This is a genomic window from Propioniciclava sp., assembly GCF_047602245.1.
GTDB lineage: Bacteria > Actinomycetota > Actinomycetes > Propionibacteriales > Propionibacteriaceae > Propioniciclava.
This window is the reverse complement of sequence record NZ_JASGHT010000001.1, coordinates 2,047,077-2,104,545: the sequence shown is the minus strand read 5'-3', so window position 1 is coordinate 2,104,545 and position 57,469 is coordinate 2,047,077. Positions and strand designations below refer to the sequence as shown.

The window sequence follows — 57,469 nt, the reverse complement described above, 5'->3', positions numbered from 1 at the left end:
GAAAACGACCACACCTGAGTCCCACTCGGGCCGGCAAGATCACTTCCTCGGAATCAAGCGCCCGTCGTACAGCAGCACCCGGGCGCGAACGCCACCCTGACAGGTGACCACAGGGTTCGAGGCCGAGCAGGTCATCTCGTACCACTGATCGGTGGTCGGAGAATAGGCCTGCACCGCTCCGGGGCGACCGTGGTGGCCCCGCACAGCGGACAGGTCCTCATCTGAAGCTACTTCTTGGTGGCCGTCTTACGAGTCGTCGTCTTCGTGGTCGTCTTGGTCGCCGCGCGCCGGGTGGTCCGCTTCGGGGCTGGGCCCTTGGCGCGCTTCTCCGCGAGCAGTTCGGCGGCGCGCTCCAAGGTGATCGCCTCGACCGAATCGGCCTTGCGCAAGGTCGCGTTGAACTCGCCGTCGGTCACGTACGGGCCGAAGCGGCCGTCCTTGACCACGACCGGCTTGCCGGAGACCGGGTCTGCGCCCAGTTCCTTGAGCGGGCCGGCCGCGGCGCGGCGTCCGCGGGCCTTGGGCTGGGCGAAGATCGCCTCGGCCTGCTCCAGGGTGACGGTGAACAGCTCGTCCTCGTTCTCCAGCGAGCGCGAGTCGGTGCCCTTCTTCAGGTAGGGGCCGTAGCGGCCATTCTGCGCGGTGATCTCGACACCCTCGGCGTCGGAGCCGACTACCCGCGGCAGGCTGAGCAGCTTCAGCGCATCCTCCAGCGTGACGCCGTCCAGCGACATGTCCTTGAACAGCGAGGCGGTGCGCGGCTTGGCCGACTTGGGCGAGCCCTCGGGCAGCACCTCGGTCACGTAGGGGCCGAAGCGGCCGTTGCGGGCCACGATCGGATGCCCGGACGCCTCGTCGAGGCCCAACTCGCGCTCGGCACCCGACGGGGTGGCGAGCAGTTCGCGGGCCTTCTCGACGGTCAGTTCGTCGGGCGGCAGGTCCTCGTCCACGTTGGCGCGGTTGCCTTCGGCGTCCTCGACGTAGGTGCCGTAGCGGCCCACCCGCACCGCGATGCCGGACGCCTCGCCGCCGACCGGCGCGAACGTCGACAGGGCGCGGGCGTCGATGTCGCCCAGTTCGCCGACCAGCTTCTCCAGGCCGTCGTAGCCCTCGCCGCCGAAGTAGAACTGCTTGAGGGTCTCGACGCGCTTGGCGTTGCCGGCGGCGATCTCGTCGAGCATGTCCTCCATGCCGGCGGTGAACTGGTAGTCGACCAGACGCGAGAAGTGCTCCTCCAGCAGGCGGGTCACCGCGAACGCCAGCCAGGTCGGCACCAGCGCCGAGCCCTTCTTGAACACGTAGTCACGAGCGGTGATGGTGCGGATGATCGACGCATAGGTCGAGGGTCGCCCGATCTCCAGCTCCTCCATCTTCGCCACCAGCGACGGCTCGGTGTAGCGCGCCGGCGGGCGGGTCTCGTGGCCCTGGGCCTCGATGCCGGCCACATCCAGCGACTGGCCGGCGGTCAGGGCCGGCAGGTTCGCGGTGGCGTCGTCGGAGGTGTCGCCCTCCTCGATGCCGACCACGTAGGCCTTCAGGAACCCGGCGAAGGTGATCGTCCGCCCGGACGCGGTCAGCCCGGCCGTGCCGACGGGCACGATCTCGCCCGAGCTGGCGTCGGTGACCTCCACGGTCGCGGTCGGCGTGGCGGTCATCGCGATGGTGACGGTCTGGCCTTCGGCGTCCTTCATCTGCGAGGCGAGGGTGCGCTTCCAGATCAGGTCGTACAGCCGCAGCTCGTCGCCGCGCAGGCCCGAGGCCTCCGGCGTCCGGAACTCACCCGAGGGACGAATCGCCTCGTGCGCCTCCTGGGCGTTCTTCACCTTCGAGGCGTAGGTGCGCGGCCGCTCGGGCAGGTAGGCCGCGCCGTACAGCTCGACGACCTTGGCGCGCGCCGCCTCGACCGCCGACGCCGCCAGCGTGGTCGAGTCGGTGCGCATATAAGTAATGAAGCCGCCCTCGTACAACGACTGCGCGACCGACATGGTGCGCTGCGCGGTGAAGCCCAGCTTGCGGCCGGCGTCCTGCTGCAGGGTCGTGGTGCGGAAGGGCGCATACGGACGCCGCGTGTACGGCTTGGCCTCCACCGAGTCGACGACCACGCCGGCGCCGGTGAAGGCGTCGGCGAGCAGCCGGGCGGCGTCCAGGTCGAGGTGGAGCGCGTTCTTGGCGGTCAGCGCGCCGACCGAGTTGAAGTCGCGTCCGGCGGCCACCTTGCGGCCCTCGGCGCTCGCCATCCGGGCGGTGAAGGCGGACGGGGTGGCGTCCGGGCCTGCGTCGAGGGTGACCTCGAGGTCGGCGTAGCTGGCGGAGCGGAACGCCATCCGCTCGCGCTCACGGTCGACCACCAGGCGGGTCGCCACCGACTGCACCCGGCCGGCGGACAACCGTGGCATCACCTTCTTCCACAGCACCGGGCTGACCTCGTAGCCGTAGAGGCGGTCAAGGATGCGGCGGGTCTCCTGGGCGTCGACCAGGTCGACGTCGAGCTCGCGCGGCGACGCCACGGCGGCCCGGATTGCCTCGGGAGTGATCTCGTGGAACACCATCCGCTTGACCGGAACCTTCGGCTTCAGCTCCTGCAGCAGGTGCCAAGCGATGGCCTCGCCCTCGCGGTCCTCATCGGTGGCGAGGTAGAGCTCGTCGGCGGTCTTGAGGGCCTCCTTGAGCTTGCGGATCGTGGCCTTCTTGTCGGCCTGCACGACATACAGCGGCTCGAAGTCGTTGTCGACGTCGACGCCGGTGCGCGCCCACTTCTGCCCCTTGTACTTAGCGGGCACTTCCGCCGCCCCGGTGGGCAGGTCGCGCACGTGACCGATGGACGCCTCGACGAGGTAGCCGTCGCCCAGATACTGGGTGAGGCTGCGCACCTTGCCGGGCGACTCCACGATGACGAGTCGGCGCTTGGTATCTGTGGCCACGATCTTGCTTCCTGCTGAGTTGGGGGTTGCGCTCGCCGCTCACGACGAGGACACGAGACGCGATGGTAGCGCTTCCGGCCAAGGCGGGCAGGACCAGGGCGCCCTTGCCGCCCAAGCCTAGACTGGCCGCGTGACTGTGCCCTGGCCCCCACCGAGCCCGCCCCGGCCGGTGTCGCGGCCGCCGTCACTGGTCGCCGTCGTGGTGGCCGTCGTGCTCGCGATGGTCGCCCAGGCGGGCACCCTCGTGGCCCTGCGCACCTCGTTCACGAACACCTGGAACCAGCTCAATCCGCCGCCCGGCGGCTCGGTGCTGCCGCCGGTTCCGGCGCGCTCGCCCCAGGTTCCCCTCCCACTCCCCGCGCTGCCCGAGCAGTCGGTGGGGCCGGTCGATCTCACCCCGGCGCTCACCCGGGGGGTCGTGCTGATCCAGGGCATGACGCCGGCCGACTCGGTGGCGGGCACGGGCATGATCGTCTCGCCCGACGGCTATGTGCTCACCAACTACCATGTGGTGCGGTCGACCAGTTCGATCAAGGTGACCATCGCCGACACCGGACGCCGCATCACTGCACAGATGGTCGGCCGTGACGCGACCAAGGATGTCGCCGTGCTGAAGTTGCCCGGCGTCCGCAACCTGCCCACGGTGACCCTCGACACCGACGACGTGACGGTCGGCGATGTGGTGATCGCGGCCGGCAACGCCAACGGCCAGGGCTACGTCTCGGCGCACCGGGGCAACGTGCAAGGGCTCGGCCGCTCGATCAACGTCAAGGGCGCCACCGAGCAGGATCCCCTGCAGCGGCTGGAGGGCCTGATCGAGACGAACGCGCCCGCTTGGCCCGGCGACTCCGGCGGGCCGATGTTCGACGCCGACGCCGAGGTGCTCGGCATGACCACCGCCGGTGGCGGCGACGACCAGGAGACGGACCGGCGCGTGTACGCGGTTCCGATCGATGAGGCGATGGCTGTGGTGAACCAGATCCTGGCCGGCGATGAGTCCGGCACGGTCGTGATCGGCCCCAAGGCTTACCTGGGCATCATCGTGGAGGCGGACGACAGCGCCGCCGTCACCGTGTCGCGCGTGACGGACGGCACCCCCGCCGCCAAGGCCGGCCTGCGGCCCGGCGATGTGATCACCGCAGTGGACGGCCAGCGGGTGCGTACCCGCGCCGAATTGTCGACGGTGCTGGACGGCATCGAGCCCGGCACCACGATCACCCTCGAGTGGACCACCGACACCGGCCAGCACCATTCCGGCCCGATCACGCTCACCGCGGCGCCGCTCAACTAGCCGCGACCTCCGGCGCGCCGAGGGATTCACAACGAGCGCGATGCTGACTCATAGCCCGCACACAGGTGCCGGACGTGTGCTGGCAGGCATGAAGACGTCAACCAAGCTGAGCATGGTCACGGTCGCCGGCGTGTGCGCCGTCGCGCTCGTCGTCCCCGCCCTCACGGCGCCGGCCGCGGAGAGCATCGTTCCCACGGTGCGGACGCCGTCGGCGTGGGTGCGCCCGGTGTCACCGGGCGGCAGCGACTCGAGCCCGGGCTGGGAGCGCGGCACCTGGCCCCAGGCCGGTTCCTCCTCCGGCGCCGGCTCGTCGGAGTCCGGTTCCTCCGATTCTGGCTCCTCCGGGCAGCCCGGGGCGGCGTCCGGCATGCAGGATTCGCCGGCGACGGCGTCCGCCACGACGCAGCCGACCGCCGCGCAGAGCCGCGGGGTCGTCCTGATCAACTCGACGATGCCCTCGGGTGAGGGGGCGGGTACCGGCATGGTGCTGACGTCCTCGGGGCAGGTGCTGACCAACTACCACGTGGTGGAGGGTTCGACCTCGCTCACCGCGACCATCGCCGACACCGGCGAGCAGTACCGGGCGACCGTGGTGGGCTGGGACGCCGCACGCGATGTCGCGCTCATTCAGCTTCAGGACGCCTCCGGCCTGGCCACGGTCACGCTGGACGACGACGACCTCGCGGTCGGCGACGCCCTGACCGCGGTCGGGAACGCCTCCGGAGGCGGGAAGCTCATCGCGGCGCCCGGTCAGGTGACCGCCCTGGAGCAGCAGGTGAAGGTCTCCAACGAGGGCAAGGCCGAGAACCTCAGTGGCGTCATCGCCACCGATGCGGCCGCCGAGCCCGGCGATTCGGGCGGGCCCATGTTCGATCACGAAGGAGAGGTGGCGGGCATGACGACCGCGGGCGGGCAGACGACGACGGCGGTTCCCGGCTATCGCGGGCGCGCGGTCGCCACGACCAATGTCAGCTACGCGGTGCCGATCGAGGACGCCATGAGCGTGATCAACCAGATCCGCGCCGGCCACGAGTCCGGAACCGTACGGATCGGTCCCCGCGCCTACCTGGGCGTCTCGGTGGCGTCGTCCTCGTTGACCGTCGCCTCGGTCGCCGACGGCGGTCCCGCCGCGGGCGCCGGGCTCACCGTGGGGTCAACGATCACCTCGATCGACGGCCAGGCGGTCACCACCCACGACGAACTCGCCGCCGCGCTCGAACCACGCGAACCCGGCCAGAAAGTGGCGCTGACTTGGCTGGACGCCGACGGCGTCCGTCACTCGGCCACCGTCACCCTCGGGTCGAGCCCGGTCGCGTGACCGGCCCCCGCCCGGGGAGGAGGTCAGGCCTCGGGCGGGTGCACCAACCCCGGCGGCAGGACGCGCAGCACCTCGGCGACCTCACCCAGCAGGGCGTCGTGCGGGTCGGAACGGCGCCACACCAGGGCGATGGTCCGGTGCGGGGCCGGATCCGCGAAGCGATGCAGGGTGACCGTCGGCGGGTGGAACACCGGGGGCGCGACCGCGAGCGCCGGCAGCAGGGTGATGCCCGCCCCGGAGGCGACCAGGAAGCGCAGGGTCTCCACCGTCGAGATCCGGGAGCCGGTCTGTTCGCGGGCGCCGGTGGTCGCGCACACCTGCAGCGTCTGGTCGCGCATGCAGTGGCCGTCTTCGAGCAGCAGCAGCGCTTCCCCGGCCAGATCGGACGCCGCGAGCGCGCTGGGTGCCGCGTCGAGCGGGTGGCCCGCCGGAGTGGCGAGCACGAACTCCTCGCGGAACAGCGGCGCGACCACCAGATCGCCGCCCGCGACCGGGAGCGCCAGCACGGCGGCGTCCAGGTCGCCTTGGGTCAGCTTCTCCAGCAGCACCGAGGAGCGGTCCTCGACGATGCCCAGCGCCAGGCCGGGCATGGCCGCTGTGAGACCCGGCAGCACGTGCGGCAGCAGGTAGGGCGCCAGCGTCGGGAAGATCCCCAGGCTGAGGCGGCCGGTCCGCGGCGCCCGGGCCTGTTCGGCCACCGCGCGCAAGGCGTCCGCTTCACGCAGGATGGTGCGCGCGTGCGCGACGATCCGGGCCCCCACCTCGGTGACGAAATGCCCGCCGGAGGTGCGCTCGATGAGCACCACCGCGAGCTCGTTCTCGATCTTCTTCACTTGCGCCGACAGCGTCGGCTGGCTGACGCCGCATGCCGCGGCGGCCTTGCCGAAATGGCGGTGGTCGGCGACCGCGACGAGGTATTCCAGATCACGAAGGTTCATGACCCGGCCCCGTCCGCGGTGCGCCGACCCTGGGTGACACTCGCCTGGCTCCCGCGCTCGCTCAGGTGCGGGCGCCCGCGGACACCGACTCGTCGGCGTCCGTCGCGCTGGTGCGGATCAGGTGGTCGAAGGCGCTGAGCGCCGCCGTCGAGCCGGAGCCGAAGGCCACCACGATCTGCTTGTACGGGCTGGTCGTGCAGTCGCCGGCGCCGAAGACGCCGGGGATCGACGTCCGTCCGCGCTCGTCGGTGACCACCTCGCCGCGCGAGGACAGCTCCAGACCACTGCTCTGCAGCCATTCGGTGCTCGGCAGCAGGCCGATCTGCACGAAGACCCCCTGGACGTCGAGCATGCGCCGCTCGTTGCTGGCGCGCTCCAGGTACTCAAGGCCGGTCACCGCGGAGCCGTCGCCGACCACCTCGGTGGTCAGCGCGCCGAGGACGACCTCGACGTTAGGCAGGCTGCGCAGCTTGCGCTGCAGCACCTCGTCGGCCGCCAGGGCGTCCATGTATTCGACGACCGTGACGTGCTCGACGATGCCGGCCAGGTCGATCGCCGCCTCGACGCCGGAGTTGCCGCCGCCGATCACTGCGACGCGCTTGCCCTTGAACAGCGGCCCGTCGCAGTGCGGGCAGAAGGTGACGCCCTTGTTGCGGTACTCGTCCTCACCCGGGACGCCCATGGTGCGCCAGCGGGCACCGGTCGCCACGATCACCGACCGCGCCGACAGGGTCACGCCGGAGGCCAGCTCGACGCCGAGGAACGGACGCCCGTCGCCGGCCGGGATCAGGTGCTCGGCACTCTGCTCGGTGATGGTGGTGACGTCGTAGGCGTCCACGTGCCGGCGCAGATCGGACGCCAGGCGCGGCCCCTCGGTGTGCGGCACCGAGATCAGGTTCTCGATCGCCATGGTGTCGAGCACCTGCCCGCCGAAACGCGAGGCGAGCAGACCGGTGCGGATGCCCTTGCGCGCGGCGTACACCGCAGCGGTGGCACCGGCCGGGCCGCCGCCGACGACGAGCACGTCGAACGGAGCCTCCTGGGCCAGCGACGCGGCGGCACGCTCGGCGGCGCCCGCGTCGAGCTTTCCGACGATCTCCTCCAGCGTCATCCGGCCGCTGCCGAAGGAGGCGCCGTTGTGGAACACCATCGGCACCGCGAGGACGCCGCGCTCCTCGGCCTCGGCCGGGAACACCGCCCCGTCGATCGCGACATGGGTGATCGAGGGGTTGACGATGCTCATCAGGTTGAGCGCCTGCACCACGTCGGGGCAGTTCTGGCACGACAGCGAGAAGAAGGTCTCGAAGTGGTGCTCGCCCTCGAGCGAGGCGATCTGCTCGAGCGTCTCGACGGCCGCCTTGCTGGGATGGCCGCCCACCTGCAGCAGAGCCAGCACCAGCGAGGTGAACTCGTGGCCCAGCGGGATGCCCGCGAAGCGGACGGAGATGCCGGTGCCGATCCGGGCGATGGCGAACGACGGCACCCGGGCGTCCCGTTCGGCGCCGGACGCCTCGCGGTAGGACACCGCGTCGCTCATCGCCGCGATCTGTTCCAGGATCCCCTTCAGTTCGGCCGACTTGGCCGAGCCGTCGAGGGAGGCGACGAGTTCGATGGGATGGACGATGTTGGCGAGCAGGGCCTTGACCTGCACCGCCAGGTTCTGATCGAGCGCCATCGAGGTCAGATCTTCCCCACGAGGTCGAGCGAGGGGGCGAGGGTCTCTTCGCCCTCTTCCCACTTGGCGGGGCACACCTCGCCGGGGTGGGCGGCGACGTACTGCGCGGCCTTCACCTTGCGGACCAGCTCGGCGGCGTTGCGGCCGATGCCCTCGGCGGTCACCTCGGTGAACTGGATGCGGCCCTGCGGGTCGACCAGGAAGGTGGCGCGGTTGGCCAGGCCCTCGTCCTCGCGCAGGATCTCGAAGTTGCGCGAGATCTGGCCGGTCGGGTCACCGATCATCGCGTAGTCGATCTTGCCGATGGTCTCCGACGAACCGTGCCACGCCTTGTGCGTGAAGTGGGTGTCGGTCGAGACCGAGTAGACCTCGACGCCCAGACGCTGCAGTTCGGCGTAGTGGTCGGCCAGGTCGCCCAGCTCGGTCGGGCAGACGAAGGTGAAGTCCGCGGGGTAGAAGAAGAAGATGGCCCACTTGCCGAGGACGTCGGCCTCGGTGACGGTCGTGAACTCCCCGCGCTGGAAGGCGGTGGCGGTGAACGGCTTGATCACGGTGTTGATCAGGGACATGGGTGTGCTCGACCTCACTCCTGGGGGACCCGGCGGCCCCCTCAATAGGCTTTATCTATTGCATTTAGGGTATCCCATACGGCTCGCCTATCGCCAATCGGGACGGATACCCACGCCGCATCGCCAGGAGGGTTAGGCTCGATTTGAACATCGTTCAATAAGGAGTGAACACTATGAACCTGGACGCCCTCGCCGACCGTGTGATCGCCGGCGGCACCGTCACCGCCGGCGAAGCGCTCGCGATCCTCGATCTCGATGACGCCCTCACCTACCCGCTGGTCGCCGCCGCCGGGCGCATCCGCCGCCACCATCACGGCACGACGGTGAAGGTGAATCACCTGGTCAACCTCAAATCCGGCAAGTGTCCCGAGGACTGCTTCTACTGCTCCCAGCGGCTCGGCTCGACCGCCGACATCCTGCGCTACACCTGGCTCAGCCAGCAGGAGGCACTGGACGCCGCCGAGGCGGGCATCCGGGCCGGAGCAAAGCGGGTGTGCCTGGTGGCGTCCGGGCGAGGACCGACCGATCGCGACGTCGATCGGGTCGGCACGATCATCGACTCGCTGAAGGCGGATCATCCAGACGTCGAGGTATGCGCCTGCCTGGGCATCCTGAAAGAGGGGCAGGCCGAACGTCTCGCGGGGCATGGGGCGGACGCCTACAACCACAACCTCAACACCGCGGCGTCCCACTACGACCACATCTGCACCACCCACGACTACGACCAGCGGGTCAGCACCGTCGAGCACGCGCGCGAGCACGGGCTGTCCGCCTGCTCGGGGCTGATCGCGGGCATGGGCGAAACCCACGAACAGCTGGTCGAGGTCGCGTTCGAGTTGCGCGCAGTGGGCGCCGATTCGGTACCGGTGAACTTCCTGATGCCGTTCGACGGAACACCGCTGCAGGGTCATTCCCAGCTCACCCCGCTGGAGTGCCTGCGCATCCTCGCCATGGTGCGCTTCGTGCATCCGGACGCCGACGTGCGCGTCGCCGGTGGCCGCGAGCAGCACCTGCGCAGCCTTCAGGCGCCGTCGCTGGAGATCTGCAATTCGCTGTTCCTGGGCGACTACCTCACCAGCGAGGGCCAGGAGGCCGGCGACGATCTGGCGATGATCCGCGACGCAGGCTTCACCATCTGGGGCCAGGACGCCGAGGACGCGGTCGCCCTGCCGCCCACACGCAGCCGCAAACGAGGGGCGGGGGCTGCCGCCTGAATCCGCCGAAGCCCTCGCCGCCTGCTACGGGGCGGCGAGGTAGCCCTCACGAATCAATGCCCGCAGTCGCGGGGTGATCTCGCCGGTGAGCGCCGCGGCGTCCACGTCGAGCAGGTCAGCGACCGCGGCGATCAGCGTGCCTGCGGGCAGGTCGCCGTCGCAGGCGCCCAGCACCGCGCCGAGCGCGGTGTCGACCTCGACGGCGCGGCCGAAGCCGTAGCGCTGCCGCAGCACGAGGTGTTCGGGGTCGGCGGCGCCGGGGCGCCCGATCGTCTCGGCGTCGATGCGCGCATCCAGCGTCCACGCCTGGGCGAGCAGGGCGGCGTCCGTTGCGGCGGCCCAGCCGGCGCCGCGCTGGTGGGCGGCGAAGGCCTCGCCGACGGGCTGGACGACCGCGTGCGGCCATTCCTCGATCCGGACCTCAGGGGTGTCGCGCCCGGCGCGATGGAGCGCGATCCAGCCCAGGCCGACGCCCTCGATGCCGAGCTGGTCGAAGTAGTCGACCCATTCCTCGTAGCGGGGGCGGTATTCGTCGGTGCCGAGCAGTCCGGCGTCGGCGAGCCACATCTCGATGTATTCGTAGGCGTCGAAGCGTTCGCGCTGCAGCACCAGGGCGTCGCAGCCGGTGGGGTCGATCCAGGCGTGCAGCCGGTCTGGCCAATCCTCCTCGCCGGTGATCGCCCAGTTGCCGAGCACCTGCAGGGTGCCGCCGGGCGCGAGACGGGCGGCACCGTCGACGACCACGCGGCGGACCAGGCCGTCGGCGGTGAAGGCGCCCTCGCGGTAGACCAGGCGTTCGCCGCCGGGCGGGCTCATCACGTACGGCGGGTTGGTGACGATCAGGTCGAAGGACTCCGCCGCGACCGGTTCGTAGAGCGATCCGGTGCGCAGGTCGAGGTCGATCCCGTTCAGGCCGGCGGTGAGTCCGGCCATCGCGACGGCGCGCGGGTTGAGGTCGGTGGCGACCACGGCGTCCGCGTGCTGGGCGAGCAGCAGGCTCTGGATGCCGCAGCCGGTGCCCAGGTCGAGCGCGCGGCCGATGGGGCGGCGGATGGTCATCTGGCTGAGCGTGGTGGACGCCGGCGAGGCGCCGAGCACGTAGTCGGGCCGGGATCGGCCGAGGTGGCCGTCGAGGTTGGGCAGCAGGTCGTTGGCGATCCAGCCGTCGAAGTTCACCCCTTGGCCTTCGGCGGCGTACGGGCGGATTTCGAGGGCGGCGCGGACGCCGTCGGCGGTGGGTTCGATGATGCCCGCGCCGGCGAGAGGGGCCGGGTCGCCGAGGGCGGCGCGCGCGGCGGCGTCCGGGACGGTCTGGTGCAGCAGGAACAGCCTGATGAGCGCCGCCTGCGGGTCGGCGTCCGTGCCCAGGGCGCGGGCCGCGGCGACGGTGGTGTTGCGCGCGAGGGCGGCGGTCGCCTCCGCGCCGATTCTGTCGGTGACGGCCTCTAGGGTGTAGCCCGCGACGCGAAGGTGGTCGGCGAGGCGTTCTGCGTGGGCGCGGGTCAACATGGTGGTAAGCCTGTCATGTCGGCGCGAGACGGTTGAGGAGGTGTCATGGCGGCGATGCTGGTGCGCGAGGCGCATCTGGTCGGTTTGGACGGCGAGGCCGAGCGGGTCGCCGATGTGCGCCTTGAGGGCGGGCTGATCGCGGAGGTCGGTCGCCGGCTGCGCTCGTACGGCGAGCCGGAGTTGGACGCCGCGGGCTGCTGGCTGATTCCGGGGCTGTGGGACGCGCACGTTCACGCCACCCAGTGGGTGCGCTCGCTGGGCTGGATCGATGTGGCGGGCTGCGCAGGCCCCGAGCAGGCCTGCGCGCGGATCGCCACGGCGCTGGCCGGCCGGCCCGACGACGGGCGCCTGATCACCGCCTTCGGTTTCCGCGCCACCGCGTGGCCGCGGGCAGGAACGGTCGCCGAACTGGACGCCGCGACGGGTGCGCGGCCCGTGGTGGTGATGTCGGGCGACGCTCATTGCGGATGGTTGAACTCGGCCGCGCTGACCAGGCTCGGCCTGCCGCCGCGGACGGGTCCGCTGACCGAGAACGACTGGTTCGCGGTCGCCGCCCAGGTGAACGCGCTGCCCGAGGCGCAACCGACCCTCGCCGAGCTTCACGCGGCGGTGGCGCGGCTGAGCGCGCGCGGCCTGGTGGGGATCGTCGACATGGAGTTCTCGGACGCCTATCTGGCCTGGCCGCGGCGGGTGAGTGACGGCGTCCGGGGGCTGCGGGTGCGCGCAAGTGTCTACCCGCACCAGCTCGACGAGGTGATCGCCCGCGGCTGGCGCACCGGCGACGCGCTCCCCGGTGGGGACGGTCTGGTGACGATGGGTCCGCTGAAGATCATCTCCGACGGTTCGCTCGGCACCCGGACGGCCTGGTGCTGCGCGCCCTACCTTGGGATGGCCGCCGATGATCCGCACCCGTGCGGCGCCGCCAACTACGACCACCCCACGCTCGCCACGCTGCTCACCCGGACGCGAGAGGCCGGGCTGGCGGTCGCCGTGCATGCGATCGGCGACCGCGCCAACCAGGTGGCCCTCGACGTGCTCGCCGAGGCCGGTGTCACGGGGTCGATCGAGCACGCGCAGCTGCTGCGCCGTGAGGATGTCGCCCGCTTCGCCGCGCTGGGCGTCACCGCGTCCGTGCAGCCCGCGCACCTGATCGACGACCGCGACATGGCCAACCGGGTCTGGGCCGACCGCACCGACCGGCTGTTCCCGGTCCGGTCGCTGCTCGATGCGGGCGCGCGGTTGGCGCTGGGTTCGGACGCCCCGGTCGCGGAACCCGATCCGTGGCTGGCGATCGCCGCCGCCGTGCACCGCAGCGGCGACGACCGTCCCGCCTGGCATCCCGAGGAATCCGTCACGCCCCGGGAGGCGCTGGCGGCGTCCGTCGATGGGCAGCGCCTCGTCCCGGGAGCACCGGGTGATCTGGTGCTGCTGGGCGCCGACCCCTTGTGGCAAGGCGATTCTGCCGCCGAGACGGCGGCATCCCTGCGGTCGATGCCGGTGCGGGCGACGATCGTGGCCGGGCGTCCCACCTATCTCGCGATGGCCGGAGGAGCCGGATGACGCTCCCCCGTTGGCTCGCCGAGTCGGAGAACCTGGCGCATGTGCATCACCGTCCCGCCCGCGCGGGGCGCACGGTGGCGTGGCCGGATTGGGTCTCCGAACCGGTGCGTGCGGCGTTCGCCGCGCGCGGTATCGAGCGGCCGTGGGCGCACCAGGTGACGGCCGCCCAGGCCGCCGTCGAGGGCCGTCATGTGGCGCTGGCGACCGGGACGGCGTCCGGCAAGTCATTGGCGTTCCTGCTGCCGGTGCTGGCCGCGGGTCTGGACGGCGTGATCGCCGATACGGCACGCGTCGAGCGAACCCGCTCGTCCGGGCTGCGGGTCGCCTCGCGTCCGACGGCTCTGTATCTCGCCCCCACGAAGGCACTCGCGCACGATCAACTCCGTTCGTGCGAGGACCTCGGTTTGGACGGCTGGCGGGTCTCGACGCTCGATGGCGACTCCGATCCGGACGAGCGGCGGTTCGCCCGGGAGTTCGCGCACTACGTGCTGACCAACCCCGACATGCTGCACCGCAGCATCCTGCCGAATCACGTCCGCTACGCGCGGCTGCTCGGCGGGCTCACCCACGTGGTGGTCGACGAGGCGCACCGCTACAAGGGACTGTTCGGCGCGCACGTGTCGGCGGTGCTGCGCCGCCTGCGCCGGCTCGCGCACCACTACGGCTCCAACCCGGCGTTCGTGTGCGCGTCCGCCACCATCGCGGCGCCGGAGACCGTCGCATCCGCGCTGATCGGCCACGACGATGTGCTGGCCGTCACCGAGGACGCCTCACCCCAACCCGCGCTCGACGTGGCCCTGCTCACACCCACGCCGAGCCTGACCGAGACCACCGCGAAGCTGCTGGCCGCGTTCGCGCGCGACGGCCAGGCACTCGCGTTCACCACCTCGCGGGTGCAGGCCGAGTTGGTCGCGATCCGCGCCAAGGAACTCTCCGACGATCCCGCGGCGATCGCCGCCTACCGCGGCGGCTACCTCGCCGACGACCGGCGCGCCATCGAGGCCGCGCTGTCGTCGGGCCGGTTGCGCGGGGTGGCGAGCACGAACGCGCTCGAATTGGGCATCGACATCGCCGGCATGGACGCCGTGGTCACCGCCGGTTTCCCCGGCACCCTGGCCGCCTTCTGGCAGCAGGTCGGACGCGCCGGCCGGGCCGGGCGCGAAGCGGTCGCGGTGCTGGCCGCCCGCGAGGATCCGCTGGACGCCTACCTGGTCGAACACCCCTCGCTGCTCTTCGAGGCCTCGCTTGAGCGGACGATCGTGCCGGTCGACAACCCGTTCGTGCTCGGGCCGCACCTGTGCGCGGCGGCGCAGGAGCGTCCGCTCACCGAGGATGATGCCCGCTGGTTCGGCCCGTCGACCGTCGAGTTGGCCGCGGCTGACCGCGCAGGGGGCGCTGCGGCGGCGTCCGCTCGGCTGGTTCTGGACCCATCCCGCTCGCGCGGTCGACTCGATCGACCTGCGCTCGTCCCAAGGCAAGGCGATCGAGGTGGTCGATGAGGCGACCGGCCGGGTGATCGGTCAGGTCGATCCGGACGCCGCCGACCGCACCCTGCACCCCGAAGCGGTCTACGTGCACCAGGGCGAGACCTGGCTGGTCGACGAACTCGACCTGGCCGACAAGGTTGCCCTCGTGCACCGCGCGAACCCCACCTACTTCACCCAGCCGCAGACCCACGCCGGGGTGCGCATCCTGACCACCGAGCGCTCGCGCCCGCTCGGCCTCGGCACGGTGCACGTCGGCGCGGTCGAGTTGTCGGGCCAGGTGGTCGGCTATCTGCGCCGGGACGCCGAATCGGGCGAGGTGTGGGATTCGACGCCGCTCGACTTCCCCGAACGCTTCATGGCGACCCGCGCCACCTGGTGGACCGTGCCGGACGAGGCGATCGGCGCCCTCGATCTGGACCTGATCGACCTTCCCGGGGCGATCCACGCCGCCGAGCACACCGCGATCGGCCTGCTGCCCGCATTCGTCCCCTGCGACCGCTGGGACATCGGCGGACTCGCCAGCCCACTGCACCCCGACACCGGCCTGACCACCGTGTTCGTACACGACGGCCTGCAGGGTGGCTCGGGGATCGCCGATCGCGCCTTCGATGTCGCCGAACGCTGGTGGACCGCCACGCTCGACCGGCTACGCACCTGTCCTTGCGAGGACGGCTGCCCCGCCTGCGTCGTGTCACCGAAATGCGGCAACGGAAACCAGCCCCTCGACAAGCCCGGTGCCGCCACGGTGCTGACCGCGTTGGTCGAGCCCCCCGTCGAGCGGGGTGCCGTCGCATGAGCCGCCCCTCCTCGCCAGGACCAAGCCACGGCGAACACCCTCGCGCTGACGAGGGTCGCGGCCGGCGCCCGCCCAGCGGCCACCCGGGCGCTGGTGGCCACCCAGGCCCGCGGCGTCCGGTGCACCCACAGGTGCGGGACGCGACGCCGCGTTGGGTGATCGCGACCTCGGCGGGACTGGCGTGGCTCGGCGCGGCGACGACGGCCGTGCTGTTCGCCCTCGTTGGCACGGCAATCGACTCGCGCACCGCAGCGCCGGGAACGCTCGCTCTTCTGATCGGTGCCGCGGCCGTCTCGGCGATCTGCGCGGCGGCCGGGGCGTGGTTCACCGAATGGGCCGATTCCCAGACCGAGCGCCGGCTGCGCCGGGCCGTGGTGAGCCGGGTCTTCGACGCGGGCGTGTTGGCGGTCTCGGGGCGCTCGGGCGCACTGTTGTCGCTGGCGACGGACGCCGTGGAGCGCGCCGCGCACTATCGCGCGGGCTTCCTCGGCCCCATCGTCGGCGCGCTCACCACGCCGTTCCTGGTTCTGATCGTGATGGCCGTCACGACGGACGCGGTGACGGCCGGGTGTCTGGCGCTGCTCGTGCTGCTGGTTCCGGTGCTGATCGGTGGCTTCCAGCGGGTGGTGCGCCCGATCGGCGCGGCCTATCGCCGCACGCAGGGCCGGTTGACCGCCGCGTTCCTGGAGGCGATCCAAGCCCTGGAGACCCTCGTGTACGCGCGCGCCGCCACCCGGACGGCCGCCGACCTGGCCCGCCGCGGCGAGGAGCACCGGCGCGGCCTGATGCGCGTCCTGGCCGGAAACCAGTTGCTGATCTTCGTCGTGGACGCCGCCTTCTCGCTCACCGTCGTGGTCGCGGCGGCGGCGATCGCGGCCACCCGCATTGCCGCGGGAGACCTCACCCTCGGCCAGGGCTTGGCGATCCTGCTGATGACCACCTTGGTGATCGGCCCGGTCGACGTGGTCGGCCAGTTCTTCTATATCGGCATCTCGGGACGCGCCGCCCAGCGCCAGATCGGTGACCACCTCGGGGACGCCTCAGTGCTGCCCGGGCGTCCGAGGCAGCACGCCATCACGGCGGACGAACACCTCGCCGCTGACCAGAGCGCCCGCGCGCGAACCACCCATCGAACAGCGACCGACACCCGGTTGCCGGGCAACACCGGCGCCGAGTCCCCTCGTTCTGCGGGTGTACCCAGTGTCGCCGGCACCGATGCCGCATCGCCTGGTGCCGAAACCGAGCCCCTCCCCCCGCTCGAATCGAGTATTCGGGGAGGCATCGCTCTGGATCACGTCACCGCGGGCTGGCCCGGCGGCCCCGATGTCGTCCACGACTTCTCTCTCCAGGTGGAACCCGGCGAACGGGTGGCTCTGGTCGGTCCGAGCGGCGTCGGCAAGTCCACCGTTTCAGCACTCATCCAGGCACATCTGACCCCGCGGGCAGGCGCGGTCATCGTCGGCGGACTGGACACCTCTCAAGCACCGGGCGGCGCCGTCCGCGCTCAGTTGGCGGTCGTCGAGCAACGTGCGTTCCTGTTCTTGGGCAGCATCGCCGACAACCTGCGCCTGGCCAGCCCGGACGCCTCCGACGCGCGACTGTGGGAAGCACTCGACATCGCCGGACTGCGCGCCGAGGTCGAGGCGATGCGCGACCAACTGGAGACGCAGGTCGGCGAGCAGGGCGCGTTACTGTCCGGCGGACAGGCTCAGCGGCTGGCGATCGCCCGCGCCTGGCTACGCGACGCCCCGATCCTGCTGCTCGATGAGCCCACCTCACAGGTCGACCTGGCCGGCGAAGCCGCCTTGCTCGCCGCGCTCGACCGTCTCGCCGAGGGCCGGACGGTGCTGATGATCGCGCACCGCCCCGGCGCGATCCTGGCCGCCGACCGCGTCATCACGATGGCGCCGGACAAGGGGATGCCGCGATGAACCGATTCGATCTGGCGCGCTGGCTTGTGCATCACACTCGCCGGCTCCTGCCGCCCTTGGCCCTGTCGGCGCTGGCCCGGATCGCCAACCAACTCCTGGGCATCGCCCTGCTCGTGGTGGCGGCGTCGGTGCTGGTCGCCGCCGCGTCCGGCACCCCGCCCGCGCTCCCGGCGCTGATCGCAACCCTGGCCGGGATCGCCCTGGCGAAGGCTTTCCTGCGCTACGCCGAGCACTACGCCGGACACTGGGTGGCGTTCACCGCCCTGCAGCGGCTGCGCGAGTTGTTCTTCGAGCGCTTGGTTCCGCAGGCACCGGCCGCGACATCCGGCCGGGCGGGCGCGGAGCTGACCGCCCGGGCGACCCGCGACATCGACCGGATCGAGGTGTTCTTCGCGCACACCTTCCCGCCCGCCATCTCGGCGGTCGCGGTGCCCGCGATCGCGCTCGCCTGGCTGGCGTCGGCAGCCGATCCGCGACTGGCCGGGGCGATCGCCCCGTTCGTCGCCACCGCAATCGCCGTGGTTCCGCTGGTCGCCTCCCGCGGAACCTGGGCCGCGGCCCATGCTGTGGCGGGCGCCCGCGGCGCGCTCTCGGCGCATCTGGGCGACGACATTCAGGGCGTCCGTGAGGTGCTCGCCTTCGCCGCGGGCGATGCTCGCCTCACGACGTTGGATGCCGCCGACCGGCGCCTGGCCGCCGCGCGCGGACACGTCGGTCGCGGTCTGGCGATCCGGGCCTGCGCGACCACGCTGCTTCAGGCGGGAGCTCTGACGGCCCCCGTCCTGGTGGGCCTGGCGGCTGGCGTCCCCACCGGTGACATTGCCCTCGCGGTCGCGGTCGCGATCGGACTCGCCGGCCCGGCCCGAGGCATCGACGACTTCGTCACCGGACTCGACGCCGCCTTCGCCGCCACCGCCCGCGTCCGCCGCATCATCGACGCGCCCCCGGCCGTCCGCGATTCCCCCGCCGTCGAAGCCATCCGCCCGGCACCGATAGGCCCACCCACTCCACCGGAGGCGGGCGTCCGGATCAATGACGTCACCCTCACCTACCCCGGCGCCGCGCGGCCCGCCCTGCGCGGGGTGAACGCAGCCATCGCCCCCGGCACCTGGACCTACGTGGTGGGCGTGTCAGGCAGCGGCAAGTCCACGCTGGCGACGTTGCTCCTACGCGGACGCGACCCGGAGAAGGGCTGTTTGTCGTTGAACGGCGTCGACCTGCGCGACCTGCGTCTCGACGATCTGCGCGGTCACGTCGCCCTGGTCACCCAGCGCCCGACGCTGCTCAGCGGCACGATCGCCGACAACCTGCGCTTGGCCAACCCGGACGCCGACGACGCCGCCCTCGCCGAGGCGCTGCACACCGCCGACCTCGACGGCTGGGTGGCATCCCTGCCGCAAGGACTCGACACCCCCACGCGCGAACGAGGAACCTCGGTGTCGGGCGGACAACTTCAGCGGCTCGCGCTCGCCCGAGCCCTCGTCGCCCAGCCCCGGATTCTGGTACTCGACGAGGCCCTCAGCCAGTTGGACGCCGCCGGCGCCGCACTCGTCCGCGAGCGGCTGCGTGCCCTGCTCGGCCCGCTGACCGTCATCGAGATCACCCATCGCGCCGACCTGATTCCCGACGACGCCCCGGTCCTCGTGCTCGACGACGCCCGCCTCGTCGAAACCGGACGCGCAGGCGACCTCCGCGCCGCGGGTGAAGCCTTCGCCCGCCTTGAAGCGAGGGTGTGACGACTCAACGACGCCATATCTCGGCGCAGCTCTCCATGTCAGGGTGCCCGCGAAAGACAGACCGCCCGGACAAGCTCTGACCAGGACCGGCCTACGCGCAGCACCATAGGCGCAACTGGCGGATTCGCGGAGGTCGTGCTTCCCCGCTGCAAGACGCTCAGGATGAGCGCTCGATGGCCCTCTTGATCGCCGCCAACGTGGCGGGGATGCCCGCGCGTGCAGCGGCCTCACGATCGGCGATCTGGGCCGCGGCCTCATCGCCGAACCTCTCCTCGAAGACGGCGAGCCCAGCAGGCAGGAACTCCCATGCCTCGGTGAGCAGGGTGCCGTCGCCGGACTCCTGCATCGTGCAGGCCCAGAGCACGAATCCCGGTCCGACGCTCCAGCCGAAAGCCCGCCCTTCGTCAGCGACCGTGACCTGGCTGCGCGTCTGCCATTCCCGCCCCGAGTCGACGTTGCGTCCCGTGAACATGGCACCAACGCGCGGACCGTCCCCCTCGTCCCACCAGCATTCCCGGCACACCGGCGACCACTCGCCGATGCGTGTCACATCCGAGACAGCGGCATAGACGGCCGCGGGCGCGGCATCGATATGGATGGATTCGGAGTAGGTGAGAGATTCGCTCGTCGGCATCTACCCACGGTAGCCATCTCATCCGCAACTCGCCGATTCGCGAGAATCGTGGGCACCAGATCCGCGCGGACGGGGTGGCTCGGATCTTGCGATGACTGGTTCATTCCGGCGACCCCGTCAACATGCCGGCGTTCGCGTGGGCGTCCAACGGCACCCGCCAGGCTGCAAACCTGAGTTCTGTGCGCACGGCCACCGTGACCACGTACTCCACCTCGTCTCCCGCGACCCGGCACGACGTCACCTCTGCCCCGTTGAGTCGAGCCGAAGCGGACGCCGCCGCGCACGCGCCGTCTTCGGCGAAGGTACCTGCCTCGCCAACCGGGTCTGGCGTGGACGCCACCTCCCCACCAGCACCAGCACCAGCACCAGCACCAGCACCAGCACCAGCACCAGCACCAGCACCAGCGAAGGTATGCCCGGCGAGGACCGACGCACCCGCGAGCGCCGCCAGGTCAGCCGCTCCTCGCGTCCGTTCACCGCCAGCCCTGAACACCCCCGCGAGCACGAGCACACCAGTCAGGGCCGCAATGACCATCGCCACCACCGACGCCATCAACAACGCCGAACCTCGATCACTGTGGGTCATCGTTCCTCCAAGACGCGTGCTTGTGCCTCCAGTGGCCAGGTGAACGTGCCCAGCTTGGCCGTCCAGCGCACCCTCACCACTGCGGCGCCGCCCTCACGCGCCGACGTGACCACAGCCCCGGCGGGCGCATCCTCGCTCGCTCGTGCGGCCGCCCGTTCGTCCCCGCGGGACAGTTGCCGTGCCACCTCGTTGGCGGTGACCTGGCACTGACCGAAGACAAACAGGGCGCCCGCCACCACGATGGCCAGGCCCGCGGCGAGCGCCAGGAACAGCGCGGCGAAGCCGGTCTCCACGGTCACCATCCCCCGCTCGCCGCGAGCCCGCGTCATCACGGCTTCCCGAAGACCGCCCAGGACGGCAGCTCGAACGACGACTTCACCGAGTCCAGGAGAGCAGTCACCAACCCCTGCACCAGCGTGCCGAACCACCCGCCGTTGATGGCGACGATCATCACACCGATGATCACGATGATCAGCACGACGCCCATCGCGTACTCGATGGCCACCATGCCGCGCTCGTCACGCCGCCGCACCGGGCGAGCCGGGTGCGTCTGAATCTTGTCCAACATGAGGTTGTCCTCTCGTGTCTCGCACCGCCCGCTGCGATGCACCCGGACTGTCGGCGCCACGACGCACTTCAGCGCACCCAAATCCGCGTGCTGTGGGCAACCCCCGGAGCTACTCCTCAGCTGTGGACGACTCCGAGGTCAGAGCGCACCGCAGCTTGCAGTAGCCCCCGCGGTGCGCAGGCCGCGCTGTGGACGGCCCTGGACTCAGCGCGCACCACATCCCGGAGTGCCGGAATCGTCACACAAATCCCGCCGTGATCAGCCGAGGCGGGCGATTTGTGTGACGATTCCGGCACTCCGGGCGAAGCAGGACACAGCATCAGCCGAACGCGAAGAGTCGGCGAACTCGATCACGGCGGCTCGACCGCCATCGATCCTCAGCCCATCAGCCCGGCAGCGAACGCACCGAACAGCGGAACAATGCCGATCAGCAGGAACGCGGGCAGGAAACACATCATCAGCGGCACGACGCTGCGCACTCCGGCCGTCCGGGCCCGGGCGATAGCCGCGGCGGCGCTGCGGTCGCGGGCTTCGCGGGCATGTTGTCGCAGCAACTCGGCGAGTCCGATGCCGGTGCGCACCGAGCGTGCGAGATCACGGCCGATGTCTGCGTAGCCGGGGGTGTCCTTCAGTGTCGACCAGGCTTGGGCCTCGTCCAGCCCGAGGTCGATGCGTTGCAGGACGGCCTGCCACACCTCGGCGGCGGGCGAGGGAACCACGCTCGCGACGAGCCGGGCCGCGACCCGCGGCGGACGCCCGGCCTCCAGGCAGACCGCCATCAACTCGCAGACCTGGGGCACCAAGTCGCGCAACGCCTTCTCGCGCTCGCGATCGGCCCGCGCCAAGATCCGCCGGCGGACCGGGGCAGCGAGAGCACGCCATACCGCGGCCACACCGCCCCGATCGCGGCGCGGGCGCACCCGGGCCAGCCCCGCCGCGGGTACCAGCAGCCACACGGCCAGCGCCGCAGACGCGGCCGCCATGACCGCCGCCATCGACGACCACCATGCGGCGGACTTCCACGACGCGGCGAACGCCGCCTCCCACAGCACCACCCCGCTCACCGGTCACCCCCGGCTCGCGCGGCGATGGTCTCGACCCAGGCCACGCCGCCGCAGGCGAGCAGCACGCCTAGGTTCAGGCACAGCCAGCCGAGGACGCCTCCGGTCAGGAAGGCGAGCGGGTCACCGCCCATCAGGAACGACAATCCCAGACCCACCAGCGGCAGGCAGGCGAGCATGCGCCCGGCCAGTCTCGCGGCGGCGAGTTCTGCCTCGACGACGCGCGCGACCTCCTGCTCAGAAGCGAGCCGGGCCGCGGCGGCGTCCAGCGCAGGCGCGAGCGAGGCGCCGGTACGAACGGACAGTTCCCAAGCCGCAGCGAGGTCCGCCAGTCCTTCCTCACCCGGCAGCACGGCGGCATGGCGCAACGCGGCGGCCGCTTCGCCGCCCGCGGCGACCTCGGCGGCGGCGCGCGCCAGCACGGACGCATCCTCGGCGGCCTCCCGGAGCGCCTCGCTCGGCACTCGCCCCACCCGCAACAGCCCGGCAATCGATTCACCGGCCCGCACCACCTCGGCACGCCGGCGCACCCGCGCACGAGATCCGGCGCGAGAACGGACCAGCCATACCGCGCAGGCCGCCAGTTGGGCCAGGGCGAGCGCCACCGCCCCAGCACCAGGTCCGGCCAGGATCCCCGCGCCGATCACCGCGGTCCCCGCCACAACTCCACCCCCCAACAACCAGCGACGAGCACCCGCCGACGCCGCGGATCGCGTTCGCCGACGCCGCCGACCGGCCCCCTGTCCACCGGAAGCCCGCGCCGTCGCCGCGGCACCCTCCTCACCCGATGCCAGTCGGGTCATCGCGGCCGCGCCGGAGGGCAGCAGCCACCACACCGCCGACGCCGCGCACAGCGCCGCGACCAGCGCGATCACGACAACCACCTCGCCAGCGCCGACATACCAGGACCCTCCGCGACTCGCCCCTCCACCGTCCAGCTGAGCGCAGGCACCGCCCGCAACAGCCCGTCGGCGTCCGGCTCGAGCGCGGCGACCTGCTCAACCCAGCGACGCCCGGTCGCATCGCGCCGCACCTGCACGCAGGCGTCCAGCCCCGCGGACGCCTGCGCGTGCAACGCGGCGCGGTCGAGGCCACCCAGCGCGCCGAGGGCCTCCAGGCGGGCCGGCACGGATGCGGTGCTGTTGGCGTGCACCGTGCCGCAGCCGCCCTCGTGACCGGTGTTCAGCGCCGCCAGCAGGTCGGCGAGTTCGGCGCCGCGCACCTCGCCGACGACCAGCCGGTCCGGGCGCATCCGCAGCGCATTGCGCACCAGGTCGGCCATCGTGACCGAGCCGGCGCGCTCCGCGTTCGCGGTGCGCCCTTCCAGGTGCACGACATGGGGATGCGCGGGATTCAGCTCGCGGCTGTCCTCGACGATCACCAGGCGTTCGGTGGGCGCGACCTCGCCGAGCAACGAGGCCAACAATGTGGTCTTGCCCGACCCGGTGCCGCCCGACACCAGCAGCGCCGCACGCCCGGCCACCAGCCCGCGCAGCACCCGGGCACCATCGGGCGTGAGCGATCCGCGGGCCACCCATTCGTCCAAGGTGAACCGGCGCCGTGCCGGCACCCGCAGCGACAGGCAGGTCCGCTCGGCGATGCAGGCCAGCACCGCATGCACGCGCGTGCCGTCGGGCAACCGGGCGTCCACGAACGGAGCGGCATCATCCAGCCGCCGCCCGACCATGGCGGCCAAACGCACCGCCAACCGCCGGACTTCCTCTTCACCGTCGAACCGGACGTCCGCGCGCTCCAGTCCCCCGCCGCGATCGACCCACACTTCGTCGGGCCCGTTCACCAGCACGTCGGTCACCCCCGGCTCGGCGAGCAGGTGATCCAGCCGCCCCGCGCCCCGGGACGACCGCCGTAGCGCGTCCATCGTGTCCCGCACCGCGGAATCGCTGACCACCTGGCCCAGCCAGGCCAGCGCATCGGCGACAGCCGTCGGAGTCACCGCGACCCCCTGCGCCGCCAGGCGCGTCCGTACCTCGTCGAGATCAGCGGACATCGCCGGCCTCCGTCCAGACCCGCTCCCAGAGCTTGCCCACCGCACGCGCCCAACGGGTGCGGTGACTGGGCAGCTCACCTGCCTCAGCATTCGCCGCCAGACCGCGCTCGTCCGGCACGGAGCCCCACAAGGGCAGCCGCAGCGCCTCCGCGACGAGATCCGCCGGCGTGGCACCCCTCGCCCGCCGCGCGGCCACGCCCGCCGGCCCGGATCCCAACCGCTCCCGGACCACCGCAGCGGCGGCGAGCCCACGCACATGCCCGGCGCCCATCAAGACCGTCGCGTCGGCGGCCAGCACGATCGGCGCCACTGCCGGCGACCACACCCGGCCGGCGTCCACGATGAGCGCATCGTGGTGCCGGGCCAGCGCTCCCAGCACGGCATGAAGGGCCTCCGCACGTAGTGCGCACGCCTCACGCCCGAGCGACACCAGCGTCACCCCGTCGACGACGGGCAGCACGCCGCGAAGGTCCGCCACCTCGCCCCGGGCGCTCAGCAGCCGCGGCCAGCGCCAGCCCGGCGTGCGTTCGGCCCCGAGCAGCAGGTCAAGGCCGCCGCCGGACTCGTCCGCATCGATCAGCGCGCACCGCAGGCCCGACCGCGCGGCCGCCAGCGCGAGCCCGGCCGCGAGCGTCGACGCCCCGACACCGCCCGAGCCGCCGACCACGGCGATGGTGCGGGCACCGGCGCCCACCTCGGGTGCCAGCACCTGCGACAGCCACGAGACGCCCTGCGGCAGTGGGATCACCTCGGCGCCGAGCGGGAGCGACCACGCACCCAGATGCGCCGGCTCCTCGCCGACCAGGTACACCCGCGGTCGCCGCCGCGGAGCCACGGACGCCAGCGCGGCAGCCTGGTCGCCGCCCACCAGGACCGCCCGCGCCGTCGCCCATCGGGCCAAGGCCGCATCCGGGGTATCGACCACCCACACCGGGACACCCAGCGCTGCCGCCGTGGACTCGACCACGTCGCGTATCGCCTGTTCCGATGTCAGCACCACTATGTCCTCGCCATGCTCCATGCGACGACGTTCGGCACCCCGGCGGTCAATCGTGCACCGAGTTCGCCCCTTGTGGACAACGCGCACCGGCCGTCCACAGTGCCCGCCGGGGCTGGGCCGGACGAACAGGAGGGCCTTGTCTCGCTACCATCGGCGCATGTCCGCCTCCAGCCAGCCGGCTTTTCCGCAGACCGCCCTCCAGTGGCTCCTCACGCCACCGGACGGCGCGATCCCCGCTGCGCCCCGGCTCCTCGCGTTCGGCAGGAGCGCCGCGCCCCTGGTCGGCGCGCTGGACGAGTCCGTGCGCGTCGTGGCCTGCGACACCAGCCGGGCGGGCGTCCGCACGCTGCTCAACCGGTTCCGGCGGGCCCTGCCCGTCGTGGCTCAGGCGGCCCATCTTCCGTTCGCGCCGAAGTCGTTCGACGTTGTCGCCGTGCATCAGTCGCTGCATGCACTCCCGGAGGACTCGCTGGCCTCGATCGCTCGCGTTCTCACTCCCACGGGGCATCTCGCGGTCAGCTATATCGTGCGCGACGACTCCGTCCCGTGGGTGCGGCGCCTGGGCGCGCTCCTGCGCGATGTCGATCCGGAGGCCATGGCGGGCGCCTACGGCACCGAGAGCGTCGAGCGCCTCTCCCACAGCCCCTTCTTCACCGACGTGGTGGAACGCCGCCACCGCCTCTGGGTGCCGATCAGCCGGGTCAACCTGCTCGACATGGTGGCACGCCGGTTCCCCGATCTCGAGAGCGACCGGCTCGGCCAGCTGATGGCCTCGGTCGGCAACCTCTACGAGTCATCGGCCCGCGTGCCCGAACCGCTGCTGCTTCCGTACCAGGTCTCGTCCTGGAAGGCCGTCGTGAATCACGCCGCGGTGTCCTCCACGCTGGCGGACGCCGATCCCGGACTTCCTATCCGACTGTGACCGCCGCCGTCCCGTATGTCCGCCATCGCCGCTAGCATGGCGAACGAGCCAACCGAGGAGAACCATGGCAGAGCCACAGATCGCTGACGTCATCAACGACATCACCGCCGACGTCAAAACCATCGTTCGCGGCGAGATCGAGTTGGCCAAGGCCGAGTTGGTCCCGCAGGTCAAGCGCCTGGGCATCGGCGTCGGCTTCTTCGCCGTCGCCGCGTTCGCCGCGATCATCGCGGGGCTGCTGCTGTTCATCTGCGGTGGCCTGGCGTTCAGCGCCCTGTACATCAATGCGGTTCCGGTCGTGTGGGCGTTCACGCTCGGCTTCCTGACCATGGCCGTGGTGTTGCTGATCATCGCCGGCGTCTTCGTGCTCATCGGCAAGGGCCGCATGAAGGTGAGCGCGCCTGAGGCGACCATCGGCGAGGCCAACCTCACCGCGGCGGCGGTCACCGCCGCCATCGCCCAGGGGCAGGCGGACGTGCGCGCGGTCGTCGCCGGCACCCGCCCCGGGCGCCCGTAGACCCCGGAGCGGGCCGAGCGATCAGCCGGTGGCGAGGCGGTAGACCCGCGCCTCCCACGGCTGGAGCGTCTGCACATCGGTGCCGGCCGAACCGGACGACAGGATCAACCGGGCGTCTTCGAGGCTGGGCAGCTCACCGACCGGCACCGAGGCCAGGTACGAGCTCATATTCGCCAGCACCAGCAGCACCTCGTCGCCCCACGAACGGGTGAACGCCCACAGCGTGTCGTCGTCGGGTAGCAGCAGCTGGAAGGCCCCGGTGCGCACGACCTCCAGTTCGTGACGCAGCGCGATCAACTTGCGGTAGTGCTCGAAAATGCTGTCGGCGGCCGCGCGGTCGGCGACCACGTTGATCGTCTCGTGCCCTGCGCCCAACGGAAGCCACGGCGTGCCCGTGGTGAACCCGCCGTGGGGCGAACCGTCCCACGGCATCGGCGTCCGTGCGTTGTCGCGCCCCATCCGCCCGAGCGCGTCCAGCAGCTGTTCCGACGGCACCCCGGCCGCCAGCAGCTGGCGGTACATGCCGTGCGCCTCGATGTCGGCGTACTGCTCGATGGTGGTGAATCCGGCATTGGTGACGCCGATCTCCTGCCCCTGGTACACGTACGGCGTGCCCTGATGCAGGTGGAGCACGGTCGCGAGGGCCTTCGCGGAGGCGACCCGGTGCTCGGGTGAGTCGTCGCCGAACCGGCTCACCGAGCGCGGCTGGTCGTGGTTCTCGAAGTAGAGGGAGTTCCAGCCATCCTCGGCGAGCGCACGCTGCCAGTGGGCGAGGTTCTGCTTCAGCTCCGACAGCCGCACCGGGTTGGGGGTGAGCTTGCCGGTGCGCTGGTCGAGCTGCACGTGCTCGAAGGTGAACACCATGCCGAGGCGGTGGTGATGCCGGCTGGTGTAGGCGCGGGCGTGGTCGGCCGTGCACGACACCATCTCGCCGACCGTGAACAGCTGCCGCTCGTCGATGCCCACCTCGGCGTTCATCTCTTCGAGGAACTCGACCAGGCGCGGGCCGTTCGCGACGCGTTCGATCTCGAAGGAGTACGGCTCCCCCGGCCCCTGACGGCCGTCGGTGAGCGGGTAGTTCTTGCTGATCAGGTTGATGACGTCCATCCGGAACCCGTCCACACCGCGGTCGACCCACCACCGCATCATCGCGTAGACCGCCTGGCGAACCTCAGGGTTCTCCCAGTTCAGGTCGGGCTGCTTGCGGCTGAACAGGTGCAGGTAGTACTCGCCGGACGCCTCGTCGTACTGCCACGCGGAGCCGCCGAAGAAGGACCCCCAGTTGGTCGGCTCCGCCCCCGGTGTGCCCGGCTCGAAGCCGTCGCGGGCCGGACGCCACAGGTACCAGTCACGTTTGGCCGACCCGGGCTGCTTCGCCTCGACGAACCACGGGTGCTCGTCGGAGGTGTGATTGACCACCAGGTCCATCACCAGCTTCATGCCGCGCTCGTGCACGGCGGCGACGAGTGCGTCGAAGTCCTCCAGCGTGCCGAACATGGGATCGATCGCCTGATAGTCGGCGATGTCGTAGCCGTTGTCGTCCTGCGGTGAGACGTAGATCGGCGAGAGCCACACCACGTCGACGCCGAGATCGGACAGATGGTCGAGCCTGCTCAGAATGCCGCGAAGGTCGCCGACTCCGTCGGCGTCACTGTCGGCGAACGACCGCGGATAGACCTGATACACGACCGCCTGGGACCACCAGGGAATCTGAGACGACTGCATGGCTTCATTGTCCCGCACGGCACCGACAAAAACACACACGCCGCCGGTGGCTAGCGCGCCGCCACGCCCCTATTGCCCGGTGTCGAGCCCGGCCCGGTGCAGGAACCGCTCGGGCACGAGCGCGACGCGGTGGGCATCCCAGGGTTCGGCCCACCCGGCCACCTCGAGCAGGCCGTCGATGAGGTGCCCGGTGAACCCCCAGATGAACAGGTCCGCCACCACGAACGCGGGCCCGCGGTAGCCCATCGGCAGCCGCCAGGTGACCCGGTTCGCGGGGTCGATCAGATCGCCCACCCGGATCCGGTGCACGGCGGCGACCTCGACCTGGTCCACCACCTCCAGCGGATGCGGTTCGCGCCACCAGCCGATCACCGGCGTGACGTGATAGCCGGTGACGGCCACGCGCGCGGGCGGCAGCACGCCGAGCAGGTCGACGCTCGCCGGGTCGATCCCGACCTCCTCGCGCGCTTCCCGCAGCGCGGCCTCCTCGCTGGACGCGTCACCGGGCTCCACGCCGCCGCCCGGGAAGGCGCACTGCCCGGCGTGCTTGCGCAGATGCTTCGACTTCTCGATGATCACCAGCTCGAAGTCGGCGGGGACCGCGTCGGGTGAGGGGGCGGCGAACAGGATCAGCACGGCGGCGGCACGGCCGGTGCGGGAGGCGCGTCCGCGGACGACGCGGGCGCCCGAGCCGGGTTCGGCCAGGCGCGCCTCCAGTTCCGCCAAGGCGGCCGGACACCGCATCAGACCTCCACCCCCAGGTAGGTGCGCACATGGCCGGCCAACTGGTCGGCTGACTCCACCACCCCGACGACGCGGTACTGGATGCGGCCCTCGGCGTCCACGAGCAGCGTCACCGGGATGCCGCTCACCCGCAGCGGACCGGCCGTCTGTCTCAGCGGATCGGTGAGGTGCGGGTAGTCCCAGCCTGAGGATTGCGCGAACTCCAGCGCCAGCGCCGGTTCGGGGTCGTTGTAGTCGATGCCCAGCATCAGCACCTCGCCCTCGGCGCGCTCGGCGAACTCGCGCAGGTGCGGCGCCTCCAGCCGGCAGGGACCGCACCACTGCGCCCAGGCGTTGATCACCATCGGCGTCCCCCGCAGTGCGGCGAGGTTGACCTGGCGTTCGCTGCCCAGGCAACCGAGGACAAGATCGGGCAGCCCACCGCCCACCGGCGTCGCGGACGCCGAGGTTTCCGGGCAGTCCGCGATCCCGGCCGCCTCGCGTTGGGCGACCAGCGCCGGGTCGACCGGACGCGGCGGCAGCGGCTCAGGTGGCACCGGGCGCGCCGCGCAGCCGGCCAGCAGCACCGAGGCCAGCACGACGGACGCCGCCACGCCACGACACCGCCTCATCGCCGCGGCTCCCGCACCATCCCGGCCGCCACCTCGGGATCGGTGGGGCCCTCGCCGTAACTCGGGCACAGGCCCGCGAGCGTGCACGCACCGCAGGCCGGACGCCGCGCGTGGCAGCGGCGGCGTCCGTGCCAGATCACCCGATGGCACAGCATCACCCAGTCGGAGGGATCGAACAGCGCCCCCACCGACTTCTCGACCACGTTCGGGTTGGCCGACGACACCCAGCCGAACCGGTTCGACAACCGGATGAAGTGCGTATCGGGCGTGATCCCGGGCACCCCGAACGCGTCGCCCAGCACCACGTTGGCCGTCTTGCGGCCCACCCCGGGCAGGGTGACCAGGTCCTCCAGCGTGCCCGGCACCTGCCCGTCGAACCGTTCGGCGAGCGCGACGCCGATGCCGACCAGGTGCGCCGCCTTGGCGCGGAAGAACCCGGTCGGGCGGATGATCTCCTCGACGTCGGCGAGTGAGGCGGACGCGTACGCCGCGGCGTCCGGATAACGCGCGAAGAGCGCGGGCGTCACCCCATTGACCCGCCGGTCGGTCGACTGCGCCGACAGGACGGTCGCCACCAGCAACTCCAACGGCGTGGAGAAATCGAGTTCGCAGTGCGCGTCCGGGTACAGCTCGGCAAGGGCGGCGTTCACCGCCTGCGGCTGACGCACGGCTCTAGCGGGCGCCGACCGGCTCGACGACCAGCTCGATCTCGACCGGGGCATCCAACGGCAGCACCGGGACGCCGACCGCGCTGCGCACATGCTGACCCGCATCGCCGAACACGTCGACGAACAGCTGGCTGGCACCGTTGGCCACCTGCGGCTGTCCGGTGAAGTCAGGAGTGCTGGCCACGAACACGGTCGCCTTCACGATGCGGGCGATCGCATCCAGCCCACCGGCGACGGACGCCGCAGCGGCCAGTGCGTTGAGGCCGGCGATCCGGGCGGCGTCCACGGCCACCTCGATGCTCACCTCGGCCCCCACCTTGCCGCGCGCGACCAGCTCACCGGAGACGGTGGGAAGCTGGCCGGAGGTCATCACCTGCCCACCGGAGGCGGTGGCCGGCACGTAGGCGGCGACGGGGGCCGCGACCGGGGGAAGCTCCAGGCCGAGCGCCGCGAGCCGTTCGCTCGGCGTCGTCACCACTTGTCTTCCTGAATGGGGCGCTTGAAGTAGGCCACCACGTTCTGAGGATTGGGGCCTGGCACGATGGAGACCAACTCCCAGCCGTCGATGCCCCAGGAATCGAGGATCTGCTTCGTCGCATGCACCAGCACGGGTGCGGTGGCGTACTCCCACTTCGTCATGGGATCAGCCTAGATCACGCGGCGCACGCGTGAGAGTGAGGTCACTTTCCCTTGGGCTTTCCGCACAGCACCGACTGCCATGAGGAGATGTCGGTGCGCTGACGCAGCAACTGACGGCGCTCGCGCTCGGTCATGCCACCCCACACGCCCCATTCGATGCGGTTGTCCAGCGCTTCGGCCAGGCACTGCGAACGGACCGCACACGCCATGCATACGGCACGAGCACGCTTCTGGTCGGCACCGTGCGGAAACAGCTTGTCCTGCATCCCGCGGCACTTCGCCTGAAGCGTCCAATCCTCCGTGTCGACAAACGTCATTGCACAACCTCTCCGTCGTGCGGGTGATACTCTCACCGGCGTAACGTTATGGTAAACATCCCCGCGTTCCTTGCCAAGCGTGCGTTGCCTGGCAGCGCCCTCACAAGGGGTGACGGTCCAGCCGGCGACCCTTCGACTCGGCTTGACGGCCTGCGTCACGTAGTCTTGGCCCGTGCGTGCACCAAACATGGGCCGGAGGCTGTACTCGGCCGTGATGTTCGTCCTCGTCAGCGTGGTCGGCGGCGTCCTCGTCGCCGGTCTCGTCGTGCCGGCGGCGAGCGTCGGAGCCGAGCTGGCCAAGGCCGGCGCCATCGCCGTCCAGGCGTTGCCGCGAGAGGTCGAGACACCGCCGCCCGCCGAGGGGTCGACGGTGCTGATGGCCGACGGTTCGGTGCTCACCTCTTTCTTCAATGAGAACCGCGTCAACGTGCCGCTGTCGGAGATCTCCGAGGTGATGCGCCAGGCGCAGATCTCGGTGGAGGACCAGCGCTTCTACGATCACGGCGCCCTCGATCTGCGCGGCACGCTGCGCGCGCTGGTGCGCACTTCCTCGGGCAACAAGCAGGGCGGCTCGACGCTCACCCAGCAGTACGTGAAACTCGCTCTCGTCGACAAGGCCGTCGCCGACAACGACAAGGAAGCCCTCGCCGCCGCACGCGAGCGCACCTTCAGCCGCAAGCTGCTCGAGTTGCGCTACGCGATCGCGCTCGAAGACCGGCTGTCGAAGGACGAGATCCTCGAGCGCTACCTCAACCTCGCCTACTACGGCGCCGGCGCCTATGGCGTCGAGGCGGCGGCGCGCCGCTACTTCGGCATCAGCGCCTCCGAGCTGAACCTCGCCCAGTCCGCGATGCTCGCCGGCCTGGTGCGCAACCCGGTCACCACCGACCCGATCCGCTACGAAAAACTCGCCATCGAGCGCCGCAACAACGTCCTCGACGTGATGGCCGGCCAGGGAGTCATCACCGCCGAGCAGGCCAAGGAAGCAAAGGCCGAAGAGTTCGATCGCAGCAAGATCACCGAGGTGCAGAACGGTTGCGTCTCCAGCGAGTTCCCACACCTGTGCTCGGTCGTCGAGAAGACCCTGCTGCAGATGCCCAGCCTCGGCGGCGGCACCACCAGCGCCGAGCAGGAGACCGCGCGGCGCATGCTCAAGCGCGGCGGCCTGGTCATCCAGACCGAGATCGACCCGCGCACCCAGCGGGCGGCCCAGGACGCCGTGTCCAACTACGTCTACCCGACCGACCCGGTCATCGGCGTCATCGCCATGATCGAGCCCGGCACCGGCCTGATCAAGGCGATCGCGCAGAGCCGTCCCGAGATCGGCAAGGCACCCGGCCAGACCTACTGGACCTACGCGATGGAGAAGAACCTCGGCGGCGCCGAGGGCTACTTCGGCGGGTCGACCTACAAGCTGTTCACCATCGCGGCCGCCGTCGCCAAGGGCTTCCCGCCCGGGCGCAGTTACGAGTCCCCGCGCGTGCGCGACTGGGGCGGCGAGCGCTTCTCGACCTGCGAGGGCAGCATCCGCGCCGAGAAGGGCTGGGATGTGCGCGGCGTCGGCGGCACCTTCGACCTCTATTCAGGCACCAAGAACTCGGTGAACAACTTCTTCGTCGCCCTCGAGCAGGACGTCGGCCTGTGCGACGTCACCCGGATGGCCCGCACGCTGGGACTGAACATCGCGCCACAGCGGGCAAATATCAGCACCGACGAATCCTGGCGGCTCGCGCAGAACCCCGCGTTCACCCTGGGCACCGAGAACTCGTCCCCGATCTCGCTGGCCAACGCCTACGCCACCATCGCCGCGCGCGGCATGCGTTGCGACCCGATCATCCTGAAGTCGGTGACCGGCAAGGACGGCCGCGAGTACGAGGTGCCCAACGCCAACTGCCAGCAGGTGATCCCACAAGAGGTCGCCGACCGCGTCACCGACATCTTCCGCGGCCCCTTCAACGGCGGCACCGCCACGGCAGCGAACATTCCCGGCTACTCGATCGCGGGCAAGACCGGCACCGACACCAACGCCCCCACCATCTGGACGGTGGGCTTCACCCCTCAGCTGGCCACCGCCGCGATGCTCACCGTCGACAAGAAAGCCGATCGCTATCTGCGCGGTCAGCGTTCTATTGAGGGCGCACCGATCCGCGGCGGCAAAGCTCGCCTGGCCGGTAGCTCCGGACGCGAGGCCGGCGGCGGCCTGTGGAAGCCGGCCATGGCCGTCGCCCTGCAGGGCCTGCCCAAGGGCCAGTTCGTCAAGCCGAAGGCCTACAAGCCCGAAGTGGTGGATCTGCCCTCCTGCTCGAGCCTCAACGACTGCCGCCAGAAGCTGCGCGACGCCGGCTTCGGCACGGCGGTGACGCGGGTCACGAACTCCGCCCCCGCGGGCCGCTTCCTCGGCATCAGCCCGAAGGGACGCGCGCCGCAGTACAGCACGATCAAGCTGCTCGTCTCTGCCGGGCCGGCGCCCAAGCCGAGCGCGAAGCCCAGCACTGAGCCGAATCCTAATCCGAACCCGAGCACGGCCCCAGCGCCGCCGAACGAGGAGGGCTGATGCTTCGCCGTCTCGGCGCCGCCACCGTGGCGCTCGCGGGAGCCTGCTTCGCGTACGGCGTCCTCATCGAACGCACCGCATTCCAGGTGCGCCGGTTCACCGTCCCGGTGCTTCCGCCCGGTGCCCTGCCGGTCAAGGTGCTGCACATCTCCGACGCGCACCTGCTGCCCCGCCAGGGCCGCAAGCGTGACTTCATGCGCGGCCTCGCCGGTCTGGAGCCGGATCTCGTGGTCAACACCGGCGACAATGTGTCCTCGGCGGACGCCCTCGCCCCCCTGGTCGAATCGCTCGGACGGCTGCGCGAGGTGCCGGGCGTGTTCGTGTTCGGATCCAACGACCACAAGGCGCCGCGCTTCAAAGTGCCGACCCGCTATCTGTTCGGCAACTCCGGCAGTTCCGGCGAGTCCGGTAAGAAGAGCGGACGCCGCAGCACCCGGCTGCCGACCGCGGAGCTACAGGCCTCCCTGGAAAGGCTCGGCTGGGTCTACCTCGAAGAGAGGTCGGCCGAGATGACGGTGCGCGGCACCACGTTCCGCTTTCGCGGCACGTCCGATGCTCATGACCACCTCGATGACTACGCGAAGGTCGTCGGCCCGGCGTCCGGCGACGCGGTCGAGGTGGGCGTGACACACGCACCCTACCTGCGCGTGCTGGACGCAATGACCGCCGACGGCCTGGACCTGATCTTCGCCGGGCACACCCACGGCGGCCAGGTCTGCGTGCCCGGCCACGGCGCGCTCACCACGAACTCCGATCTACCGGCCCGTCACGCCAAGGGCCTGTTCACCCACACCAGCGGCGGGCACACCGCGTCGGTGCACGTCTCGGCAGGCTTCGGCATGTCGCCGTTCGCGCCCTACCGGTTCGCCTGCCCACCCGAGGTGAGCCTGCTCACCCTCGTCCCGCGTCCGGAGTAGCCCGCCGATGTGAGATTCAGCGCCGAGTGGGTTATGATCTACTTCGGCTCAAGGGCCGATCGGGGTGTGGCGCAGCTTGGTAGCGCGCATCGTTCGGGACGATGAGGTCGCAGGTTCAAATCCTGTCACCCCGACCAGCGGAACCGCTCTGGTGAGGACATCAATCCAAACCAGAGCGGTTTTTCTTTGTCTTGCGGCAGCGCCCCTCGCCCACACCGCCAAGCCGGCTGACGGAGCCTACGCTCCGTCTCCACGCTTCCCCAACTCGGTCGCGCGCACGTTGCAACCCACGCTCGATGACAACTTCCCACGTGCGAGCACGGAGCGTCCGCTCCGCCGATCATCGAAGGCGGGTCCGTTAGTTGGTGTCCTATCTCATCGGGATTTAAGCACCTGGCACCTTGAAGAGCGTCAGCCTGGGCGCTCCGGTGTAGATACCGTCATGGGCGAATAACGGCAGGCCTTTCGCAATAGCGCAGGCCGCATTCCAGCGGTCGGCGTTGTGTGGCCTGTCGTACAGGGGATGACCGGCAGTCCTACAGTCGGCGCGGAATCGGGCGTAGGCGTCGATCACCGATGCGTCTGCACCGATTGTTGGCGTTGTATCGAGCAAGTCACGGAGTTCGGCGACCCGCCGCCCTCCCCAACGGTCGATGAAAGCCCCCGCAAGGATCTCTGCACGGGTCTGGAACGTAATGAACACCCGGACGCCTTCGAGCGCTCGCCTCCACTCGGCTACCGGCAGACCCCGCTTAGCCGCCCGGTCAGGCGTGACGTACACCGATCCGAAGATGTCAGTGTCGACCAGGACGGCAGTCATGTCTGGCACTACAGGCCCAATGCGTCAAGGAAGGCGTCAGCCTCATCATCGGTCAGTCCCTGAATGCCCCCGAACCTCGGCCCGGGCGCGCCCGCGACGATCTCCTCCAGGGACGCTGAGGCAGGAACCCCAAGCCCGACGCCGGGTGGCAGCGAGGGGGCAGGCTCGATCACGGCATCGTGAATCTGTGCGAGATGCCCCTTGGCATCGCGTTCGGCCGCGCCGACCACCGTGACATAGCTTCCGAGCAACCGACCAAGTCCGACGTCATTCACGACGTTCGGCAAGGCGACTCTGTTTCCGATGTCGTCGGTGACCTGGAGCCGATGGGTGTCGAGGTTCACCGCACGGAGACGCCCCACGAAGGTGACCACCGCAGTGGTCTGCTCGGCCCCTGCGGCTTTCCATGTCTCTTTGTGAGTCTGGGCTGTTCTGAACGTTCTTCGAACTTGTCCGCCAGCCTTGAACTCCACGGTCGGCGCTGCGGCCTCCAATGCCCCGCGAAGGCTGCCAGCAGCGATCGCCAGCGTATCTGTCACCCACGCCGGACGCTCGTCGACGGCGATCGATTCGACGATTGCCTGGAACTTCTCGTCGAAAGCGCGTTCCTCGGTTACTTCCAGCGGCAGAGCGTTCTCGTCGACCCCGGCGCGGCGCACGAGAACAGTGGTGCTGCCCGGCGCAAGTCCGATGCTGAGCCTCGCCACCCGCTGCGTCCGTTTCGAGGGACGCCCGACAGCCTGGGCGTCCGTCTCGGCCCGGCTGATCTTGGTGGCAACTTCCTTGAGGCTCTGCACGATCGCGATGAGCTGATCAGCCTCAAGCTCGCCCTCGGGAGCATCGCCGTCAATGAGACGAAATTCGAACTGTGTAGCCATCAGGATCACCTCCGCCGCTCGTCATGCGCCGTCCTGGAGCTATCCAGCGTAGCGGCGGCGTCCGACACCGGTCGCGCTGTCAGGGTAGCGCGACCGGACGGCTCAGGCGAGGCGTCCGTTGGCGAGCGTCAGGGTGCGGTCGGCGATGCGGGACGCTTCGGCGTGGTCGTGGGTGACGTAGACGGACGCCATCCCGGCGGTCCTCATCGCCACGGCCAGGGTGTCGGCGAGGCGGGCGCGGGGGCCTTCCTCCAGCGACGACAAGGGCTCGTCCAACAACAGCAGGCGAGGCCGTGGGGCGTAGGCGCGGGCGAGCAGCACGCGCTGGATCTCGGCGTTGGTGAGGTCCGCCACCGGGCGCGGCCCGGCGCCAGGCAGGCCGAACAACTCCAAAGCCTCCGCGACGCGGACGGCTTTCTCGCGTCCCATCCGGGGCAGGCCGTAGCCGACGTTGGCCGCCACATCCAGGCGCGGGAACAACTGCGCTCCTTGGGCGACCAGCCCGAACCCGCGCCGGTTCACCTTCACCGCGAGGGCATCCTGCCCGTCCCACAACACCCGGCCGGACGAGAGTTTCTGCAGCCCGGCGATCGCGCGCAGCAGGGTGGTCTTGCCCGAACCGGAGGCTCCGGTCAGCGCGACGACCTCACCGGGTGCGACGGTGAGGCAGACGTGATCCAGCGCGACCAGGACGCCGTAGCGCACCACGGCGTCCTGCACGGCCAAGCCGGACACGAGAGACGCAGGCTTCAGCGGCCGGTGCCCGCGTAGACGACCGCCTGGCCGTCGGCGTCCAGGCCGAACGCGGTGTGCACCGCACGGACGGCCTTGTCGACGTCGGCGTGGTCGACGAGCACCGAGATCCGGATCTCGGAGGTGGAGATCATCTCGATGTTGATGCCCGCCCCGGCGATGGCGCGGAACACGGTCGCCGAGACGCCCGGGTGCGAGCGCATGCCGACGCCGATCACCGACACCTTGCCGATCTCGTCGTTGTAGAGGACGTCGCGGAAGCCGATCGACTCCTGCGCCGAGCGCAGCGCCGCGATCGCCTTCTCGCCGTCGGCCTGCGGCAGCGTGAACGAGATGGCGGTGGTGCCGGAGTCCACCGACACGTTCTGCACGATCATGTCGATGTTGATGCCGGCGTTGGCCACGGTGGTGAAGACCTCGGCGGCCGCGCCCACCCGGTCCGGCACGCCGACGACGGTGATCTTGGCCTCGGACCGGTCGTGCGCGATGCCGGTGATGATGGGGTTCTCCACGGAATCCTCCTCGTCGATGTGCTTGACCCAGGTGCCTGGCTTGTTCGAGAACGACGAGCGGACGTGCACGGGCACGTTCTCGCGGCGCGCGTACTCCACGCAGCGCAAATGCAGGATCTTGGCGCCGTTGGCTGCCATCTCCAGCATCTCGTCGTAGCTGATCTCCGGAATGCGCTGGGCGCCCGGAACGATGCGCGGGTCGGCGGTGAACACGCCGTCCACGTCGGAGTAGATCTCGCAGAAGCCCGCACCGAGCGCGGCGGCCAGCGCCACCGCGGTGGTGTCGGACGCCCCACGGCCCAGCGTGGTCACGTCCTTGGTGGTCTGCGACACGCCCTGGAAGCCGGCCACGATGACGATGTCGCCGTCGTCGAGAGCCGACACGATCCGGCCGGGCGTGATGTCGATGATGCGGGCGTCGCCGTGCTTCTCGGTGGTGATCACACCCGCCTGCGAGCCCGTGAAGGAGCGCGCGGTGTAGCCGAGGTCGTTGATCGCCATCGCCAGCAGGGCGGCGCTCATCCGCTCGCCGGCGGTGAGCAGCATGTCGAGTTCGCGCGCCCGCGGCTTGGGGCTAACCTCGGCGGCCAGGTCGAGCAGTTCGTCGGTGGTGTCACCCATCGCCGAGACGATGACGACCACCTCGTTGCCCTGTTCCTGGGTGTCGACGATGCGCTGGGCCACCCGCTTGATGCTGGCGGCGTCCGCCACCGATGAACCACCGAACTTCTGCACAACGCGCACGCGCGACTCCCTTCCCTGACAAACCTTGTTCACTCTGCCATGCCCGCGCACCTTCGCACATCCCATCTCGCATAGCGCAGGGGCCTTCGAGACGGTAGCAGGGCAGAATGGTGACCGACAGGAGGACCCATGACCGACGAACCCTCCGCCCAGCAGCGACTCTCGGACTCCGAACGGGACGAGGCGGCCTCCCTGCTGCGCGAGCATTTCGAGGCCGGACGCCTGGAGGCGTCCGAATTCGACGAACGGCTGAGCGCCGCCCTGTCAGCTCGCTTCGCCAGCGAGTTCGTTCCTCTGTTCAGCGACCTGCCTGCGCCGCACCCGCGCCAGATCCCGGGTGCCGAGCCGGTGCCCGCGTTCAGTGCCCCGCCGCCGGTCCCGCGTCCGGCCGACGGCGCCCAGGTGGCCCGCAATCAGGCCTCCTGGCTGCCGATGGCCCAGAAGGTGCTGTGGCCGGGCGCCATCCTGCTGGCGCTGGTGACCGGCAACTGGTGGCAGTTCATCGTGCTGGCCATCGTGTTGTCGTTCGTGTTCAACCACTTCAACCCGCAACGACGCCAGCCGCCGCCGTACCTGGATCAGTAGCCGGCCGGTGATCAGTGGGTGGCCGACGGGATCTCGTCCGCGTCCGCCCTCAGCCAGCCGAGCGTCATTCGCACGTACTCGTCGAGGTCGTGCTCCAGGCGCCCGGAATCCCGCGTCGAGAAGCCGAAGAGCGCATGGAAGGTCGGCTGGTTGGTGATGCGGTAGTTGCCGAGCGCGGTGACCAGCATGTGCAATTCGACACCACGGACGCCGTCGCGGAAGTCGCCACCGGCGCGCCCGCGGGCGAGCACCCGGTCGAGCAGGTCGATGATCTGCCGGTTGAGCGCGTCGTCCTCCTCGGCGAGGTGTGCGGCGCCGAGCAGGTTCTCGGCGCGCACCAGCAGCGGCAGTTCGGCGTGCTCCTCCAGATAGCGGATGGTGCCGCGCACATAGGTCGCGATCGCCTCGCGCGGCGCCATATCGTCCAGGTGAAGCGACTGCTCGAACTGGCGGATCTTCGCGTACGCCGCGCGAATGCACGCCGCGAACAGATCGTCCTTGCCGCCGAAGCAGTAGTAGATCATCCGCTTCGTCGTCGACGTCTCCGAGGCGATGTCGTCCACGCGCGCGCCGTAGTAGCCCAGACGCGCGAAGTGTTGCGTCGCCACCTCCAAGATCTCTGCCCGGGTACGCCCGAGATCCCTGGACGCCGCCGGTGCAGTGCTCATGCCTAGGTGTTATCCATCTCTTGATGCCAGCAATTGTTGAAGAGCATCATAGGCGCTGGCCGGATCAGGCTCGACCCCGGTGAACAGGCGGAACGCTTCGATGGCCTGTTCGACGGCCATTCCGGTGCCGGGCAGCGTCCGGCAGCCCCGTTCTTTGGCGCGGCGCAGCAGTTCGGTCTCGACGGGCAGGTAGACGCAGTCCGCCACCCACATCTCGGGGCGCAGGTACTCGATCGGCACCGAGGTGCCGGCTTCGTGCCCGGTCATGCCGATCGTGGTGGCATTGATCACGCCTTCGGCCTGCGCGAGGGCCGCCTGAAGGTCGGTGCCTGCCACCGCGCGGTCGCCCTCGAACAGTTCGTTCATCCGGGTGACAAGCGCGGTCTGGCGCTCAGCCATCACGTCGAAGATGATCACCTGCCGGACGCCGTGGTCGAGCATGCCGTAGGCGACGGCCGAGCCCGCTCCGCCGGCTCCCATCAGCACGATCGTGTCGGGGCGCTCCTCAGGCATCGAGCGCTTGAACGAGTTCACGAATCCGCACCAGTCGGTGTTGTAGCCGACGGTCTTCCCGTCGCGGAACACCACGGTATTGACCGCGCGCAGGCCCTCGACGCGGGGCGACAGCTCGTCCAGCAGGCTGATCACCTGCTGTTTGCACGGCGCGGTGATGTTCAAGCCGGTGAATCCGAGCCGGCGCGCCCACACGAGCGTCTCGGCGAGGTCTTCGGGGCCGATGTCGAGCACAGCGAGGTCGATCGGGCGATAGGCCACCCCCATCCCCATCGCCTTGCCCATCATCTCGTGCATCGGCGGCGTGTAGGACGCCGTGATCGAGTCACCGACCAGCCCGAGCATGTGGGTGACCGGCTTGACCTTGTCAAACATGTGATGTGCCTTCTTCCTTGAATCGCACAGGTAATCGGAGGAGTTGCTCAGCGGCTCGCGCCCACCGGCTCCGTTGCCGCGAAGACCGGGTCGATGACGGCCTTGGCGTGCTGCAGCGCACGTCTGGCGTATTCGGCGTCACCCAGCACCCGCAGGCGCTCCAGGTGAGGCTGCTCGATGGCCAGCACGACGTCGGTGGGCAGGCGTGCGATCAGATCGGTGATCGCCGCATCCCCCTCGCCGACGTACAGACGGCGCTCGCGCACCTCATACCGGATCGCCTCCAGATCGCCGGGCGACTCCGCAGGGCAGTCGCACAGGTGGATCATCGGCAGCCACTCGCGCGGCAAGGCGGCGACCGCGTCCAGCGGGGCCCCCGACCGCTGCCAGTGGTAGACGTCGATCAGGATGCCCAGGTTACCGGCGTCCACTTCACGCACCAGCGCGGACATCGCATCCAACGACTTCACCTTCGACAACGGAACGAACTCGGCCACCACCGTGAGCCCGAACTGGCTGGCCAGGTCGGTGACCCGCTTCAGCCCACGGACCTGCTTGAGCGGATCGTCGGTCCACACGCTGGTCAGCAGCACCCGCGCGCCGAGGGCGGCGCCGACCTCCAGCGCGGGGGCGTAGGTGTCGTAGTCGATCTCGTCCAGGACGCGGGCCAGCTCGATGTCCCACACCTCGATGCCGGTCTCATCCAGGGCTGTGCGGCAGTCCGCGAGCAGCCGGGAGTCGTGCGCGATGTCGAGGTGAGGTTCGCTGGGCAGGCCCATCGCGATCGGCCGCAGGCCGACGTAGTCGTAGCCGGCCTCCTTCGCGACGTAGACCTGGGCCGAGGGTTCCAGGTCGCCGACCGTGAGGTACCCCAGGGAATAACGGTGACTCATGGCGTTCCCTCCGTTCAATCGGTACTGACGTGGCCCTTGACCCCGTCAGGGCTGTAGATGTCGAGGATGTTCCAGTGGCCCGAGGTCGGCGTCGGGATGTTCTGCATCGGGACGTCGATCAGGAAGGGCTCGTTCGCGGCCAGCGCCTCGGCGAGCACCGGACCGAATTCGGCCGCGCTCTCGATGCGCTTGGCCTTGACGCCGTAGGCGGTCGCGATGGCCGCGTAGTCGATCCACATGTCGTCGCCACCCTCGACGGCGAAGGTGGTGCCGTAGGTGGTGTCGTAGTTGGCCTTCTCCAGGCCCGCAATGGTGCCGAACGCGTTGTTGTTCATCACCACCCAGATCACCGGGATCTGCTCACGGCGGGCGGTGGCCAGCACGGCCGGGTTCTGCCCGAAGCCGCCGTCGCCGATCAGGGCGATCACCGGACGGTCCGGCGCGGCCAGCTTGGTGCCGAGCGCGGCCGGCGAACCGAAGCCCATCGTGGCGAAGCCGCCCGGGGTGAGGAAGGTGCCGGGCACGACGATGTCGTACTGCTGGGCCAGGCCGTTCTTGTTCCAGCCCACATCGGTGACCAGGAAACTGTCGGCCGGGACGGCCTCGCGCAGGTCGGCGAGGATGCGCGCGGGATTCATCGGGAAGGCGTCCGAGGTCTGGTCCGTGCGCAGACCCTGCTTGCGGGCGGCGCGGTCGTCCAGGATCGCCTCGGTGAGCCCCGCGCGGGTGACCCCGTCGGGGTGCAGGCGCCGGGCGACCTTGACCAGGACGCCGAGGGCCGCCTTCAGCTCGGCCACGGCACCGATCTCGACCGGGTAGTTGCGGCCGATCTGCTCGGGATCGATGTCGATCTGGATCAGCTTGGTCGGCGGCATCTTGAACGTGTATTCCTCGTACCACGACGAGGAATCGGCCTCGGCGAAGCGGGTGCCCAGCCCGAGGATCCAGTCCGCCTCCAGGCACATCCGGTTGGTCATCGGAGTGCCCCAGAAGCCCGACATGCCCATCACGTGCGGGTTGTCGTCGGGCACCGCGCCCTTGCCCATCAGCGAATGGGCCACCGGCAGGTCGAGCAGGTCGACCAGTTCGGTGAGTTCGGCCGAGGCGTCCGCGAGGTGGACGCCGCCGCCGGCGTAGACCACCGGGCGCTCGGCCGCGACCACCTGGGTGATGATCTGCTCGGCGAGTTCCTCGGTGATGGTCGGCTTGGCGTAGTCGATCCGGTTGCTCAGCGCGCGATCCACCAAGGCGGTGTCGATCGGCAGGCTGAACAGGTCCATCGGGACGTCGATGAGCACCGGGCCGGGGCGTCCGGACTCGGCGATCACGAAGGCGCGGTCGAGCACCTCGGGCAGCATGTCGGCGCGCTCGACGCGGAAGGCCCGCTTCACGAACGGGCGGTAGATCTGCCACTGGTCGCCGTCGGCGTGGTAGTTGACCTCCTGGTGGGGGTGCTTGCCGAAGTAGTAGGTGGGCACGTCGCCGGCGATCACCACCATCGGGATCGAATCGAGCGCCGCGTTGGCCACGCCGGTGGCCGCATTGGTCAGGCCCGGGCCGAGGTGGCTGAGCACCACCGACGCCGACCGGGTTACCCGCGCGTAGCCGTCGGCGGCGTGCGAGGCGATCTGCTCGTGGCGGACGTTGACGAAGTCGATCTTCTCGCTGCGCGACATCGCGTCCAGCATGGCGATGTTGGTGTGGCCGCACAGACCGAACACCTTGGTGATCCCGCGTCCTTCGAGGTAGCGGACGATTTCCTCACAGGCGAGCGCCGTCATGTGGGTTCCTCTTCTCAGTTCGTGGCGGCTCAGCCGCGGTGGTCGGTGTCGGGAAGATGGCGGCGGCCGGGGCCGTCGTAGGTGTAGTTGAGGAGCTTCGCCTGCGGCCCCTTGATCCGGCCGCCCTGCTGGGTCTGCTCCCAGGCGTGGGCGAGGATGCCGACCGAGCGGGACAGGATGAACACACCCCGCCCCAGCTCCGAGGGCAGCCCGAGTTCGCAGTAGACGACGGCGGTGGCGCCGTCGATGTTCATCGGGATGCGCCGGGGGCGACCGGCGGACAGGGCGTCCTCGACGGCCGTCCCGATGGTGGCGAACCGGCCGGACGTCTCCCCGCGGCCGGCCGCCTCGGTGACCAGCTGCAGCAGGCGGGGGGCGCGGGGATCGAGCGGGTGGAACCGGTGCCCGAAGCCGGGGAAGTACTTCAGCCCGGCCGCCTTGCGCCGCGCCACCACGGTGGCCGCGGCCGCCGCCAGGTCGCCGCCGGGACCGGCCTCGGCGTCCACCTCGTAGTAGATCTCCATGCACTGCTGGCCGGCGCCGCCGTGGACGTCGTCGAGCACGTTGATCGCCGAGGCCATCGAGCCGTTGAGGCCGGGGCCGCAGGTCGCCGCCATCCGCGCGATGGCGATCGACGGCGCCTGGGGCCCGTGGTCGACGCTGGAGACCAGCGCCGCCTCGAGCAGCTTTGCCTGCGGACGCGAGGGCACCTCGCCCATGAGCATCAGCCAGATCATCTCGGGGAAGGTGAGTTCCCCGATCAGTTCCTCGATCGGGTAGCCGCGCACCGCGATCTCACCGGGGTGGATGTCGATGATGGACGTCGTCCACCACTGCTTGGCTTCCGCCAACTGCCGCTCGGCCGCCTGCTCGCCGGCGGAGTGCTGCTCGCTCATGGCTGCCCCGTCCGGTTCAGGAGACGGTGACGGCCGCGTCGGTCGGCTTGGCCTCCCCGTCGGGCTCCATCGCCGGGTCGTAGAAGTCGCCGAAGAGTTCGGCGTCCGAGGGCCGGTCGACGGCAATCTTGCGCGACACCCAGGTGGTGTTCATGTAGTGCTTCAGGGTGACATTCTCGCTGATGATGTTGCCACCCCAGGTGCCGCAGCCCATCGAGGAGGTCATCGGCATGCCGTTGTTGAACGCGCCTGCGTTGGCGCGCGAGTTGGGCTGGTTCACCATGATGCGCGAGACCGGCATCATCTTGCCGAAGTAGTCGATGTGCTCATCGTCGTTGGACGCGATGCCGCAGCTGTGCCCCTTGCCGCCGACCTCGTAGAGCTCCAGCGCCAGCGCGACACCATCCTCGAAGCTGCCGTCGTAGGGGTGGACGGCCATCAGCGTGGTCAGCTTCTCCTTGCAGAAGTGGTGCTCCTCGCCGATGCCGGTGCCCTCGACGAAGATGAACTTCGCCGCGGCGGGAATCTCGAAGCCGGCGGCCTGCGCCAGCTTCTGCGGCGAGATGGCGACGGTGTCGGGCAGGCGGTGGCCCTCGGCGTCCCACATCACCGTGTCGAGCGCGGAGCGCTGCTCGGCGGTGGCGCGGTAGCCACCCACCTCGGCCAGGGCGTCCAGCATCTCGTCGTACTTCGAGCGCGGCACCAGCACGTTGCCGTCGGCCGAGCAGCCCGAACCGAAGTCGGAGGTCTTGGACAGCATGCAGTTCATCGCGGTCGCCTTGATGTCGGCCGTCTCGTCGAGGAACTCGGTGGCGTTGCCGGCGCCCACGCCGTAGGCGGGCTTGCCCGAGCTGTAGGCCTGGCGGACCAGCGCCTGGCCGCCCGTGGCGATGATCAGGTCGGCGCGCTTCATCAGCGCCTGGCTGACCAGCAGGCTGGGCTGGGTGATGCACTGCAGGATGTCGGCGGGTGCGCCCTCGGCCTCGAGCGCCTCGCGCATCAGGCGGACCGTCTCGAAGGTGGTCTTCTGGCTGCGCGGGTGCGGGGAGAAGATGACCACGTCGCGGGCCTTGATCGCGTAGATGGCGTTGCCGGCCGGGGTGAGGTCGGGGTTGGTGGTGGGCACGATGCAGCCGATGATGCCGGCCGGCTTGCCGTACTTGACCAGGCCGCGCTCGGGGTCTTCCTCGATGACGCCGACGCTCGGCTGGCGCAGCGCGTCGCGCAGGACGCCGCGGATCTTCATCCGCTTGTTCATCCGGCTGGCGTAGTCGCCCAGCCCCGACTCCTCGATGCCCATCTCGACCAGGCGATGGAAGGTGGTCGTGTTGGCCACCGACCACGCGACGGCCTGGATGAGGCGGTCGACCTTGGCCTGGTCGTAGGTCTCGATGATCTTCTGCGCCGCGCGGGCCTTGGCGAACAGATCGTCCAGTTCCTGGACCTGTTCGGGGGTCATTTCCTTGCGGGTCTTCTGCTCGGCCACCGTGCCGCCCCTTTCCTAGCCTGAAGCTATGAGCCGACGCATCCACGCCCTCGTTGGCGCGGCTCGTCATGGCGTGTACTAACCAGTACATGCACTATAGGGCGCGCCTGTCGCACTTGTACAGGAAACCGTGAGACCTGAGGGAGCCTGCGGCACGTTGTGGGCGTGACCACGGCAAACAATATGAACTAAACAGTGCGCCCACGTCTTTACGCGAGCCCTCGCCTGCCCTACATTGAGCGCGTAGGGACACCGCAGTCCCGCGTCGGGCCGCCCCTCGGGGCGCCCGGCGAGCACAGATTTGGAGGCCAACGATGACCGTCCGCATCGCCGTCGCTGGGGCGGGGCTGATCGGCACAAGGCATCTCGACGCACTGACCGCCGACGACGCCACGACCATCGCGTCGATCGTCGATCCCGCACCCGCGGCCCGCGAGCAGGCCGAGCTACGCGGCGTCCCGCTCTACCCCAACCTCGAGGCGATGCTCGCCGCCGACCGCCCCGACGGATTGATCATCGCCTCGCCGAACCAGTTGCACGAGGCGATGGCCACCACGGCGATCGAGGCGGGGCTGCCGATCCTGCTGGAGAAACCGGCCACCGACACCCTCGAGGCCGGCGAGCGGCTGATCGCCCGCGCGGACGCCCTCGGCGCCCGCATCCTGGTGGGCCATCACCGCACCCATTCCGCGGTGATGCAGGTCTGCCGCGAGGTGGTGCGATCCGGACGCCTCGGCGACCTGGTCGCCGTCAACGGCACCGCGCTGTACTACAAGCCGGACGACTACTACCCGATCGCCCCGTGGCGCACCCAGCCGGGCGGCGGCCCGGTCCGGATCAACATCATCCACGAGGTGCACAACCTGCGGATCCTGTGCGGCGACGTCGCGACGGTGCAGGCCGTCACCTCCAACCGCACCCGCCAGTTCGCCGTCGAGGACACCGCGGCGATCATCTTCACCTTCGCCAGCGGCGTCCTGGGCACCTTCATCATCTCCGATGCCGCGGCTTCCCCGCGGTCATGGGAGCAGACGGTGCGCGAGGACCCCGCCTTCGACGCCCACCCCGATCAGGACTGCTACCACCTGGCCGGCACCTACGGTTCTCTGTCGGTGCCGACCATGCAGTTGTTCAGCTACGACCGGGCCGAGGAACGGTCGTGGTGGAAGCCGTTCGCCTCGATGGAACGACTCACCGTCCCTCGCGTGGATCCGCTGGCGGCGCAGCTCACGCACTTCACCGAGGTCATTCGTGGCGAGGCCGATCCGTTGGTCTCGCTGCGCGACGGCGTCCAGAACGTCAAGATCGTCGAGGCGATCCACGAGTCCGCCACCAGCGGACGCCCCATTGATATCCAGTAACGACAGGGAGGACACCCATGTCAGAGCAAGACCAATCGCCGGGTTCAGGCCCCGTCCATCTGGACGAGGCCGCCATCGCATCCCGGCGGCAACCGAAGAAGTCCGCGATCGCCGCACTCGTCGGCAGCGCGCTGGAATACTACGACTTCTTCATCTACGCGAGCGCCTCGGCCCTCGTCTTCAACCGGCTCTTCTTCGACAAGAGCGACCCGGGCATGGCCCTGATCCTGTCGCTGGCGACCTTCGGCGTGGCCTACATCGCCCGCCCGATCGGTGCGGTGGTACTGGGCCGCTGGGGCGACCGTCGCGGACGCCGCGACGTGATGGTGTTCACCCTGTTCCTGATGGGCATCGCGACCTTCGCGATCGGCTGCCTGCCGACGTACGAGCAGATCGGCGTCACCGCGCCGGCGCTGCTGGTGGTCTGCCGCCTGCTGCAGGGCTTCTCGGCCGGCGGTGAGCAGTCCAGCGCCAACTCGATGTCACTGGAGCACGCGCCCGACAACCGGCGCTCCTTCACCACCGGCTGGACGATGTTCGGTACCCAGCTCGGCCAGGTGATGGCCGCGGGCGTCTTCATCCCGATGGCCGCCATGGGCGATGAGTTCTTCCTCTCCATCGGCTGGCGCATCCCGTTCTGGCTGTCCGCCATCGTCGTGCTGGTTGGCTGGCTCATCCGCCGCACCCTGGAGGAGGCACCACAGTTCGAGGCCCAGGTCGCGGCCGAGAAGGGCGTCTCGATGGAAGAGGTGTCGATCCGCACCGACCGCTCCATCAAGTCGGAGAAGGATCCGATGAAGATCCTGCTCAGCCGCTACCGCGGGCCGTGGCTCCGGGTGCTGATCCTGTCGCTGCACAACTTCGAGACGACCATCTTCTCGGTGTGGGCGTTGTCCTACGGCCGGGACCAGGGCATCGGGGCGGACATTATGCTGCTCCAGACCACGGCGGTCCAGTTCAGCGCCCTGTTCGCCATCCCGCTGTGGACCTGGCTGGCCGACAAGATCGGCCGCAAGAAGGTCTACATCGGCGGCTACCTGATGGTGCTCGTGCTGCTGTACTTCTACATGAACTCGCTGCACACCACGAACATCACCGGTGTGTTCGTGCTCGGCTTCGTGATGCAGGGCATCTTCTACTCCGCGGTCAACGGTGTCTGGCCCGCCTTCTACGGCGAGCAGTTCCCGACCAAGGTCCGCATGTCCGGCACCGCGCTGAGCACCCAGATCGGCTTCGCGCTCACCGGCTTCGCGCCGACGATCGCCGCCGCCATCATGGTGGGCCAGGATCACTTCCTGCCCGTCTTCCTGCTCACCGCCGCGGTGATGGCCGTCGTGCTGATCACGGCCGCCACCGCCAAGGAGACCGCGTTCAAGACGCTGACCGAGATGGACCGGGAGGCCGACCAGGCCGAGGTCGCCAAGTACGGCAACGTCGCCTAGGCCACCTCTCCCCACGCCTGCGGCGGACGTCCTCACCCGAGGGCGCCCGCCGTTCGCCTTTCCCCCATCAACACGCCGAAAACCCCGTTTCACCAGCTGTACGTACTAGACCGTTCATAGATTGAGGTCTAGCCTGGAAACAGCACATCAGCCAACCCTGGCGACGCGACAAGGAAGTCGAAATGAGCGACAACAACTTCAACGAGACCTACGATCTGGTCGTCCTGGGCACCGGCGCCGCCGGCCTCAGCACGGCACTCACCGCGACCAACGAGGGGCTGCGCGTCCTGCTGCTGGAGAAGTCGGAGTACTTCGGCGGCACCACCTGCCACTCGGCCGGCACCTGCTGGGTGCCCGGCAGCAAGTACGTCGAGGAGGCGGGCATCGCCGACGACCTGAGCAAGGCCGAGACCTACCTGGACGCCCTCGTCGGCGACCGCGGCCCCAAGGACATGTGGATGGCCTATCTGCGCCAGGGGCCCAAGATGATCGACTACATGGAGAAGCTGGGCATCCGATGGATCCCCTTCCCCGGCTTCGTCGACTACTACCCCGAGCTCGAAGGGTCCGGACGCGGCTACCGCGCCCTCGAACCCGAGCCGTTCGAGGGCAAGAAGCTGGGCAAGAAGATGTTCTCGCACCTGCGCGGCCCGGTGCCCGAGTTCGCCCTGTTCGGCGGCTCCCTGATGGTGCGCCGCAAGGAGGTCTCCAAGCTGCTGCACCTGTTCGACGGCAAGGGCTTGGAGCGGGGGCAGGTGGTCACCACCGCGCTGCCGTTGGGCGTCCGCTGGACGGCCGACCTGGCGCTCGGCTGGCCGCGCGGCACCCGGATGGTGATGGGCAACGCCCTGATCGCGAACCTGTACCACCAGTTCGCCAAGCGGGGCGGCACGATCTGGCTCAACGCGAACACCACCGAGCTGATCACCGAAGACGGCCGAGTGAGCGGCGCCGTGGTCGAGTACCTGGGCCTGCCGCGCCGGATCAAGGCCACCCGGGGCGTCGTGCTCGCCGCCGGCGGCTTCCCGGCGTCCTCGAAGTACCGCAACAAGTACCTGCGCCAGCCCGCCGCCCAGTACACGGCGGCGGCCGAATCCTGCACCGGCGACACCATCGAGTTGGCCGAATCGGTCGGTGGCACGATGGGCCCGGCCGAGGAGAACGGCGCCCTGTGGTTCCCGAGCTCGGTCGGCTACCGTCCCGACGGCTCGCAGGCGGTGTTCCCGCACATCTGGGACCGGGCCAAGCCCGGCATGATCGCCGTCAACGCGGCCGGTAAGCGGTTCACCGACGAGGCCCGCTCCTACAACCACTTCGTGCGCGCCATGTACGAATCGGACGAGGCGGGCGTCCCGACCGTTCCGGCCTGGCTGGTCGCCGACCAGAAGCACATGACCGACTACGGCCTGGGCATGATCTACCCGGCCACCCCGGCGCCGCTGCTCAAGCACTGGCTGAAGAACGGCTACCTCTACCGCGCCGACACCCTGCGCGAACTGGCCGCCAAGATCGGCGTGGACGCCGACGGGCTGGAGCAGACCGTGACCCGCTACAACGACGACTGCGCGACCGGGCGCGACACCGAGTTCGGCAAGGGCGAGAGCCCCTACAGCCCGCAGTACGGCGACCCGCGGGTCAGCCCGAACGTCAACCTCGGCCCGCTGCTGAAGGCCCCCTACTACGCGATGGCCGTCTACCCGACGCCGCTGTCGACCGGGCGCGGCCTGGCGATCAACACCCACGGCCAGTGCGTCACCCCCGAGGGCGAGCCGATCGACGGCCTGTACGCGTGCGGTTCGGACGCCCAGCAGGTCTTCGGCATCCAGTACCCCGGCGGCGGCTGCCAGGTGGGCGCGGGCATGATCTTCGGCTACATCATCGGGCACCACGCGGCGGGACGGGAGGCCTGAGGTGGACGCCTCCACCCGCGGCCCGCTGGCGCTGTCGGCGCTGACCGTCCTGGACGCCCCACCACCCGACACGGTCGTCGCGGCCGCGCAGGCGGGCTTCGACGCGATCGGCGTGCGGGTGTTCCCGGCCGGCGACGAACCGGCCTGGCCGCTGATCGGGGACACCCCGATGATGCGCGAGACCAAGCGCCGCCTCGCCGACACCGGCCTGACCTGCTGGGACATCGAGGTGCTCCGGCTGCGTGAGGACAAGACGCTCACCGAGCAGTTGTCGATCCTGGACGCCGGGCACGAACTGGGTGCCCGCTACGTGCTGGTCAACGTCAACGATCCGGACGCCGGCCGGCGCCTGGACCGGCTGAACGTGCTGGCGCCGGCGGCCGCCGAGCGGGGCCTGACCCTGGCGGTGGAGTTCATGATCTTCACCGAGATCAGGACGCTGGCCGACGCGGTCGCGCTGGTGCGGCAGATCGAGGGCCCGGCCGTGGTGCTGCCGGACTCGCTGCACCTGGCCCGCTCCGGCGGCAGCGCGGCCGACCTGGCCGCCCTCGACCCGGCGCTGCTGGCCTACGCGCAGCTGTGCGACACGATCGCGGAGCCGGCGCCGGCCAGCACGGCGGACGCCCTGGCCGAGGCACGGGCCGGACGCCGGTTCCCCGGCGACGGGGATCTGCCCCTGACCGACTTCGTGCGCGCCCTGCCCGAGGGCCTCGCGCTCGGCGTTGAGGCGCCGGTGCGGGAGCTGCCGCTCGCCGAGCGCTGCGTCGCCGCGCTGGCGTCCTTGCGGCGGTCCCTACCGTAGATTGCATGTCCGGTGGCGGGGATCCCTGCGCGGCCCCGCCACCGGAACCCGTCTCCCCCACCGCGCGAGAAAAGGAAGAAGCGATGGAACAGCGCCGCATCGGCACCTCGGACCTGCTCGTCAGCGTGATCGGGATGGGCTGCAACAACTTCTCCCGCGTCGGCTCGGCCACCGAGTCCTACGAAGGCAGCGAGAAGGTGATCCATGCCGCCGTGGACGCCGGGATCACCTTCTTCGACGGCGCCGACATCTACGGGGTGCCCCAGGGCCGCAGCGAGGAGTTCCTCGGCCGGGCGCTGGAGGGCCGCCGCGACCAGGTGGTGCTCGCCACCAAGTTCGGGCACTCCCGCTCGGAGGTCTCTGGTGGCGCAGACTGGGGCCCGTTCGGCGGCGCGACCTACGTCCGCAACGCCGTCGAGGGATCGCTGCGCCGGCTGCGCACCGACCGCATCGACCTGCTGCAGATGCACGAGCCCGACCCCGGCACTCCGATCGCCGAGACCCTCGGCGTCCTCACCGAACTGGTGCAGGCGGGCAAGGTGCGCCACGTCGGGCACTCCAACTTCACCCCGGCACAGATCCGTGAGGCGGACGCGGTCAGCGCCGAGCACGGCTTCGTCCGGTTCGTCTCGGCCCAGGACGAGTACTCGCTGCTGCGCCGTGGCGTCGAGGCCGAAGTGCTGCCGGCCGTCACCGAGCTAGGCCTCGGCTTCTTCCCGTTCTACCCGCTCGGCGCCGGCCTGCTGACCGGCAAGTACGCCGCGGGCGCGGGCCAGGGCCGGTCAGCCTCGGCGACGGCGCCAAGCTCACCGGTGTCGACTGGGAGCAGCTGGACGCCTACCGCGCCCTGTGCGACCAGGCCGGTGTCACCCCGCTGCAGGCCGCGATCGGCTGGCTGCTGTCCCGCGAGGCGGTGACCAGCGTGATCGCCGGCGCCACCCGCACCGAGCAGGTGACGCAGAACGTCGCCGCCGCGGCGGTGAGGCTGAGCGAGGATCTGCTCGCCGCGCTGGACGCGCTGTTCGCGCCGGCCGGCTGACGGCGTCCTCGGCCCGACCGCCCCGCCGCGTCGGGGGACGCGTCAACGGTCACCGGGAGCATGGCGGAGGACGCCCGGCGGGGCGTCACAGGGAGCCCCCGTAGAATGAGGCGTCCTTCCCCCGACCATCTGCGAGGCCGTCATGCCGCCTGAGTCCGCTCCGCGCGCCCCGCGCGAGGGGTTCCGCGGCGACATCCACGGCCTGCGCGGGCTGGCGATCGGGCTGGTGGTCGCCTACCACCTGTGGACGGCCGGACGCGTGTCGGGCGGCGTGGATGTGTTCTTGTTCATCTCGGCGTTCCTGATGACGGCGAGCTTCGTCCGCAAGGGAACCTCGTTCACGCTGATCGACTTCCTGGTGCAGCGCTTCCGCCGGCTGGTGCCGCTGGCCGCACTGGTGCTGGCGACGACGCTCGCGGTGGGCTGGTGGGTGCTGCCGCCGACCCGCTACGAGAACCTGTTCACCCACGCGTGGGCGTCCCTGCTGTACCGGGAGAACTGGCAGCTCATCGACGACTCCGCCAACTACATGGTGCCCGATCCGCAGCATCTCAACCCGTTCCAGCACTTCTGGAGCCTGTCGCTGCAGGGCCAGTTCTTCGTGCTGCTGCCAGTGCTGTTCGTGGCCGCGGCGATGATCGAGCGCCGTTTCTCGATCCCGCTGCGGCGCACCCTGGCGGTCACCCTCGGCCTGGCCAGCGTGGTGTCGTTCGCCTGGGCCACCCACCTGGTGCAGGTGAGCCCGACGGCGGCGTACTTCGACACGCGGGCCCGCACCTGGGAGTTCACCGCGGCGGCCCTGGTGGCGCTGCTGCCCGCCTTCACGCTGTCGCGGCGCATGTCGCGGGTGATGTCGTGGGCGGGACTGTTCCTGCTGCTGGCCAGCGGCCTGGTCTGGGGCCGCGGCTCCTTCCCCTCGTTCGCGGCCGTCCCGCCGCTGCTCGCCGCGGCGCTGGTCATCCTGGCCGGCAACCACCCCGACGACCGCGGGCACGCGTCGGCGTGGCTGGCGCGGCGTCCGCTCACCTTCGTGGCCAACCGCGCCTACGCGCTCTACCTGTGGCACTGGCCCGTCTACGTGTTCGCGCTGGTGATCACCTCCAACAGCGACCCGCACACCGGCTGGGCCACCTCGGCCGTCGTGCTCGCAATCTCGCTGCTGCTGGCGGACGCCTCGACGCGGCTGGTCGAGCGCCGGTTCCACCAGATCCCGAAGCTGACCTCGCTGCCGTACGCCGCCGCCGCGATCGGGGTGTCGGCGCTGATCGCGGCGTCCACGGTGGCCGGGGTCTCGTCGCTGGTCGAGCGGGAGGACCGGGCCATCGCCGACCTGCCGCCCGAACAGCGCCCGGGCGCCCGCATCCTGGCCACCGGCGACGCACCGACCCCCGGCGCGGCCTCGCCCACGCCGGTGCGCGGCATCGCGCCGGGCGACATCGGCGTCACCCGGGACTGGCCGGTGCAGTACGAGCCCTGCGACCCGGCCCGACCCGAGCAGCCGCCGAAACCCGAGCTGGGCTGGTGCGTGGTCTACGAGGAGGAGGTCGACGTCCCGGTCGGGACGGTGGCCATCGTGGGTGACTCGCACGCCTACCAGTGGCTCACGGCGATCATCCCGCTCGCCCAGGAACGCGACTGGCGGGTCATCGCCTACGTGCGGCCCGCCTGCCGAGTCGGCTCACCGAGCGAGGCGGAGGGATGCCCCGAGTACACCCGGGAGGCGATCGACTGGTTGCTGCGGATCCGCCCCGACTTCGTGGTGAGCACCGGTTCCTCGACGCGCGCCGACGCGCCCGAACACGACGACTGGGGGTGGGCCGAAGCGATCGCCCCCCTCGCCGAAGCCGGCCTCGAGATCGTGAACATCCGCGACAACCCGCGTTGGCCCCGCGACATGCCCGAGTGCGCCCAGCGCTACGGCACCGACGATCCACGCTGTTTCGCCCTGCGCTCGGACAAACTGGCCGAGTCCTGGCCGCGGGGAGCACTCGCCGATCTGCCCCACCAGCACTACCTGGATTTCAGCGATTGGTTCTGTCCACCCGGCGAGGTTTCGGTGTGTCCGGCCGTCATCGGCAACACTTACGTCTATATGGACACGAATCATCTCTCCCGCGCTTACGTCGAGACGCTCGCCGAGGTGTTCACCGACGCCTGGGACCGCGAGGTCGGCTCATGACCGGGCGGCATCCGGCGCGTCGCCGTGCAGGCCGGCGCGGCGCGCTCGGCGTCCTGGTGGCCATGGCCTTGCTGCTGACCGGTTGTTCGTCCGGCGTGCTGCCTGCGCCGACGGCGGCATCGGACGCCCGCAAGCACGTGATGATCCTCACCGGCAGCGCGATCGGCTACTGCGCGCACCGTCCGCTGGAGGAATGGCCGGCCTCGGTCACCCGCGTGGTGGTCGCCGTGCACGGCATGGACCGCAACGCCTGCGGCATGCTCGCCTCGGTGACCGAGGCGCTCGGCGGCGAGGCGTCCGGGGAGGCGCCCACCGTCGCGGTGATCGCGCCCGTGTTCTCCACCTGGCTGGACGCCGCACCGGGCGGGCACGTCTGGGACGCGCGCGGCTGGCCCGCGGGCGACGCCTCCAGCACCGGAGCCTCCTCCTACCAGGTGATGGACGACCTCATCGAGGCGGTCGGCGACCGCAAGGTCACCCTGGTCGGATTCTCCGGGGGCGGGCAGTTCGTCAACCGGTACGCCTCGGTGTCGCCGCGCGCGGCGCACCGTTACGTGGTCGTCAACCCGTCCAGCTACCTGTGGTTCACCCCCGACCGGCCCACCAGCGATCCCTGCCGCGAGGCGAACCGGTGGCGCTACGGGCTCGATGAGCGCTACGGCTACGCCGCCGAGTCGGACGCCGACACCATCCGTGCCCGCTATGCCACCCGGGACGTGCGCTACTTCATCGGCACCAACGATAACGATCCGCGGTCACTGTCCATGGACCGCTCCTGCGGCGCCATGGCCCAAGGCTCCAACCGGGGCGACCGGGCCGTCAACTACCACCGCCACCTGATCGAGGCGTTCGGCGAAGCGATCGACGCCCGGCAGCCACTCACCGTGGTGCCGGGCGTCGGTCACGACGCGCGCGCGATGCTGGTCAGCCCCGAGGCCCGCGCGGCCCTGACCGGCTAAGCCTTGATCAGGGAGAAGCGCAGCCCCAGCTCGTCGTCGGTCACCACGTCGCCGGACGGCTCGCCCTCGGCGACCGAGGTGGCCAGCACCTCGCCGGCCAGGAAACCGGACGCCTCGCGCAAGGCCTCGGCGAGTTCGCCGGACGCCGCCCAGGTGAGCGCGATCCGGTCGGAGACCTCCAGGCCGGAACTCTTGCGCTGCTCCTGCACCAGACGGACCACGTCACGGACCAGGCCGGCGCGGACCAACTCGGGGGTCAGCTCCAGGTCGAGCGCGACCGTCTCGCCCTGCTCGTTGACCACCGACCAGCCCTCGCGCGGACGCTCGCTGATCAGCACCTCTTCGGCCGACACCACCGTGCCGCCGGCGAAGTCGACCGTCGCCTCACCGTCGGCGGCCAGCGCGGCGGCCAGGGCGGCGGCGTCCGCGGACGCGATCGCGGCGGCCACCTTCGGGGTGTCCTTGCCGAAGCGCTTGCCGAGCGCACGGAAGTTGCCCTTGGCCGAGTAGTCGACCAGGTCGCCGGCCGAGGCGAACGACTCGACCGCACCCACGTTCAGCTCGGCGGCGATCTCGGCGATCAGCTCAGCATCCAGGCGGGCGAAGGACGACCCGGGCACCAGCAGGCGCTTCAGCGGCTGGCGGGTCTTCACCGCGGCCTCCGAGCGGGCGCCGCGGCCGAGTTCGACCAGGCGGCGGGTCAGCGTCATCGACTCGATCAGGCCGGCGTCCAGGTGTGCCTCGTCGACCACCGGCCAGGACGCGAGATGCACCGAGGCGGGCGCGCCGGGAACGGCGGCGACGATCAGGTCCTGCCAGACCTGCTCGGTCAGGAAGGGTGCCATCGGCGCCATCAGCCGGGTGACCACCTCGATGGTCTCGTGCAGCGTCCACAGTGCGGCCGGCTGGCCGTCCCAGAAGCGGCGGCGCGAACGGCGCACGTACCAGTTGGACAGGTCGTCGACGAAGTCGGCCAGCAGCGTGCCGGCGCGCTGGGTGTCGAAGTTCTCCAGGGCGTCGGTCACCTGCGCAACCAGCGCATTGCGCTGCGCGACCAGCCAGCGGTCCATCACCGGGCGCTCGGCCACCGCCGGAGCCGCGCCGGAGGGCGTCCACCCATTGGTGCGGGCGTACAGCGACTGGAAGCTCACCGAGTTCCAGAAGGTCAACAGCACCTTGCGGACCGTCTCGTTGATGGTGGTGTGCCCCACCCGCCGCGACGCCCACGGCGACCCGCCGGCCACCATGAACCAGCGGACGGCGTCCGCGCCATGGGTGTCCATCAGCGGGATCGGCGCCAGGATGTTGCCCAGATGCTTCGACATCTTGCGGCCGTCCTCGGCAAGGATGTGGCCCAGGCAGAGCACATTGCGGAAGTCGGACTGGTCGAACACCAGCGTGCTGACCGCCATCTGCGAGTAGAACCAGCCGCGAGTCTGGTCGATCGCCTCACAGATGAAGTCGGCCGGGAAGGCGGCCTCGAACTTCTCCTGCGAGCCCTCGGCCCACGGGTAACCCCACTGCGCGAACGGCATCGAACCCGAGTCGTACCAGGCGTCGATCACCTCGGGCACCCGGTGGTAGACGCCCTCGTCACCCGGCTTGGTGAAGGTGATGTCATCGATGAACGGACGGTGCGGGTCGAGCCCGGACAGGTCGCGCCCGGCCAGCTCGCCCAGCTCGGCGAGCGAGCCGATGCACACCATCTTCGACGGGTCGGCGTCGTTGCGCCAGATCGGCAGCGGCGTCCCCCAATAGCGCTTGCGGGACAACGCCCAGTCGATGTTGTTCTTCAGCCAGTCGCCGTAGCGGCCGTGCTTGATGTGATCGGGGTACCAGTTGGTGGCCTCGTTCTCGCGCAGCAGGGCGTCCTTGATCGCCGTGGTGCGGATGTACCAGCTCGGCTGCGCGTAGTAGAGCAGCGCGGTGTGGCAGCGCCAGCAGTGCGGGTAGCTGTGTTCGTAGTCGAGCAGGCGGAACAGCAGGCCGCGCTCGGTCAGGTCGGCGACCAGCGCCTTGTCGGCGGTCTTGAAGAACTGCCCGCCCACCAGCGGCACCTCGGCCTCGAAGGTGCCGTCGGGGCGGATCGGGTTCACCATCGGCAGGCCGTAGGCCCGGCAGATGAGCATGTCGTCCTCACCGAAGGCGGGCGCCTGATGCACCAGGCCGGTGCCGTCCTCGGTGGTGACATACTCGGCGAGCACGACGTAATGGGTGCCGCCGACGACGTCAGGGAACTCGATCAGGTCGAACGGACGCTGATAGCGCCACCCTTCGAGCTGCTTGCCGAGGAAGCTCGGGCCGAGCTTCCAGCCGTCACCGAGCACCTTCTCGGCGAGCGGTTCGGCCACCACCAGGGTGTCGTCGCCGCGGTGGGCGACCACGTAGGTGACATCAGGGTGGGCGGCAACGGCGGTGTTGGAGACCAGCGTCCACGGCGTCGTCGTCCACACCAGC

General features: G+C 70.3%; 50 protein-coding genes, 1 tRNA gene and 1 pseudogene (1 of these 52 running past the window's edge). 21 read left to right on the top strand and 31 right to left on the bottom strand.

Going from position 1 to position 57,469, the window contains the following annotated elements; genetic code table 11:
* Positions 1–227 precede the first annotated feature (227 nt).
* Positions 228–2,921 carry a type I DNA topoisomerase gene (gene topA / locus QM708_RS09980; RefSeq protein ID WP_415107585.1) on the bottom strand — a complete coding sequence of 898 codons (2,694 nt, stop codon included), beginning with the start codon at positions 2,919–2,921 and terminating at the stop codon, positions 228–230.
* A gap of 130 nt (positions 2,922–3,051) precedes the next feature.
* Here topA and QM708_RS09975 point away from each other — a divergent pair, with 130 nt between their 5' ends.
* Positions 3,052–4,212 carry a S1C family serine protease gene (locus QM708_RS09975; protein ID WP_415107582.1) on the top strand — a complete coding sequence of 387 codons (1,161 nt, stop codon included), beginning with the start codon at positions 3,052–3,054 and terminating at the stop codon, positions 4,210–4,212.
* 88 nt (positions 4,213–4,300) lie between these two features.
* Positions 4,301–5,530 carry a S1C family serine protease gene (locus QM708_RS09970; RefSeq protein ID WP_415107579.1) on the top strand — a complete coding sequence of 410 codons (1,230 nt, stop codon included), beginning with the start codon at positions 4,301–4,303 and terminating at the stop codon, positions 5,528–5,530.
* A gap of 23 nt (positions 5,531–5,553) precedes the next feature.
* On the opposite strand, the gene QM708_RS09965 is transcribed toward QM708_RS09970, so the two are convergent.
* The 3 genes from QM708_RS09965 to ahpC form a co-directional block, all read right to left on the bottom strand.
* The gene (locus tag QM708_RS09965; RefSeq protein WP_415107576.1) at positions 5,554–6,468 is read right to left on the bottom strand and encodes a LysR substrate-binding domain-containing protein; all 915 of its coding nucleotides are present in this window, start codon (positions 6,466–6,468) and stop codon (positions 5,554–5,556) included.
* Positions 6,469–6,529: 61 nt separating this feature from the next.
* Complete coding sequence (ahpF, locus tag QM708_RS09960) at positions 6,530–8,143, bottom strand: alkyl hydroperoxide reductase subunit F (RefSeq protein ID WP_415107573.1); 1,614 nt, start codon at positions 8,141–8,143, stop codon at positions 6,530–6,532.
* 5 nt (positions 8,144–8,148) lie between these two features.
* Positions 8,149–8,712, bottom strand: a complete 564-nt coding sequence (gene ahpC / locus QM708_RS09955; RefSeq protein ID WP_415107570.1) for an alkyl hydroperoxide reductase subunit C — start codon at positions 8,710–8,712, stop codon at positions 8,149–8,151.
* Between the two features lie 173 nt (positions 8,713–8,885).
* Here ahpC and bioB point away from each other — a divergent pair, with 173 nt between their 5' ends.
* Positions 8,886–9,926 (top strand): biotin synthase BioB, encoded by a 1,041-nt coding sequence (gene bioB, locus QM708_RS09950; protein WP_415107567.1) that lies wholly within the window; start codon positions 8,886–8,888, stop codon positions 9,924–9,926.
* Positions 9,927–9,950: 24 nt separating this feature from the next.
* On the opposite strand, the gene QM708_RS09945 is transcribed toward bioB, so the two are convergent.
* Complete coding sequence (locus QM708_RS09945; protein ID WP_415107564.1) at positions 9,951–11,435, bottom strand: methyltransferase; 1,485 nt, start codon at positions 11,433–11,435, stop codon at positions 9,951–9,953.
* Between the two features lie 45 nt (positions 11,436–11,480).
* Here QM708_RS09945 and QM708_RS09940 point away from each other — a divergent pair, with 45 nt between their 5' ends.
* The 4 genes and pseudogenes from QM708_RS09940 (at position 11,481) to QM708_RS09925 (ending at position 18,945) form a co-directional block, all read left to right on the top strand.
* A complete protein-coding gene (locus QM708_RS09940; protein ID WP_415107562.1) occupies positions 11,481–12,995 on the top strand; it encodes an amidohydrolase in 1,515 nt (504 codons plus the stop codon).
* A pseudogene (locus QM708_RS09935) lies at positions 12,992–15,278 on the top strand (DEAD/DEAH box helicase). The gene QM708_RS09940 and the pseudogene QM708_RS09935 overlap by 4 nt, the downstream one beginning before the upstream one ends.
* A gap of 155 nt (positions 15,279–15,433) precedes the next feature.
* Positions 15,434–17,209, top strand: a complete 1,776-nt coding sequence (locus QM708_RS09930) for an ATP-binding cassette domain-containing protein (RefSeq protein ID WP_415107559.1) — start codon at positions 15,434–15,436, stop codon at positions 17,207–17,209.
* The gene (locus QM708_RS09925) at positions 17,206–18,945 is read left to right on the top strand and encodes an ABC transporter ATP-binding protein (protein ID WP_415107556.1); all 1,740 of its coding nucleotides are present in this window, start codon (positions 17,206–17,208) and stop codon (positions 18,943–18,945) included. Before QM708_RS09930 ends, QM708_RS09925 begins: the two co-directional genes overlap by 4 nt.
* A gap of 157 nt (positions 18,946–19,102) precedes the next feature.
* On the opposite strand, the gene QM708_RS09920 is transcribed toward QM708_RS09925, so the two are convergent.
* From QM708_RS09920 to ssd, 8 genes are all read right to left on the bottom strand, one after another.
* A complete protein-coding gene (locus tag QM708_RS09920; RefSeq protein WP_415107553.1) occupies positions 19,103–19,579 on the bottom strand; it encodes an SRPBCC family protein in 477 nt (158 codons plus the stop codon).
* Positions 19,580–19,816: 237 nt separating this feature from the next.
* A complete protein-coding gene (locus tag QM708_RS09915; protein ID WP_415107550.1) occupies positions 19,817–20,056 on the bottom strand; it encodes a hypothetical protein in 240 nt (79 codons plus the stop codon).
* A 105-nt stretch (positions 20,057–20,161) separates the two neighbouring features.
* A complete protein-coding gene (locus tag QM708_RS09910; protein WP_415107547.1) occupies positions 20,162–20,494 on the bottom strand; it encodes a hypothetical protein in 333 nt (110 codons plus the stop codon).
* Complete coding sequence (locus tag QM708_RS09905; RefSeq protein ID WP_415107544.1) at positions 20,494–20,733, bottom strand: hypothetical protein; 240 nt, start codon at positions 20,731–20,733, stop codon at positions 20,494–20,496. Before QM708_RS09905 ends, QM708_RS09910 begins: the two co-directional genes overlap by 1 nt.
* A gap of 377 nt (positions 20,734–21,110) precedes the next feature.
* Entirely contained in the window at positions 21,111–21,797 is a 687-nt protein-coding gene (locus tag QM708_RS09900; protein ID WP_415107541.1) for a type II secretion system F family protein, read from the bottom strand.
* Positions 21,794–22,669 (bottom strand): type II secretion system F family protein, encoded by an 876-nt coding sequence (locus QM708_RS09895; protein ID WP_415107538.1) that lies wholly within the window; start codon positions 22,667–22,669, stop codon positions 21,794–21,796. The genes QM708_RS09900 and QM708_RS09895 overlap by 4 nt, the downstream gene beginning before the upstream one ends.
* A complete protein-coding gene (locus QM708_RS09890; protein WP_415107535.1) occupies positions 22,666–23,802 on the bottom strand; it encodes a TadA family conjugal transfer-associated ATPase in 1,137 nt (378 codons plus the stop codon). Before QM708_RS09890 ends, QM708_RS09895 begins: the two co-directional genes overlap by 4 nt.
* Positions 23,792–24,799 carry a septum site-determining protein Ssd gene (ssd, locus tag QM708_RS09885; RefSeq protein ID WP_415107534.1) on the bottom strand — a complete coding sequence of 336 codons (1,008 nt, stop codon included), beginning with the start codon at positions 24,797–24,799 and terminating at the stop codon, positions 23,792–23,794. The genes QM708_RS09890 and ssd overlap by 11 nt, the downstream gene beginning before the upstream one ends.
* A gap of 160 nt (positions 24,800–24,959) precedes the next feature.
* Between ssd and QM708_RS09880 the strand changes: the two genes are divergently transcribed.
* Positions 24,960–25,724 carry a class I SAM-dependent methyltransferase gene (locus QM708_RS09880; RefSeq protein WP_415107532.1) on the top strand — a complete coding sequence of 255 codons (765 nt, stop codon included), beginning with the start codon at positions 24,960–24,962 and terminating at the stop codon, positions 25,722–25,724.
* Between the two features lie 64 nt (positions 25,725–25,788).
* Entirely contained in the window at positions 25,789–26,241 is a 453-nt protein-coding gene (locus QM708_RS09875) for a phage holin family protein (RefSeq protein WP_415107530.1), read from the top strand.
* 21 nt (positions 26,242–26,262) lie between these two features.
* On the opposite strand, the gene QM708_RS09870 is transcribed toward QM708_RS09875, so the two are convergent.
* The 7 genes from QM708_RS09870 to QM708_RS09840 form a co-directional block, all read right to left on the bottom strand.
* Positions 26,263–27,966, bottom strand: a complete 1,704-nt coding sequence (locus QM708_RS09870; RefSeq protein WP_415107528.1) for an alpha-glucosidase — start codon at positions 27,964–27,966, stop codon at positions 26,263–26,265.
* 69 nt (positions 27,967–28,035) lie between these two features.
* Positions 28,036–28,710 (bottom strand): NUDIX hydrolase, encoded by a 675-nt coding sequence (locus QM708_RS09865; protein ID WP_415107526.1) that lies wholly within the window; start codon positions 28,708–28,710, stop codon positions 28,036–28,038.
* The gene (locus QM708_RS09860; RefSeq protein ID WP_415107524.1) at positions 28,710–29,321 is read right to left on the bottom strand and encodes a TlpA family protein disulfide reductase; all 612 of its coding nucleotides are present in this window, start codon (positions 29,319–29,321) and stop codon (positions 28,710–28,712) included. Before QM708_RS09860 ends, QM708_RS09865 begins: the two co-directional genes overlap by 1 nt.
* On the bottom strand, positions 29,318–30,043 hold the full coding sequence (gene nth, locus QM708_RS09855; protein ID WP_415107522.1) for an endonuclease III: 726 nt from the start codon (positions 30,041–30,043) through the stop codon (positions 29,318–29,320). The genes QM708_RS09860 and nth overlap by 4 nt, the downstream gene beginning before the upstream one ends.
* Positions 29,994–30,464 carry a RidA family protein gene (locus QM708_RS09850; protein ID WP_415107520.1) on the bottom strand — a complete coding sequence of 157 codons (471 nt, stop codon included), beginning with the start codon at positions 30,462–30,464 and terminating at the stop codon, positions 29,994–29,996. The genes nth and QM708_RS09850 overlap by 50 nt, the downstream gene beginning before the upstream one ends.
* The gene (locus QM708_RS09845) at positions 30,461–30,628 is read right to left on the bottom strand and encodes a hypothetical protein (protein WP_415107519.1); all 168 of its coding nucleotides are present in this window, start codon (positions 30,626–30,628) and stop codon (positions 30,461–30,463) included. The genes QM708_RS09850 and QM708_RS09845 overlap by 4 nt, the downstream gene beginning before the upstream one ends.
* Positions 30,629–30,669: 41 nt before the next feature.
* A complete protein-coding gene (locus tag QM708_RS09840; protein WP_415107512.1) occupies positions 30,670–30,945 on the bottom strand; it encodes a WhiB family transcriptional regulator in 276 nt (91 codons plus the stop codon).
* A gap of 172 nt (positions 30,946–31,117) precedes the next feature.
* Here QM708_RS09840 and QM708_RS09835 point away from each other — a divergent pair, with 172 nt between their 5' ends.
* From QM708_RS09835 to QM708_RS09825, 3 genes are all read left to right on the top strand, one after another.
* Positions 31,118–33,499 carry a transglycosylase domain-containing protein gene (locus QM708_RS09835; RefSeq protein ID WP_415107509.1) on the top strand — a complete coding sequence of 794 codons (2,382 nt, stop codon included), beginning with the start codon at positions 31,118–31,120 and terminating at the stop codon, positions 33,497–33,499.
* A complete protein-coding gene (locus QM708_RS09830; protein ID WP_415107506.1) occupies positions 33,499–34,416 on the top strand; it encodes a metallophosphoesterase in 918 nt (305 codons plus the stop codon). Before QM708_RS09835 ends, QM708_RS09830 begins: the two co-directional genes overlap by 1 nt.
* A 60-nt stretch (positions 34,417–34,476) precedes the next feature.
* Positions 34,477–34,553: transfer RNA gene (locus tag QM708_RS09825), tRNA-Pro, on the top strand.
* 248 nt (positions 34,554–34,801) lie between these two features.
* Here QM708_RS09825 and QM708_RS09820 read toward each other — a convergent pair.
* The 4 genes from QM708_RS09820 to QM708_RS09805 all read right to left on the bottom strand — a co-directional run bounded on the left by QM708_RS09820 (position 34,802) and on the right by QM708_RS09805 (position 38,123).
* The gene (locus tag QM708_RS09820; protein WP_415107503.1) at positions 34,802–35,236 is read right to left on the bottom strand and encodes a hypothetical protein; all 435 of its coding nucleotides are present in this window, start codon (positions 35,234–35,236) and stop codon (positions 34,802–34,804) included.
* An 8-nt stretch (positions 35,237–35,244) separates the two neighbouring features.
* Positions 35,245–36,114, bottom strand: coding sequence for a hypothetical protein (locus QM708_RS09815; protein ID WP_415107500.1), 870 nt, complete (start codon positions 36,112–36,114; stop codon positions 35,245–35,247).
* 102 nt (positions 36,115–36,216) lie between these two features.
* Positions 36,217–36,849, bottom strand: coding sequence for an ABC transporter ATP-binding protein (locus tag QM708_RS09810; RefSeq protein ID WP_415107497.1), 633 nt, complete (start codon positions 36,847–36,849; stop codon positions 36,217–36,219).
* Positions 36,850–36,863: 14 nt separating this feature from the next.
* Positions 36,864–38,123, bottom strand: coding sequence for an aspartate kinase (locus QM708_RS09805; RefSeq protein WP_415107495.1), 1,260 nt, complete (start codon positions 38,121–38,123; stop codon positions 36,864–36,866).
* Between the two features lie 129 nt (positions 38,124–38,252).
* Between QM708_RS09805 and QM708_RS09800 the strand changes: the two genes are divergently transcribed.
* A complete protein-coding gene (locus QM708_RS09800) occupies positions 38,253–38,708 on the top strand; it encodes a DUF1707 SHOCT-like domain-containing protein (RefSeq protein WP_415107492.1) in 456 nt (151 codons plus the stop codon).
* An 11-nt stretch (positions 38,709–38,719) separates the two neighbouring features.
* On the opposite strand, the gene QM708_RS09795 is transcribed toward QM708_RS09800, so the two are convergent.
* Genes QM708_RS09795 through QM708_RS09770 form a run of 6 tightly spaced genes read right to left on the bottom strand, consistent with a single transcriptional unit; the run spans position 38,720 to position 45,320 of the window.
* Complete coding sequence (locus tag QM708_RS09795) at positions 38,720–39,376, bottom strand: TetR family transcriptional regulator (protein ID WP_415107490.1); 657 nt, start codon at positions 39,374–39,376, stop codon at positions 38,720–38,722.
* 9 nt (positions 39,377–39,385) lie between these two features.
* Positions 39,386–40,264 (bottom strand): shikimate dehydrogenase, encoded by an 879-nt coding sequence (locus QM708_RS09790; RefSeq protein ID WP_415107487.1) that lies wholly within the window; start codon positions 40,262–40,264, stop codon positions 39,386–39,388.
* Positions 40,265–40,311: 47 nt separating this feature from the next.
* Positions 40,312–41,157 carry a sugar phosphate isomerase/epimerase family protein gene (locus QM708_RS09785; RefSeq protein WP_415107484.1) on the bottom strand — a complete coding sequence of 282 codons (846 nt, stop codon included), beginning with the start codon at positions 41,155–41,157 and terminating at the stop codon, positions 40,312–40,314.
* Between the two features lie 14 nt (positions 41,158–41,171).
* The gene (locus tag QM708_RS09780) at positions 41,172–42,938 is read right to left on the bottom strand and encodes a thiamine pyrophosphate-binding protein (RefSeq protein ID WP_415107481.1); all 1,767 of its coding nucleotides are present in this window, start codon (positions 42,936–42,938) and stop codon (positions 41,172–41,174) included.
* A 29-nt stretch (positions 42,939–42,967) separates the two neighbouring features.
* Complete coding sequence (locus QM708_RS09775; protein WP_415107478.1) at positions 42,968–43,834, bottom strand: citryl-CoA lyase; 867 nt, start codon at positions 43,832–43,834, stop codon at positions 42,968–42,970.
* Between the two features lie 16 nt (positions 43,835–43,850).
* Entirely contained in the window at positions 43,851–45,320 is a 1,470-nt protein-coding gene (locus tag QM708_RS09770; protein ID WP_415107475.1) for an aldehyde dehydrogenase family protein, read from the bottom strand.
* Between the two features lie 314 nt (positions 45,321–45,634).
* On the opposite strand from QM708_RS09770, the gene QM708_RS09765 reads away from it, so the two are divergent.
* The 8 genes from QM708_RS09765 to QM708_RS09730 all read left to right on the top strand — a co-directional run bounded on the left by QM708_RS09765 (position 45,635) and on the right by QM708_RS09730 (position 55,012).
* A complete protein-coding gene (locus tag QM708_RS09765) occupies positions 45,635–46,681 on the top strand; it encodes a Gfo/Idh/MocA family protein (RefSeq protein WP_415107472.1) in 1,047 nt (348 codons plus the stop codon).
* 17 nt (positions 46,682–46,698) lie between these two features.
* Positions 46,699–48,123 (top strand): MFS transporter, encoded by a 1,425-nt coding sequence (locus tag QM708_RS09760; RefSeq protein ID WP_415107469.1) that lies wholly within the window; start codon positions 46,699–46,701, stop codon positions 48,121–48,123.
* Between the two features lie 182 nt (positions 48,124–48,305).
* Complete coding sequence (locus QM708_RS09755; RefSeq protein WP_415107466.1) at positions 48,306–50,033, top strand: FAD-dependent oxidoreductase; 1,728 nt, start codon at positions 48,306–48,308, stop codon at positions 50,031–50,033.
* Position 50,034: 1 nt separating this feature from the next.
* Positions 50,035–50,835: a sugar phosphate isomerase/epimerase family protein gene (locus QM708_RS09750; protein WP_415107463.1), complete on the top strand. Its 801-nt coding sequence runs from the start codon at positions 50,035–50,037 to the stop codon at positions 50,833–50,835.
* An 83-nt stretch (positions 50,836–50,918) separates the two neighbouring features.
* Positions 50,919–51,752 carry an aldo/keto reductase gene (locus QM708_RS09745; protein WP_415107460.1) on the top strand — a complete coding sequence of 278 codons (834 nt, stop codon included), beginning with the start codon at positions 50,919–50,921 and terminating at the stop codon, positions 51,750–51,752.
* A complete protein-coding gene (locus tag QM708_RS09740) occupies positions 51,665–51,874 on the top strand; it encodes an aldo/keto reductase (protein WP_415111374.1) in 210 nt (69 codons plus the stop codon). Before QM708_RS09745 ends, QM708_RS09740 begins: the two co-directional genes overlap by 88 nt.
* 142 nt (positions 51,875–52,016) lie before the next feature.
* Complete coding sequence (locus QM708_RS09735) at positions 52,017–54,053, top strand: acyltransferase family protein (protein WP_415107458.1); 2,037 nt, start codon at positions 52,017–52,019, stop codon at positions 54,051–54,053.
* A complete protein-coding gene (locus QM708_RS09730; RefSeq protein WP_415107455.1) occupies positions 54,050–55,012 on the top strand; it encodes a hypothetical protein in 963 nt (320 codons plus the stop codon). The genes QM708_RS09735 and QM708_RS09730 overlap by 4 nt, the downstream gene beginning before the upstream one ends.
* Here QM708_RS09730 and ileS read toward each other — a convergent pair.
* Positions 55,009–57,469 carry the 3' portion of an isoleucine--tRNA ligase gene (gene ileS, locus QM708_RS09725; protein ID WP_415107452.1) on the bottom strand. It continues 683 nt past the right edge of the window, so only the last 2,461 of its 3,144 coding nucleotides appear in the window; its start codon lies off the right edge, out of view; its stop codon occupies positions 55,009–55,011. The two genes, QM708_RS09730 and ileS, sit on opposite strands and share 4 nt — an antisense overlap.

What these genes read in the sequence shown, in the direction of transcription:
- QM708_RS09920 (WP_415107553.1), bottom strand. Translation starts at nt 19,579, where the DNA reads ATGCCGACGAGCGAATCTCTCACCTACTCCGAATCCATCCATATCGAT.
- QM708_RS09840 (WP_415107512.1), bottom strand. Translation starts at nt 30,945, where the DNA reads ATGACGTTTGTCGACACGGAGGATTGGACGCTTCAGGCGAAGTGCCGC.
- QM708_RS09760 (WP_415107469.1), top strand. Translation starts at nt 46,699, where the DNA reads ATGTCAGAGCAAGACCAATCGCCGGGTTCAGGCCCCGTCCATCTGGAC.
- bioB (WP_415107567.1), top strand. Translation starts at nt 8,886, where the DNA reads ATGAACCTGGACGCCCTCGCCGACCGTGTGATCGCCGGCGGCACCGTC.
- QM708_RS09925 (WP_415107556.1), top strand. Translation starts at nt 17,206, where the DNA reads ATGAACCGATTCGATCTGGCGCGCTGGCTTGTGCATCACACTCGCCGG.
- QM708_RS09780 (WP_415107481.1), bottom strand. Translation starts at nt 42,938, where the DNA reads ATGACGGCGCTCGCCTGTGAGGAAATCGTCCGCTACCTCGAAGGACGC.
- QM708_RS09870 (WP_415107528.1), bottom strand. Translation starts at nt 27,966, where the DNA reads ATGCAGTCGTCTCAGATTCCCTGGTGGTCCCAGGCGGTCGTGTATCAG.
- QM708_RS09940 (WP_415107562.1), top strand. Translation starts at nt 11,481, where the DNA reads ATGGCGGCGATGCTGGTGCGCGAGGCGCATCTGGTCGGTTTGGACGGC.
- QM708_RS09910 (WP_415107547.1), bottom strand. Translation starts at nt 20,494, where the DNA reads ATGACGCGGGCTCGCGGCGAGCGGGGGATGGTGACCGTGGAGACCGGC.
- QM708_RS09965 (WP_415107576.1), bottom strand. Translation starts at nt 6,468, where the DNA reads ATGAACCTTCGTGATCTGGAATACCTCGTCGCGGTCGCCGACCACCGC.
- QM708_RS09790 (WP_415107487.1), bottom strand. Translation starts at nt 40,264, where the DNA reads ATGTTTGACAAGGTCAAGCCGGTCACCCACATGCTCGGGCTGGTCGGT.
- QM708_RS09815 (WP_415107500.1), bottom strand. Translation starts at nt 36,114, where the DNA reads ATGGCTACACAGTTCGAATTTCGTCTCATTGACGGCGATGCTCCCGAG.
- ahpF (WP_415107573.1), bottom strand. Translation starts at nt 8,143, where the DNA reads ATGGCGCTCGATCAGAACCTGGCGGTGCAGGTCAAGGCCCTGCTCGCC.
- QM708_RS09860 (WP_415107524.1), bottom strand. Translation starts at nt 29,321, where the DNA reads ATGAGGCGGTGTCGTGGCGTGGCGGCGTCCGTCGTGCTGGCCTCGGTG.
- nth (WP_415107522.1), bottom strand. Translation starts at nt 30,043, where the DNA reads ATGCCCCGGTCGAGATCGAGCTGGTCGTCGAGCCGGTCGGCGCCCGCT.
- QM708_RS09735 (WP_415107458.1), top strand. Translation starts at nt 52,017, where the DNA reads ATGCCGCCTGAGTCCGCTCCGCGCGCCCCGCGCGAGGGGTTCCGCGGC.
- QM708_RS09795 (WP_415107490.1), bottom strand. Translation starts at nt 39,376, where the DNA reads ATGAGCACTGCACCGGCGGCGTCCAGGGATCTCGGGCGTACCCGGGCA.
- QM708_RS09755 (WP_415107466.1), top strand. Translation starts at nt 48,306, where the DNA reads ATGAGCGACAACAACTTCAACGAGACCTACGATCTGGTCGTCCTGGGC.
- QM708_RS09845 (WP_415107519.1), bottom strand. Translation starts at nt 30,628, where the DNA reads ATGACGAAGTGGGAGTACGCCACCGCACCCGTGCTGGTGCATGCGACG.
- QM708_RS09775 (WP_415107478.1), bottom strand. Translation starts at nt 43,834, where the DNA reads ATGAGCGAGCAGCACTCCGCCGGCGAGCAGGCGGCCGAGCGGCAGTTG.
- QM708_RS09765 (WP_415107472.1), top strand. Translation starts at nt 45,635, where the DNA reads ATGACCGTCCGCATCGCCGTCGCTGGGGCGGGGCTGATCGGCACAAGG.
- QM708_RS09865 (WP_415107526.1), bottom strand. Translation starts at nt 28,710, where the DNA reads ATGCGGTGTCCGGCCGCCTTGGCGGAACTGGAGGCGCGCCTGGCCGAA.
- QM708_RS09785 (WP_415107484.1), bottom strand. Translation starts at nt 41,157, where the DNA reads ATGAGTCACCGTTATTCCCTGGGGTACCTCACGGTCGGCGACCTGGAA.
- QM708_RS09905 (WP_415107544.1), bottom strand. Translation starts at nt 20,733, where the DNA reads ATGTTGGACAAGATTCAGACGCACCCGGCTCGCCCGGTGCGGCGGCGT.
- ahpC (WP_415107570.1), bottom strand. Translation starts at nt 8,712, where the DNA reads ATGTCCCTGATCAACACCGTGATCAAGCCGTTCACCGCCACCGCCTTC.
- QM708_RS09970 (WP_415107579.1), top strand. Translation starts at nt 4,301, where the DNA reads ATGAAGACGTCAACCAAGCTGAGCATGGTCACGGTCGCCGGCGTGTGC.
- QM708_RS09945 (WP_415107564.1), bottom strand. Translation starts at nt 11,435, where the DNA reads ATGTTGACCCGCGCCCACGCAGAACGCCTCGCCGACCACCTTCGCGTC.
- QM708_RS09890 (WP_415107535.1), bottom strand. Translation starts at nt 23,802, where the DNA reads ATGTCCGCTGATCTCGACGAGGTACGGACGCGCCTGGCGGCGCAGGGG.
- QM708_RS09830 (WP_415107506.1), top strand. Translation starts at nt 33,499, where the DNA reads ATGCTTCGCCGTCTCGGCGCCGCCACCGTGGCGCTCGCGGGAGCCTGC.
- QM708_RS09875 (WP_415107530.1), top strand. Translation starts at nt 25,789, where the DNA reads ATGGCAGAGCCACAGATCGCTGACGTCATCAACGACATCACCGCCGAC.
- QM708_RS09820 (WP_415107503.1), bottom strand. Translation starts at nt 35,236, where the DNA reads ATGACTGCCGTCCTGGTCGACACTGACATCTTCGGATCGGTGTACGTC.
- QM708_RS09880 (WP_415107532.1), top strand. Translation starts at nt 24,960, where the DNA reads ATGTCCGCCTCCAGCCAGCCGGCTTTTCCGCAGACCGCCCTCCAGTGG.
- QM708_RS09745 (WP_415107460.1), top strand. Translation starts at nt 50,919, where the DNA reads ATGGAACAGCGCCGCATCGGCACCTCGGACCTGCTCGTCAGCGTGATC.
- QM708_RS09730 (WP_415107455.1), top strand. Translation starts at nt 54,050, where the DNA reads ATGACCGGGCGGCATCCGGCGCGTCGCCGTGCAGGCCGGCGCGGCGCG.
- QM708_RS09800 (WP_415107492.1), top strand. Translation starts at nt 38,253, where the DNA reads ATGACCGACGAACCCTCCGCCCAGCAGCGACTCTCGGACTCCGAACGG.